57 protein-coding genes and 2 tRNA genes (2 of these 59 cut by a window edge) are annotated in these 55,755 nt (G+C 67.0%); 41 read left to right on the top strand and 18 right to left on the bottom strand.

Going from position 1 to position 55,755, the window contains the following annotated elements; translation table 11 throughout:
* A protein-coding gene (locus MF407_RS15955; protein ID WP_141927409.1) for a DivIVA domain-containing protein crosses the window boundary here: on the top strand, nt 1–410 show its 3' portion. The gene continues 154 nt to the left of window position 1, outside the view; 410 of the gene's 564 nt are visible here — the last part of the coding sequence; its start codon lies off the left edge, out of view; it ends in the stop codon at nt 408–410.
* 271 nt (nt 411–681) lie between these two features.
* On the opposite strand, the gene MF407_RS13565 is transcribed toward MF407_RS15955, so the two are convergent.
* The gene (locus MF407_RS13565) at nt 682–1,134 is read right to left on the bottom strand and encodes a hotdog fold thioesterase (protein WP_239702607.1); all 453 of its coding nucleotides are present in this window, start codon (nt 1,132–1,134) and stop codon (nt 682–684) included.
* 60 nt (nt 1,135–1,194) lie between these two features.
* On the opposite strand from MF407_RS13565, the gene paaN reads away from it, so the two are divergent.
* Together paaN and MF407_RS13555 are read left to right on the top strand one after the other, a co-directional pair.
* Nucleotides 1,195–2,910 (top strand): phenylacetic acid degradation protein PaaN, encoded by a 1,716-nt coding sequence (gene paaN / locus MF407_RS13560; RefSeq protein WP_129624370.1) that lies wholly within the window; start codon nt 1,195–1,197, stop codon nt 2,908–2,910.
* A 32-nt stretch (nt 2,911–2,942) separates the two neighbouring features.
* Complete coding sequence (locus MF407_RS13555) at nt 2,943–3,755, top strand: NUDIX hydrolase (RefSeq protein ID WP_239702606.1); 813 nt, start codon at nt 2,943–2,945, stop codon at nt 3,753–3,755.
* A 66-nt stretch (nt 3,756–3,821) separates the two neighbouring features.
* Here MF407_RS13555 and MF407_RS13550 read toward each other — a convergent pair whose 3' ends face one another.
* A complete protein-coding gene (locus MF407_RS13550) occupies nt 3,822–4,220 on the bottom strand; it encodes a phage holin family protein (RefSeq protein WP_129624368.1) in 399 nt (132 codons plus the stop codon).
* Nucleotides 4,221–4,297: 77 nt separating this feature from the next.
* On the opposite strand from MF407_RS13550, the gene hisC reads away from it, so the two are divergent.
* From hisC to MF407_RS13500, 10 genes are all read left to right on the top strand, one after another.
* Nucleotides 4,298–5,383 carry a histidinol-phosphate transaminase gene (hisC, locus tag MF407_RS13545; protein WP_239702605.1) on the top strand — a complete coding sequence of 362 codons (1,086 nt, stop codon included), beginning with the start codon at nt 4,298–4,300 and terminating at the stop codon, nt 5,381–5,383.
* Nucleotides 5,384–6,240: 857 nt separating this feature from the next.
* The gene (locus MF407_RS13540; protein WP_239702604.1) at nt 6,241–6,447 is read left to right on the top strand and encodes a hypothetical protein; all 207 of its coding nucleotides are present in this window, start codon (nt 6,241–6,243) and stop codon (nt 6,445–6,447) included.
* A gap of 1,281 nt (nt 6,448–7,728) precedes the next feature.
* Entirely contained in the window at nt 7,729–8,898 is a 1,170-nt protein-coding gene (gene pdhA / locus MF407_RS13535) for a pyruvate dehydrogenase (acetyl-transferring) E1 component subunit alpha (RefSeq protein WP_141929389.1), read from the top strand.
* Nucleotide 8,899: 1 nt separating this feature from the next.
* A complete protein-coding gene (locus MF407_RS13530; RefSeq protein ID WP_129624362.1) occupies nt 8,900–9,889 on the top strand; it encodes an alpha-ketoacid dehydrogenase subunit beta in 990 nt (329 codons plus the stop codon).
* Between the two features lie 13 nt (nt 9,890–9,902).
* On the top strand, nt 9,903–11,342 hold the full coding sequence (locus MF407_RS13525) for a dihydrolipoamide acetyltransferase family protein (RefSeq protein WP_239702603.1): 1,440 nt from the start codon (nt 9,903–9,905) through the stop codon (nt 11,340–11,342).
* Complete coding sequence (locus MF407_RS13520; RefSeq protein ID WP_239702602.1) at nt 11,329–11,817, top strand: DUF3253 domain-containing protein; 489 nt, start codon at nt 11,329–11,331, stop codon at nt 11,815–11,817. Before MF407_RS13525 ends, MF407_RS13520 begins: the two co-directional genes overlap by 14 nt.
* Before the next feature lie 306 nt (nt 11,818–12,123).
* Nucleotides 12,124–12,906 (top strand): MerR family transcriptional regulator, encoded by a 783-nt coding sequence (locus MF407_RS13515; protein ID WP_239702601.1) that lies wholly within the window; start codon nt 12,124–12,126, stop codon nt 12,904–12,906.
* Between the two features lie 123 nt (nt 12,907–13,029).
* Nucleotides 13,030–13,209: a hypothetical protein gene (locus MF407_RS13510; RefSeq protein ID WP_129624354.1), complete on the top strand. Its 180-nt coding sequence runs from the start codon at nt 13,030–13,032 to the stop codon at nt 13,207–13,209.
* 42 nt (nt 13,210–13,251) lie between these two features.
* Complete coding sequence (locus tag MF407_RS13505; RefSeq protein WP_129624352.1) at nt 13,252–14,076, top strand: helix-turn-helix domain-containing protein; 825 nt, start codon at nt 13,252–13,254, stop codon at nt 14,074–14,076.
* Nucleotides 14,073–14,465, top strand: coding sequence for a VOC family protein (locus MF407_RS13500; RefSeq protein ID WP_129624350.1), 393 nt, complete (start codon nt 14,073–14,075; stop codon nt 14,463–14,465). Before MF407_RS13505 ends, MF407_RS13500 begins: the two co-directional genes overlap by 4 nt.
* Here MF407_RS13500 and MF407_RS13495 read toward each other — a convergent pair.
* From MF407_RS13495 to MF407_RS13480, 4 genes are all read right to left on the bottom strand, one after another.
* The gene (locus MF407_RS13495) at nt 14,450–15,244 is read right to left on the bottom strand and encodes an ABC transporter permease (RefSeq protein WP_239702600.1); all 795 of its coding nucleotides are present in this window, start codon (nt 15,242–15,244) and stop codon (nt 14,450–14,452) included. The two genes, MF407_RS13500 and MF407_RS13495, sit on opposite strands and share 16 nt — an antisense overlap.
* A 107-nt stretch (nt 15,245–15,351) precedes the next feature.
* Nucleotides 15,352–15,726, bottom strand: a complete 375-nt coding sequence (locus tag MF407_RS13490; RefSeq protein ID WP_345770871.1) for a GNAT family protein — start codon at nt 15,724–15,726, stop codon at nt 15,352–15,354.
* 284 nt (nt 15,727–16,010) lie between these two features.
* The gene (locus MF407_RS13485; RefSeq protein ID WP_129624347.1) at nt 16,011–17,885 is read right to left on the bottom strand and encodes an MDR family MFS transporter; all 1,875 of its coding nucleotides are present in this window, start codon (nt 17,883–17,885) and stop codon (nt 16,011–16,013) included.
* On the bottom strand, nt 17,882–18,349 hold the full coding sequence (locus MF407_RS13480; protein WP_239702599.1) for a MarR family winged helix-turn-helix transcriptional regulator: 468 nt from the start codon (nt 18,347–18,349) through the stop codon (nt 17,882–17,884). Before MF407_RS13480 ends, MF407_RS13485 begins: the two co-directional genes overlap by 4 nt.
* Nucleotides 18,350–18,629: 280 nt before the next feature.
* Between MF407_RS13480 and MF407_RS13475 the strand changes: the two genes are divergently transcribed.
* Nucleotides 18,630–18,998 (top strand): VTT domain-containing protein, encoded by a 369-nt coding sequence (locus tag MF407_RS13475; protein ID WP_239702598.1) that lies wholly within the window; start codon nt 18,630–18,632, stop codon nt 18,996–18,998.
* A 3-nt stretch (nt 18,999–19,001) separates the two neighbouring features.
* On the opposite strand, the gene MF407_RS13470 is transcribed toward MF407_RS13475, so the two are convergent.
* Nucleotides 19,002–19,841, bottom strand: a complete 840-nt coding sequence (locus MF407_RS13470; protein WP_239702597.1) for a maleylpyruvate isomerase family mycothiol-dependent enzyme — start codon at nt 19,839–19,841, stop codon at nt 19,002–19,004.
* 50 nt (nt 19,842–19,891) lie between these two features.
* Between MF407_RS13470 and MF407_RS13465 the strand changes: the two genes are divergently transcribed.
* The 7 genes from MF407_RS13465 (at nt 19,892) to MF407_RS13435 (ending at nt 28,702) form a co-directional block, all read left to right on the top strand.
* Entirely contained in the window at nt 19,892–20,596 is a 705-nt protein-coding gene (locus MF407_RS13465; protein ID WP_129624506.1) for a class I SAM-dependent methyltransferase, read from the top strand.
* On the top strand, nt 20,593–22,557 hold the full coding sequence (locus MF407_RS13460; protein WP_239702596.1) for a cytochrome c oxidase assembly protein: 1,965 nt from the start codon (nt 20,593–20,595) through the stop codon (nt 22,555–22,557). Before MF407_RS13465 ends, MF407_RS13460 begins: the two co-directional genes overlap by 4 nt.
* Nucleotides 22,557–23,351, top strand: a complete 795-nt coding sequence (locus tag MF407_RS13455) for a carbon-nitrogen family hydrolase (protein ID WP_129624338.1) — start codon at nt 22,557–22,559, stop codon at nt 23,349–23,351. The genes MF407_RS13460 and MF407_RS13455 overlap by 1 nt, the downstream gene beginning before the upstream one ends.
* A 25-nt stretch (nt 23,352–23,376) precedes the next feature.
* Complete coding sequence (locus tag MF407_RS13450; RefSeq protein ID WP_239702595.1) at nt 23,377–23,583, top strand: hypothetical protein; 207 nt, start codon at nt 23,377–23,379, stop codon at nt 23,581–23,583.
* On the top strand, nt 23,558–25,369 hold the full coding sequence (locus MF407_RS13445) for an NHL domain-containing thioredoxin family protein (protein ID WP_239702594.1): 1,812 nt from the start codon (nt 23,558–23,560) through the stop codon (nt 25,367–25,369). The genes MF407_RS13450 and MF407_RS13445 overlap by 26 nt, the downstream gene beginning before the upstream one ends.
* Nucleotides 25,370–25,430: 61 nt before the next feature.
* The gene (pta, locus tag MF407_RS13440) at nt 25,431–27,521 is read left to right on the top strand and encodes a phosphate acetyltransferase (RefSeq protein ID WP_239702593.1); all 2,091 of its coding nucleotides are present in this window, start codon (nt 25,431–25,433) and stop codon (nt 27,519–27,521) included.
* Nucleotides 27,518–28,702: an acetate kinase gene (locus MF407_RS13435; protein WP_239702592.1), complete on the top strand. Its 1,185-nt coding sequence runs from the start codon at nt 27,518–27,520 to the stop codon at nt 28,700–28,702. Before pta ends, MF407_RS13435 begins: the two co-directional genes overlap by 4 nt.
* 331 nt (nt 28,703–29,033) lie before the next feature.
* Here MF407_RS13435 and MF407_RS13430 read toward each other — a convergent pair whose 3' ends face one another.
* On the bottom strand, nt 29,034–30,896 hold the full coding sequence (locus tag MF407_RS13430; protein ID WP_239702591.1) for an acyl-CoA dehydrogenase: 1,863 nt from the start codon (nt 30,894–30,896) through the stop codon (nt 29,034–29,036).
* 146 nt (nt 30,897–31,042) lie between these two features.
* On the opposite strand from MF407_RS13430, the gene MF407_RS13425 reads away from it, so the two are divergent.
* The 5 genes from MF407_RS13425 (at nt 31,043) to aroQ (ending at nt 34,828) form a co-directional block, all read left to right on the top strand.
* Nucleotides 31,043–31,543 carry a transcriptional repressor gene (locus tag MF407_RS13425; protein ID WP_239702590.1) on the top strand — a complete coding sequence of 167 codons (501 nt, stop codon included), beginning with the start codon at nt 31,043–31,045 and terminating at the stop codon, nt 31,541–31,543.
* Nucleotides 31,544–31,590: 47 nt separating this feature from the next.
* Nucleotides 31,591–32,124, top strand: coding sequence for a YbhB/YbcL family Raf kinase inhibitor-like protein (locus MF407_RS13420; protein ID WP_239702589.1), 534 nt, complete (start codon nt 31,591–31,593; stop codon nt 32,122–32,124).
* Nucleotides 32,125–32,327: 203 nt separating this feature from the next.
* Nucleotides 32,328–33,017 (top strand): Pr6Pr family membrane protein, encoded by a 690-nt coding sequence (locus tag MF407_RS13415; protein ID WP_239702588.1) that lies wholly within the window; start codon nt 32,328–32,330, stop codon nt 33,015–33,017.
* A gap of 41 nt (nt 33,018–33,058) precedes the next feature.
* On the top strand, nt 33,059–34,375 hold the full coding sequence (locus tag MF407_RS13410; protein ID WP_239702587.1) for an MFS transporter: 1,317 nt from the start codon (nt 33,059–33,061) through the stop codon (nt 34,373–34,375).
* Between the two features lie 9 nt (nt 34,376–34,384).
* Nucleotides 34,385–34,828 (top strand): type II 3-dehydroquinate dehydratase, encoded by a 444-nt coding sequence (aroQ, locus tag MF407_RS13405; RefSeq protein ID WP_239702586.1) that lies wholly within the window; start codon nt 34,385–34,387, stop codon nt 34,826–34,828.
* Nucleotides 34,829–34,930: 102 nt separating this feature from the next.
* Here the strand turns inward: aroQ and MF407_RS13400 are convergent, their stop codons facing one another.
* Genes MF407_RS13400 through MF407_RS13390 form a run of 3 tightly spaced genes read right to left on the bottom strand, consistent with a single transcriptional unit; the run spans nt 34,931 to nt 37,205 of the window.
* Nucleotides 34,931–35,779, bottom strand: a complete 849-nt coding sequence (locus MF407_RS13400; RefSeq protein ID WP_239702585.1) for a biotin-dependent carboxyltransferase family protein — start codon at nt 35,777–35,779, stop codon at nt 34,931–34,933.
* A complete protein-coding gene (locus MF407_RS13395) occupies nt 35,776–36,423 on the bottom strand; it encodes a carboxyltransferase domain-containing protein (protein WP_239702584.1) in 648 nt (215 codons plus the stop codon). The genes MF407_RS13400 and MF407_RS13395 overlap by 4 nt, the downstream gene beginning before the upstream one ends.
* Nucleotides 36,420–37,205 (bottom strand): 5-oxoprolinase subunit PxpA, encoded by a 786-nt coding sequence (locus tag MF407_RS13390; protein ID WP_239702583.1) that lies wholly within the window; start codon nt 37,203–37,205, stop codon nt 36,420–36,422. Before MF407_RS13390 ends, MF407_RS13395 begins: the two co-directional genes overlap by 4 nt.
* A gap of 59 nt (nt 37,206–37,264) precedes the next feature.
* Here MF407_RS13390 and MF407_RS13385 point away from each other — a divergent pair.
* The 9 genes from MF407_RS13385 (at nt 37,265) to MF407_RS13345 (ending at nt 45,809) form a co-directional block, all read left to right on the top strand.
* Nucleotides 37,265–37,335, top strand: a tRNA-Gly gene (locus MF407_RS13385).
* Nucleotides 37,336–37,506: 171 nt separating this feature from the next.
* Nucleotides 37,507–38,082, top strand: coding sequence for a dCTP deaminase (gene dcd, locus MF407_RS13380; protein WP_129624321.1), 576 nt, complete (start codon nt 37,507–37,509; stop codon nt 38,080–38,082).
* The gene (locus MF407_RS13375; RefSeq protein ID WP_239702582.1) at nt 38,083–38,757 is read left to right on the top strand and encodes a lysophospholipase; all 675 of its coding nucleotides are present in this window, start codon (nt 38,083–38,085) and stop codon (nt 38,755–38,757) included.
* A gap of 45 nt (nt 38,758–38,802) precedes the next feature.
* Entirely contained in the window at nt 38,803–39,939 is a 1,137-nt protein-coding gene (locus tag MF407_RS13370) for an ATP-binding cassette domain-containing protein (RefSeq protein WP_239702581.1), read from the top strand.
* Nucleotides 39,936–40,577: an ABC transporter permease gene (locus MF407_RS13365; RefSeq protein ID WP_239702580.1), complete on the top strand. Its 642-nt coding sequence runs from the start codon at nt 39,936–39,938 to the stop codon at nt 40,575–40,577. The genes MF407_RS13370 and MF407_RS13365 overlap by 4 nt, the downstream gene beginning before the upstream one ends.
* Nucleotides 40,574–41,314, top strand: a complete 741-nt coding sequence (locus MF407_RS13360; RefSeq protein WP_168990112.1) for an ABC transporter permease — start codon at nt 40,574–40,576, stop codon at nt 41,312–41,314. The genes MF407_RS13365 and MF407_RS13360 overlap by 4 nt, the downstream gene beginning before the upstream one ends.
* The gene (locus MF407_RS13355; RefSeq protein WP_239702579.1) at nt 41,311–42,243 is read left to right on the top strand and encodes an ABC transporter substrate-binding protein; all 933 of its coding nucleotides are present in this window, start codon (nt 41,311–41,313) and stop codon (nt 42,241–42,243) included. Before MF407_RS13360 ends, MF407_RS13355 begins: the two co-directional genes overlap by 4 nt.
* A 12-nt stretch (nt 42,244–42,255) precedes the next feature.
* A complete protein-coding gene (locus MF407_RS13350; RefSeq protein WP_239702578.1) occupies nt 42,256–43,986 on the top strand; it encodes an ABC transporter ATP-binding protein in 1,731 nt (576 codons plus the stop codon).
* Entirely contained in the window at nt 43,983–45,809 is a 1,827-nt protein-coding gene (locus MF407_RS13345) for an ABC transporter ATP-binding protein (protein WP_275578267.1), read from the top strand. Before MF407_RS13350 ends, MF407_RS13345 begins: the two co-directional genes overlap by 4 nt.
* 6 nt (nt 45,810–45,815) lie before the next feature.
* Here the strand turns inward: MF407_RS13345 and MF407_RS13340 are convergent, their stop codons facing one another.
* The 3 genes from MF407_RS13340 to MF407_RS13330 form a co-directional block, all read right to left on the bottom strand.
* Complete coding sequence (locus MF407_RS13340) at nt 45,816–47,315, bottom strand: alpha/beta fold hydrolase (RefSeq protein WP_239702577.1); 1,500 nt, start codon at nt 47,313–47,315, stop codon at nt 45,816–45,818.
* Nucleotides 47,315–47,674, bottom strand: coding sequence for a hypothetical protein (locus MF407_RS13335; protein ID WP_239702576.1), 360 nt, complete (start codon nt 47,672–47,674; stop codon nt 47,315–47,317). Before MF407_RS13335 ends, MF407_RS13340 begins: the two co-directional genes overlap by 1 nt.
* A 147-nt stretch (nt 47,675–47,821) precedes the next feature.
* On the bottom strand, nt 47,822–50,074 hold the full coding sequence (locus MF407_RS13330) for a (Fe-S)-binding protein (protein WP_239702575.1): 2,253 nt from the start codon (nt 50,072–50,074) through the stop codon (nt 47,822–47,824).
* A 359-nt stretch (nt 50,075–50,433) separates the two neighbouring features.
* Here MF407_RS13330 and cysK point away from each other — a divergent pair, with 359 nt between their 5' ends.
* Nucleotides 50,434–51,366 (top strand): cysteine synthase A, encoded by a 933-nt coding sequence (cysK, locus tag MF407_RS13325; protein ID WP_129624303.1) that lies wholly within the window; start codon nt 50,434–50,436, stop codon nt 51,364–51,366.
* Nucleotides 51,367–51,449: 83 nt separating this feature from the next.
* Nucleotides 51,450–52,076 (top strand): serine O-acetyltransferase EpsC, encoded by a 627-nt coding sequence (gene epsC, locus MF407_RS13320; RefSeq protein ID WP_141927436.1) that lies wholly within the window; start codon nt 51,450–51,452, stop codon nt 52,074–52,076.
* An 80-nt stretch (nt 52,077–52,156) separates the two neighbouring features.
* Here epsC and MF407_RS13315 read toward each other — a convergent pair whose 3' ends face one another.
* Together MF407_RS13315 and MF407_RS13310 are read right to left on the bottom strand one after the other, a co-directional pair.
* Nucleotides 52,157–52,432 carry an HU family DNA-binding protein gene (locus tag MF407_RS13315; RefSeq protein WP_168990111.1) on the bottom strand — a complete coding sequence of 92 codons (276 nt, stop codon included), beginning with the start codon at nt 52,430–52,432 and terminating at the stop codon, nt 52,157–52,159.
* Between the two features lie 195 nt (nt 52,433–52,627).
* On the bottom strand, nt 52,628–53,053 hold the full coding sequence (locus tag MF407_RS13310; protein WP_239702574.1) for a hypothetical protein: 426 nt from the start codon (nt 53,051–53,053) through the stop codon (nt 52,628–52,630).
* Between the two features lie 134 nt (nt 53,054–53,187).
* Here MF407_RS13310 and MF407_RS13305 point away from each other — a divergent pair.
* Nucleotides 53,188–53,277, top strand: a tRNA-Ser gene (locus MF407_RS13305).
* Between the two features lie 4 nt (nt 53,278–53,281).
* On the opposite strand, the gene MF407_RS13300 is transcribed toward MF407_RS13305, so the two are convergent.
* Entirely contained in the window at nt 53,282–54,214 is a 933-nt protein-coding gene (locus MF407_RS13300; protein ID WP_239702573.1) for an NAD(P)H-hydrate dehydratase, read from the bottom strand.
* Nucleotides 54,204–54,959: a histidine phosphatase family protein gene (locus tag MF407_RS13295; RefSeq protein ID WP_239702572.1), complete on the bottom strand. Its 756-nt coding sequence runs from the start codon at nt 54,957–54,959 to the stop codon at nt 54,204–54,206. Before MF407_RS13295 ends, MF407_RS13300 begins: the two co-directional genes overlap by 11 nt.
* A 130-nt stretch (nt 54,960–55,089) precedes the next feature.
* On the opposite strand from MF407_RS13295, the gene MF407_RS13290 reads away from it, so the two are divergent.
* The 3 genes in view from MF407_RS13290 to MF407_RS13280 are tightly spaced (at most 36 nt apart) and all read left to right on the top strand, a layout consistent with a single transcriptional unit that may run on beyond the window.
* Complete coding sequence (locus MF407_RS13290) at nt 55,090–55,329, top strand: hypothetical protein (RefSeq protein ID WP_239702571.1); 240 nt, start codon at nt 55,090–55,092, stop codon at nt 55,327–55,329.
* A gap of 36 nt (nt 55,330–55,365) precedes the next feature.
* On the top strand, nt 55,366–55,644 hold the full coding sequence (locus tag MF407_RS13285; protein WP_239702570.1) for a DUF1345 domain-containing protein: 279 nt from the start codon (nt 55,366–55,368) through the stop codon (nt 55,642–55,644).
* 11 nt (nt 55,645–55,655) lie between these two features.
* A protein-coding gene (locus MF407_RS13280; protein ID WP_239702569.1) for a crotonase/enoyl-CoA hydratase family protein crosses the window boundary here: on the top strand, nt 55,656–55,755 show its start. It continues 782 nt past the right edge of the window; 100 of the gene's 882 nt are visible here — the first part of the coding sequence; it begins with the start codon at nt 55,656–55,658; its stop codon lies beyond the right edge, outside the window.

The following is a 55,755-nucleotide window of genomic DNA, read 5'->3' as shown; positions in this document are numbered from 1 at the left end:
CGTTGTCCGGGCTGCGTCGCTCGCCGCTCAAGCAGGGCTATTCGCCGGCCGCCGTCGAGGCATTGTTCGGCCACATTGCTGATTGGCAGAGCGAGTTGGCGGCGCCGAAGCGCGCCCCTGCCGAAGCGATGGCAGCTGCCGTGCCGCAGCGTCCGTACTGGACTCCGCAGCAACTCGACTGGGTGCGTGAATCGAACTTCCGGCCGGCCCGTGGCAAGCGCGGCTACGCCGAGGACGAGGTCGACTCCTTCCTCGACCGGGTGCTCATCGCGATGACCAAGGGGGAGGAGTTGCCCGACATCGACTCGGTGCGCTTCTACCCGCCCCGCGCTGGTCGCGCGGGTTACGAGGCGCTCGCGGTCGACAAGTTCCTGGACGACCTCAAGCGCCTGCGCCCCATCCTGCGCTGAGCGGCACGCTGGTCGAGTAGGTGCGAGCCCCTGGGCGAGTGCCGCGATCGAGACCATGGTGACGCGATACGCGGAGCCGGGTTGAATGTGGTTGCGTTCCAGCGGATCTCGCGTTGGTTTCGGCGCGTACGGATTCGTTCCTCATCCGTACGGCTCAACCAGCGGTGGTAGGTGAGTCCACACATCACGCAGTCCGGGGCGCAATCTTCGCTGGTTGAGCCGCGGGACTGACGGAGGAATTCCCGGGGGCTGTCATCGACGGCGGGCAGGATCATGACTTCTCCTCGGTGGTGCGTGCCGGCAGGCTGCGCGATCGTCCGCGGAATTCTGCGATCAGAGCGCCGTCTGATTCACGGGTGATCGTGACATCGGTGATTCCGCTACGTCCGAACCGTGCGCGTTCGGTTGCCACACAGCGCAATTCGTCACCGAGGTGAGCGCTGGTCACGAAGGTCACGTCTGCTCCGGAGGCCACGGTGAGTTGCCCGGACGCGTTGCACGCGAGCGCGAACGTCGAGTCGGCCAGCGTGAACAGGTAGCCACCGTGCGCGATGTCGTGCCCGTTCACCTGATCCGCGCCGATCGTCATCGTGGTTTCGGCGTGACCGAGGCCGTCGGTGACCCCGACGGCGAGCAACCGGATGCCGAGGCGGGAGGAGGCGCGGTCCTCGCGCCACATGCGGTGGACGTGTTCGAGGTCAGCTCCGACTTCATCCGTGGCCATGTGACGCATGGTTGCATAACTGCATGTGATCTGTAACACGTTGGCCGTTACGATGAGACGATGACTGCTGCAGACCAGACCACCGCATCCGCCGAGACCTCCACCGGCTCAAAGTTCGATTCGGTGCTCGATGACGCGCTCGCAGCCCTTGCCGGGCGCACCTACTTCTCGCGTTACCCCGAATCACCCTCGCCCCGCGTCTACGGCGAAACCGCCGCCGCACAAGGACTTTCCGCCTACGAGGGCCGCCTCGGCAAGCCGTTCGAGGGCCTTCAGGGTGCCTTCGACGACACCACCGTCGGCGACGAGGTCTCGCCCTACGGCCCGACGCTCGGTGTCGCCTACCCACACCTCGACGTCGACGCGGCCATGGCGGCAGCGACGGACGCGATCCCGGCCTGGCGCGATGCCGGCCCGCGCAGGCGGGCGCTGGTGCTGATCGAGGCACTGGACGCGTTGAACAAGCAGTCGTTCGAAATCGGCAACGCGGTGCACCACACGTCCGGCCAGCCGTTCGTGATGGCCTTCCAGGCGGGCGGACCGCAGGCCCAGGACCGCGGCCTCGAGGCCGTCGCCGCGGCGTACGCCGAGCAGTCACGCGTCCCCGAGAGCGTCACCTGGGAGAAACCGGGCAAAGGCGAACCGCTGCGGATGCAGAAGGACTACCGCATCGTGCCGCGCGGGGTCGCCCTCGTCGTCGGCTGCAACACCTTCCCGACCTGGAACGCCTACCCGGGTATCTTCGCCTCGCTCGCCACCGGCAACGCGGTCGTCATCAAGCCGCACCCACGCGCGATCCTGCCGCTCGCCATCACCGTCGAAACGCTGCAGCAAACGTTGAGCGACAACGGTTTCGACCCCAAACTCGTCCAGCTCGCCCCCGAAGCCGATGGCGAAGGCCTGGCCAAGACGCTCGCCGAGCGCGATGAGGTCAAGATCATCGACTACACCGGCGGCCCGACTTTCGGTGCCTGGCTCGAACGTGAGGGCGCGGCCCGTGGGCAGCAGGTTTATACCGAGAAGGCCGGCGTCAACACGGTCGTGGTCGACTCCACCGACAACGTCCGGGCGATGCTGGGCAACCTCGCGTTCTCGCTCAGCCTCTACTCCGGGCAGATGTGCACCACCCCGCAGAACATCTACCTGCCCAAAGACGGCATCGACACCGACGAGGGACACCTGTCGTTCGAGGAGTTCGGTGCCAAGCTCGGCGGCGCGATCGGCAAGCTCACCGGTGAGGACGAGAAGGCGGTCGAGATTCTCGGCGCGACGGTCAACGACGACGTCCGCGCCCGAGCCGGATCGCTCGACAAGATCGCCTCGGACGCCGGCGGCTCCGTCGTCGCCGACACCCGCCAGGTCACGCACCCGAAGTACCCGGACGCCGTGGTCCGGACTCCGGGCTTGATCGGTGTGGGTGTGGAGGCGCAGGGCGCGTACACCACCGAGCAGTTCGGTCCGGTGACCTTCCTCATCGGCACCGACGGCACCGACCAGTCACTGTCGACCTTCCGCGACACCGTCCGCAAGCACGGCGCGATGACCGCTTCCGTGTACTCGACCGACGAGGCCGTGCTCGACAAGGCGCGGGACGCCGCAATGGACGCCGGTGTGGCGCTCTCGGAGAACCTGCTCGGCCAGGTCTTCGTCAACCAGACCGCTGCATTCAGCGACTACCACGGCACCGGTGCCAACCCGGCCGCCAACGCCGCGTACGCCGACAGCGCGTTCGTGGCCGGGCGCTTCCGGGTGATCACCGCTCGCCGCCACGTCTGATTCCGCGCGGCGGATTGGGTTAGCGTCGGATCGTGAGCGATGACGTGACGATCCGACCCGACGGCTCCGAGTACGAGATCGTCTCGGCCGGGTCGGTGATCGGCCGAGCGGCTGTCCACCCGGACGGCGGGCTCACCTGGAACTTTTTGGAGGACGTCGACGAGCGGCTGGCCGTCCGCGGCCTGGACGCGATGATCGAGTACGCGTTCGGTGAGCTCGGCGTCCACCGGGTGCAGGGCCGACTACCCGCCGATGCCAAGCACGATCTGCGGATCGCGGCGCGGGCCGGACTGCGCAAGGAAGGTGTCGTTCGCGGGGGCGGCGTCGAGCAGGCCGACTTGGTGCAGTTCGCCCGGGTGGCCACCGACCCGCCGCTGGCCGACCGGTCGACGTTCACTGCCGTCCTCAACTCCAGCCTGCCGACCAAACGCTGCATCGCTCAGGCAATCGTTCGCGACGACGAGGGACGAATCCTGTTGTGCGAGTTGGTCTACAAACGGTTCTGGGACCTCCCCGGCGGAGTCGTCGACCCGCACGAGTCACCGGCGACCGCCGTCGTGCGCGAACTGCGTGAAGAACTCGATGTCGAGGCCACCGTCCGCGGGCTGGCCGCCGTCAGTTGGCTGCCGCCGTGGCGCGGCTGGGACGACGCGACCCTCTTCGTTTTCGACGTCGAGTTGGACCGTCCGCCGCACTCGCTGCAGCCGCGCGAGATCAAGGCCGTGCATTGGGTCGACCCGGCCGATCTGGGCGAACACGTCGCCGAGTACACCGTCCGGGTCATCGAACAAGCCCTCGCCGCCGACGTGCCGGTCTACCTCGAGGACGGACGCCCGCGCGTCTGACGAACCCGCCAGTGTCAGAAGGGATGCGTCGACTGCGACGCATCCCTTCTGACACTCGAGTCAGGGTCAGCGGTTGATCTCGTGCTTGTCGGGCAGGATCACGTTCGCGACGAACCCGAGGACGGAGATGATCAGCGCACCGATCACGGCGTCCCAGAAGAAGTGGTCGACGTGGAAGGCGAGGTCGAACTTTCCGGCCAGCCACGAGGTCAGCTGCAACATCGCCGCGTTGACGATGATCATGAACAGCCCGAGCGTCACGAGCAGCAACGGGAAAGAGAAGAACGTGGCGATCGGCTTCAGCAGTGCGTTGACCACACCGAAGACGAGCGCGACGAGTAGAACGGTCTTGATCTTGTCGAAGGTCTGCGACGAACCGTCGGCGAGATGGATGCCGGACAGTGCCGCGGCGGCCAACCAGAGCGCGATGGCGTTGACGACGAGGCGGATCAGGAAGTTCTTCATGCCTCCATCGTCGCAGGCGGCGCTGCAGAAACCGACTGGTTGAGACGCCGGTCACACCGGGTCGTAGATTTGCTCGCATGAGCGACACTCAGCCCGACGTCCGTCTGCGCGACACCCTCGGCGCCGTTCCCGCCTACAAGGCCGGCAAGCCGGCGCCGCCGCGGGAAGACCTGGTGACCTACAAGATCTCCTCCAACGAGAACCCGTACCCGCCGCTGCCGTCGGTGCTGAAGACCGTGCAGGACGCGGCCGGCCGGATGAACCGCTACCCCGACATGAGCGTGCGTGAACTCACCGAAGCGCTCGCCGCCCGCTGGGGAGTCACGCCGGACGAGATCGCGACCGGCACCGGCAGCGTCGGCGTCCTCGGCTCGTTGGTGCAGATCACCTGCAACCCGGGCGACGAGATGGTCTACGCGTGGCGCTCGTTCGAGGCCTACCCGATCGTCGCAGCGCTCGCCGGCGCGAAATCGGTTCAGGTCCCGCTGGATTCGCAGGCACGCCACGACCTGAACGCGATGGCGGACGCGATCACCGACCGCACCCGCCTGGTGATCGTCTGCACCCCGAACAACCCGACGGGTCCGAGTGTCACCGAGGACGAACTGCGTGGCTTCCTGGCCAAGGTGCCCTCGGACGTCCTGGTCGTCATTGACGAGGCATACCTGGAGTTCGTCGAGCCCGATCACCAGATCGACGCGCTCGCGATCTACCGCGACCACCCGAATGTCTGTGTGCTGCGCACCTTCTCCAAGGCGTACGGCCTGGCCGGCCTGCGGGTCGGGTACTGCATCGCCCACGAGCCGGTGGCCGAAGCGCTGCGCAAGGCGGCCGTCCCGTTCGGTGTCAGCGACGTCGCCCAGCAGGCCGCGCTCGCCAGCCTGGAGGCCTACGACGAACTGCAGGAGCGCGTCGACGCGCTGATGACCGAGCGCGCCCGTGTCGCGCAGGCGCTCGCCGAGCAGGGCTGGAAGATCCCCGACAGCCAGGCCAATTTCGTCTGGTTGCCCCTCGGCGACGACGCGATGGCTTTCGCTGCCGCGGCCGACCAGGCCGGTCTCGTCGTCCGCCCGTTCGACGGCGACGGCGTCCGCTGCTCGATCGGAGAGACCGAGGCGAACGACCGCCTCATCGAGGTGTGCGAGGAATTCCTCAACCGCTGAATCGGTTCTGGCGGGAGTCCTCATAACGGCTTACATTGTCTGGATTATATGGGCAAGCAAGAGCCGCCCCTCATCGATATGGACGGGTGGTCATCACTGGCAAGGCACGGTACCTGGACCGCATCGGTGTCAGTGATGGGACGTAGCGCTGCATTGTCCTACACGCACGTCAACAACAACCCTCGCGCGTACGTGGGTCTCGGCTGCGGTGCCTCTGGCAGCAGAAGGACGTTCACTCGCGCCCCATCCGAATCTGTAGGGTGGTCGCCGGGCGTACCTCATACCAGGTCAAAATTCACGGGCGGCGGCGCGTTCTGCCGCAGCAGATGTGTGGGCGCACAGTCCGGATACCGGAGTCGGCTCGCCTACCGCGGGCGGGTTCCCTACGTCGGCACCGGCGCTGGCTACGGCGTCTGGGTTGCGGGGGGCTGCCTGTGTGGGCCGCACGGAGGTAGTTTTGTGCAGGTTGCGTTTTTTGTTTGCGCTATCGGCCCCCACGCTGGCACTCTTGATCATGGCGTTTGGCCTGTTTTTAAATGTGCCCATACTATTAACGGCTGGTATGGTCCCACTGATGCTTAGGTACTCGCTTGCGGGCCCCCCCGCACGCGACGATGACTTCGTGCATGGGTGGCTCGGTGTTCTAGGCTTGCAGCTAGAGCAGGTTGTTCGGCTGGCAAGAGGTACGTCGCTGTCCCCTAGGGCCGCACAAAGGGCATTTTATCTTTCTTGGGTTCCCTTTGGAGGTGGATGTTTATTTTTTGTTGTTGCTGTGGTGATAAATGGAGTCACGGGAAGTTCGTCGTCGTAGCCTCGAAATTTCTTGGGCGGTGACGTGGAGGTCGTTGGCGGCGTGATTGCCGGCATCACCCGCGCCGGGATCGATCCACTCCTCTACTCCGCGCACTCTAGGCGCGGGGTTCATCACCTACGCCGACCTGCGCGGAGCAACCGACCGGGCGATCGCGCACCAATCCCGACACCGGTCCCTCGCGACCCTCGGCGGCTACGTCCGCATCCACAACGCCTGGACCGACAACGCCGCTACCGGCCTCGGCCCGTGATCGAGCTACACGCGACACGATTGAACGTCTCTCGGTTCACCGGATCGAATGCGTATGTGGAGGCCCTCTGGTGAACAATGCGAGACCTCACAAGTAGGTGCAAACACCTCTAATCATCGTCCTCGCCCCACTCGTCAAAAGCTCCGGGAAAACGCTTTTGAAATGGGCTCCGCTGCGGAATCCTCTTTGCCACAAAGAAGCAGGTTAATCCAACAGCCAGCCAATAGAACGTGACAAGCATATAGAAGGTTATAAATGGGCCGGAGTCTGCTGCTCCTTCCATCGCTACCGGCGTTAACAAGACTGTTATCGACTCCACGATGGCTGGGACCGCCGGGGACCAATAGAACAGCGAAGACACTAAACCCAGCGCCCCCGCGATGGCAAGGGGAACCCACACAACCGGTTCCAATAGATCCCGAGCTGATAATGGAGGGTCAGTATTCCGTGCCATATAGTACAAGGGTCCGTATATTAACGGAGACCAAAGTACCGGAACCGCAGCTAGGATCGCGCGGCATTGCCAGCCTGTTCTCACACGATCCACAGTCTGTGAGACGGCTTACCAGGCTCGAGCCGTGCCGCTTTCTCCTGATTGTCATGCCTGTGGTTGGTGCCTTCTTGGAGGCCCAAAGTATTCCTCCTAGCTCCGGTATAACAAACATGCGTCGTTGATGTTTGATTCGATTCTGGTAGATTATTGGAGTTTAATGTCCCATGAAATCTGGAAGACCTGCTGGGTTCGGAAGCTTGCGTACGGGTTGGTGCAGCGAGCGATGGCGCTGCTACTAGCGCAGTACTTCCTGCGCAAATGAAGGCAGCGGAAAATTTCCCCACGGCCTCGTGATTCCCCTTGCTGACAACCGTTCTCAGCCCGCCGCTCGAGCGAGATCCGGCTCTACTGAACGCATTGAAGCGCACCCGCAGGCTCTGTCGCTAGGTTTCGGCAAGGCGAATTGCATGCGAGAACGCATAGAATCCCGTGCAACACCCGCGTAGCGAGCACTATCAATAAGCCAGTTCGCCAAGGGTGGGTCGTTGCACCGCACCCCAGAGTGCCGAGTGGATGACGGTCCGCCGGCAGCACGGGTCGATTCGCAGACACCGAGCGCGGACCAGTAGCCTCGTCGTCGAGCCTGTGTGACCCACGTCATAGGCCGAAAGCCAGCGTCGGCACCCACGGTCACCCCCGTTCTGCCGGCCGCACGAGCAAGGAGTGGCATGTCCGACCCGACCGATGTGTCCGGAGCCCCCGGCGCGCACGCCGATGCCCGGCACACGATGCACCACGAGACCTCCGTGGCACCGAGCATGGAACACGACATCACCGACGGCGGCCCGGAAATGGTGCAGTTCGTCGACGGCGACGGCAACCGTCTGGCCACCTGCGAGGCCAACGCCCCGTACGCGCAGATCGTCGAGGACATGACCTCCGAGGACGCGCAGGCGATGTACCGCGACCTGGTGCTGGTGCGCCGGATGGACGCCGAGGGTCACGCGCTGCAGCGCCAGGGCGAACTCGGACTATGGCCCTCGCTGCTCGGCCAGGAAGCCGCGCAGGTCGGTGCCGGACGCGCCCTGAAGAAGCAGGACTACGCCTTCCCCGGCTACCGCGAGCACGGTGTCGCGTGGTGCCGTGGGGTCGACCCGGTCAACCTGCTCGGCATGTTCCGCGGCGTGAACCACGGCGGTTGGAACTCCAACGAGAACAACTTCCACCTCTACACGATCGTCATCGGCAACCAGATGCTGCACGCCACCGGGTACGCGATGGGCATGCAGCGTGACGGCGTCGTCGGCACCGGCGACCCCGAGCGCGACGCGGCCGTGATGGCGTTCACCGGTGACGGCGGCACCGCGCAGGGTGACTACAACGAGGCGATGGTGTTCGCGAGCGTCGCCAACGCACCGGTCGTCTTCTTCGTGCAGAACAACCAGTGGGCGATCTCCGAGCCGAACTACAAGCAATTCCGCATCCCGCCCTATCAGCGCGCACGCGGCTTCGGGTTCCCCGGCGTCCGGGTCGACGGCAACGACGTCCTCGCGGTGTACGCGGTGTCGAAGGCCGCGATGGATGCCGCCCGTGCGGGTCAGGGCCCGACGCTGATCGAGGCGTTCACCTATCGCATGGGTGCGCACACCACGTCCGACGACCCGACCAAGTACCGCATCGCGTCCGAGGTCGACATCTGGCGTGAGAAGGACCCGATCAAGCGCATGCGCGGGTTCATGGAGACCAAGGGCCACGCCGACCCGGCGTTCTTCGAGCAGGTCGAGGCCGAGGCCGACGAACTCGCCGCTCGCATCCGACGCGAGTGCCAGCAGATGCCCGACCCGGAGCCGGTGACGATGTTCGACAAGGTCTACGCCGAACCGCACCCCGTGGTCGACGCCGAGCGCGAGGAGTTCGTCGCCTACCAAGCCTCCTTCGTCGAGGGAGGGGCGAACTGACATGGCAACGCAGAAGATGACGCTCGCCAAGGGCATCAACGCCGGTCTGCGCAAGGCGATGGAGGACGACCCCAAGGTCGTCCTGATGGGTGAGGACGTCGGCAAGCTCGGCGGCGTCTTCCGGATCACCGAGGGTCTGCAGAAGGACTTCGGTGAGGACCGCGTGATCGACACCCCGCTCGCGGAGTCCGGCATCGTCGGCACCGCGATCGGCCTGGCCATGCGCGGCTACCGCCCGGTGGTGGAGATCCAGTTCGACGGGTTCATCTACCCGGCGTTCGACCAGATCATCAGCCAGGTCTCCAAGATGCACTACCGGTCGCTGGGCTACCTGAAGCTGCCGATGGTCATCCGGGTTCCGTTCGGCGGCGGCATCGGAGCTGTCGAGCACCACTCGGAGTCCAACGAGGCGTACTTCGCTCACACCGCGGGTCTGCGTGTGGTCAGCTGCTCCGACCCGGCGGACGCCTACTGGATGATCCAGCAGGCGATCCAGACCGACGACCCGGTGCTGTTCTACGAACCCAAGCGCCGCTACCACGAGCGTGCAGAGGTCGACCTGGACGAGTCCACCGGTGCACCGCTCGGGCTGTACGACGCGCGAGTGGCGCGGGAGGGCAGCGACCTGACTCTCATCGCGTACGGACCGATGGTAAAGACCTGCCGCCAGGCCGCGGAAGCCGCTGCGGCAGAAGGACGTTCGATCGAGGTGATCGATCTTCGGTCGCTCTCGCCGCTCGACCGCGCGACGATCTTCACCTCGGCGAAGAAGACCGGACGCGTCGTCGTGGTGCACGAGGCGAGCACCTTCCTCGGACTCGGCTCGGAACTCGCCGCGCTGATCCAGCAGGAGTGCTTCTACCACTTGGAGGCACCTGTGCTCCGGGTCGGTGGATACAACCTGCCGTACCCGCCCAGCCGCTTCGAGGAGCACTTCCTGCCCGACCTCGACCGCATCCTCGATGCCGTCGACCGCTCGCTGGCGTACTGAGGGGATCACTGACATGGGTGTGAAGCTGTTCAACCTGCCCGACCCTGGTGAAGGACTCGTCGAGGCGGACGTCGTCACCTGGAAGATCAAGCCGGGCGACACCGTCAAGGTCAATGACGTCGTCGTCGAGATCGAGACCGCAAAATCGTTGGTGGAGTTGCCGATTCCGTGGGCCGGCACCGTCGTCGAGCTGCTCGTCGAGGAGGGTGCGACGGTCGATGTCGGCAGCCCGATCGTGTCGATCGAGGTGGAGGGCGCAGAGTCCGAGACCCCGTCGTCCACCCCGGCGGCCGACACCGCCGTCCAGGGCGCTGCGCCCGACTCGCAGGCCGCGAAGGAGGACGAGAAGGAGCGCGTGGCCAACCTCGTCGGTTACGGCGCGGTCGCCGGTTCGACCCAGCGGCGTGCCCGCCGCACAGCGCCCCCGGCGACACCCTCCCGAAAGTCCGCAGAACTCGCGGGTCAAGTCACCGGATCTGCGGACACTCCCCAGCCGAAGTCCGCAGAACTCGCCGGCCAGGTCGCCGGATCTGCGGACAAGCGCGGGAAGGTGCTGGCCAAGCCGCCGGTGCGTAAGTTCGCCAAGGACAACGGGGTCGACCTGTCCGCGATCACCCCGTCCCGTCCGGACGGCGTCATCACCCGCGCCGAGGTGGAAGCACACCTCACCTCGCTGGTTGAGACTGGACGCAGCGACGTAGGAGCGGCGACTAGTGCCGAAACCCGAGGCGGCGCTGAGCGGGAGACCCGTACGCCGATCAAGGGCGTCCGCAAGATGACCGCCCAAGCGATGGCCGGGTCGGCGTTCACCGCCCCGCACGTCACCGAGTTCATCACCGTCGACATGACCCGGACGATGGAACTCGTCGACCGCCTCAAAGCCGACCGTGAGTTCAAGGGCGTCAAGGTCACCCCGTTGCTCGTGCTCGCCAAGGCGCTGTGCGTAGCCGTGAAGCGCAACCCGGAGATCAACGCGAGCTGGGACGAAACGGCCCAGGAGATCGTGGTCAAGCACTACGTCAACCTGGGGATCGCGGCGTCCACGCCGCGTGGCTTGATCGTGCCGAACATCAAGGACGCCGACCGCATGAACCTGCGCGAGCTCGCCGAAGCGATGGGCTCACTGGTCGAGACCGCCCGCGAGGGCAAGACACCGCCGGCCGACATGTCCGGTGGCTCGATCACGATCACCAACGTCGGTGTCTTCGGCGTCGACAACGGCACCCCGATCATCAATCCGGGTGAGGCCGCGATCCTGTGCTTCGGCGCGGTGCGCAAGATGCCGTGGGTGGTCACCGACGCGTCCGGCAAGGACACGATCGTGCCGCGTCAGGTTACCCAGTTGTCGTTGGCCTTCGACCACCGCCTGGTCGACGGCGACCTCGGCTCGCGCTTCCTGGCGGATGTCGCGGCTCTGCTGGAGGACCCGGGCAAGGCACTTGTCTGGGGCTGAGACGTCGGACGACGGCCGCTACATCATCGTCGACGGACGGCGGTGGCGGGCGACCGATCCGTCGATCCCGCAGAAGCTGAAGGCCGAACTGGTCGCCGAACTGATGCGGGCTCGACGACTGGTCAGGACGCGCGGGGACGAGGTGCGCCCGTTCGTCCAGGACGCCAAGGTGGCCCTCGGTGAGCGCGGCGAACCGTGGTGGGAGCAGGCGAGCGACGAAGGCGTCCGCGAGCGCTTGGCGGCGTCGATGCGCGTCCTGCTTCGGCATCGTGACGGAAAGACGATCTGCCCCAGCGATGCGGCCCGGGTCGCCGGTGGTGACGACTGGCGTGAGTTGATGCCGGCGGCCCGCGAGGTCGCCGGCACGCTCGCGTCCGAGAAGGTCGTCGTGATCCAGCAGCGCGGTGAGCCGGTCGACCTCGATGCGGCCAAGGGACCGATCCGGTTGGCCGCGGGGCCTGAGTTGAAGCGCTGATCGACGGTGCCGTTCGGTTTGGTTCTTGCTGGCGTCACGTGGTCTCGATCGCGGCACTCACTCGCCTAGCGGCTCGCCTACTCGACCGGCGTGATGCTCGGGCACATGCAGGAAGCCGGTCAGCCCGAGAACGCGCGGCGGGCGACGTGATCCTGGCCGTCTGTCCCAAGCAAGCCTGACGCCGGCGCGTGAGGCGATGACGGACGTGGTCGTCGACTTCTTGGCGCTCACCGGCTGATTCCCGTCGGCGAGAGGCGCCGTGGTGTTGACTCTGACACGGTGTCAGACGGTCGAGTGGGTGGCGTCATGTTGAGTATCGGAGATTTCGCACGGCTCGCCGGGGTGTCGGTCCGGATGCTGAGGCACTACGACCGCCTCGGTCTGGTGTCCGCGGCTCGCGTCGACCCACACACGGGTTACCGCTTCTACGAGCCCAGGCAACTGCAACGCGTCCACGCCCTCATCGGCTTGAAGGACCTCGGGTTCACGCTCGAGCAGATCGGACCGATGTTGGCGGGGCAGATCGACACCGAGACCTTCCGCGAGCTCCTCGACCGACGTCGGGCAGCTTTGCGCGAACAGATCGATGCCGATCACCGGCGCCTCGCCGACGTCGAGCGACATCTGCGTCTGATGGAAGGAAACACCGTCATGGAGTTCATCGAGAAGTCATTGCCCGCACTGGAACTGAGCCAACGGACGGCGACGGTCGCCGATCGGAGCCAGATCGGGCCGGTCATCGGTCCGATGTTCGAGGAGTTGGTTGCCGCACAGATCGAAGCCGCGGGGCAGCCGGCACACCCCGCGTACGCCTGGTATCGGGCGGACGGTGAGCGGCTCGATTTCGGTGCTGGGTTCGACACCGAGATCGACGGGTTCGAGACCGGTGAACTCGACGCTGTCGAGCGGGCGGTGACCGTGACGTACGTCGGCCCGATGAGTGGCATCGGTGACGCGTGGGCCGAACTCGGCACCCACGTCGCGTCGCTCGGTCTCGAGCCGTACGGCCCGTGTCGCGAGGTGTACCTCGACACCAACGGCCCGCAGGAGAAGTGGGTGACCGAGTTGCATCAGCCGGTGCGCGGCTGAGTGGTCTCTCGCGTCGGGCGCGGGTTCGCGAACTCGCGCCCGACGCGACGTGCCGCGCGGACCACAAGCGACCGTCCGCCCGATCGACGGCCGACGTCCGCCGGTTCGGGCAAGCTTGACCACATGAACGAACTGCGACTGCGCACCGTCCTCGAACCCGCGGGGCCGGCCGGAGCCATCGTGCTCACCGATGAGCAGGTGGAACAGCTCGGCGCCGGCAAGCGCGCGCCCATTCGAGTGACGATCGGCGAGGTGACCCGGCCCTTGCGGCTCGCACGGATGGGTGGTCGAAATGCTGCGTGAGGGAAAGACCCGTAGCTGACCGGTCGGACTACCGTCGTCGACATGCCGTCGTACCCGTGGCGTGTGCCGCCGGAGTTGTCGCAGTTCGTCGAGTCCGTCGAGGGATTCGACTACCGGCTCGACCGCGACGCCGTGCACCACGGGCTGCCCTCGACGACCCTCACCGTGATCATCCAGTTCGACGAAGCGCTGGATTGCGGTTGGGTGGGTGATGCCGCCTCCGATCGTTTCTGGGTGTTGGCGGCCGGACTGCACCAGCGTCCGGCCCTGATCCGCACGCACGGCCGGCAGTGCGGCATCCAGCTGGCGCTCACTCCCTTCGGCGCGCGTGCGCTGCACGGCATGCCGGCGGCGGAACTTGCGGGCGGTCTGGTCCATGCGGACGACGACCTTCCGGCGTTCCCGGCGTCGTTGCACGAGCGGCTCGGTCCACTCACCTGGCCCGAACGGTTCACGGTGCTCGAACGCCACCTGTTCGCCCGGCTCGCTGCGGCGGACTGCGAACCTGCGTGCCCCGAGGTGCGCGAGGGGTGGCGACTGATCATCGCGTCCGGGGGACGGATGCCGATCGAGCGGGTGGCCGACCGTGTCGGGTGGTCGCGACGACACCTGCTCAACCAGTTCCGCAGCGAGTTCGGACTGACTCCCAAACAGGTCGCACGACTGGCGCGATTCGAGCGGGCGCACCGCTTGGCCGAAGGCGGCACCGCGCTTGTCGACGCGGCGTACGCCGCCGGCTACGCCGACCAGGCGCACCTCAACCGGGAATGGCGCCGCCTCGCCAGCCGCACGCCCACGGCGACCCTGGCTGAGTTCCCAAAGGTTCAATCCGAGCCGATGCGTTCCGGGAAAGAATCACGAACATGACCAGACCACAACTGTATTCCTGCCTCCGCTACGCCGACGCCGGCGCTGCGATCGAGTTCCTGACCGCGCTCGGCTTCACCGAGCGCCTCGTAGTGCACGACGACGCCGACCCGAAGGTCGTCCATCACGCCCAGTTCGCCTGGCGCGACAACGGCGGCATCATGTTCGGCACCGACCGCCCGGACGGCATCGGACCCAGGCCGGGCACCGCCTGCGTCAACCTCGTCGTCGAGTCCGACGATCAGGTCGACGCGACGCTGGCCCGCGCCTTGGCCGCGGGTGCGCGACAACTCGACGAAGTGCACGAGCCGCCGTACGGCGGTCGGTCGGTGGCCGTCGCCGATCACGAGGGCAACATCTGGAACATCGACTCCTACCCCGGCGCATGAGTCGCCGCCACCGCGGGGGACGGTCGGAGCAACGAACGCAGATCGTCGCGCAGGAGCCGGCCGCGGATGATGAGTTCGTATTGCGCGAGCGCCGTGCAGCTCTGCGCGCACAACACCCCGAGCAGCACGACCACCTGCGCCATCGTGGCGTCCATCGGGGACCCGCCGCCGAGCATCACGCCCAGGAAGGCTCCGGGCAGGGTGACGATGCCGGCGGTCTTCACGCTGTCGATGCCGGGGATCAGCGACTCTTCGATCCGCGGGTGGAGCACCTGCGCGGCCGCGGTCTGCGCGGGCAGGCCGAGCGCGAGGTAGCCCTCGAAGATCTCGTGCTGCTCCTCGAGCGCGCGGAAGGAATTGCGGCCGCCGAGGGTGTGCACCGACATGATGTTGTTCATCACGACGCCGGCGATCGGGATGAGCGCGACCCCCTTGAACGGGATGGTGCCGGAGAACACCGTCACCGCGAGCACCGGCAGCAGCCCGGCGCCCATCGCGAGCGCGGCCATCGGCGCCTGGCGCCGACTGACGCCGACGCGCCCGACACTGGTCAGCACCGCCATCGTGAACATCGCCACGATGACCAGCAGCGTTGCCCACAGGTGCGAGATCGCGAACACGATGAGCAGCGCAACCACGACCAACTGGACGACCGAACGCAGCCCGGCGATCGCGATCGAAGGGGCGAGCCCGGTGCCGGCCCGCCATTCCAGGAGCACGGGGATTGCCAGCAGCAGCACGCAGCACGCGACGAGCGAGATGCCCCAGGTGATGACCACGGGTCGACTTTAGGTGGGATCGCCGACATCGACCTGGGAGGGTTTCGGTTTTGGCGCGGATCCTGAGGCCGCTGTGCTCGCGGCGAATCCGGCTCAACCACCGGGCGCTACCTGACCGGCGGGATCTGTGACCTCGGCGCCCACTCCCGCTCGAGCAGCGCGTACTCCAGCATCGTCGCCCAGCCGCCCTTGAACCAGATGCTCTCCACCGTGCGGGCCTCACGGCGGAAACCGAGCCGCTCGACGACGCGCACTGACGCCTCGTTCAACTCGTTGATGCGCGCGACTATGCGGTGCAGCCCGAGCCCACCGAACCCGAGGTCGAGCAGGGCCGCGACGGCCTCACCGGCGTACCCGCGTCCGCGGACACCGGGGTGGAAGATGTAGCCGACCTCGCCCGATCGGTCCTTCTCGCTGTGCCAGAAGAGCACGACGTCGCCGACCAGGCGACCGGTGGCGGTCTCCTCGACGCCGAGGCTCACATCGTCGCCCGGTGCGTCGAAAACGCTTCGGCCCAGGCCGATCCGATACGCCGCTCGACACCATCCCGGTCGAGGACGTCGTACGGCACGTACTGCACGACGTCCGGATCGGACTTGTACTACAGCATCGCGTCGGTGTCGGCCGACGTGATCGGACGCAGCGCCAGGCACTCGGTGCGGATCGGATAGTGGGGGTGCAACACCCCTCGATCGTAGGAGCGGGCACGACGAACCGGGCCCCTCCCCGCAGTGGGGGGAGGCCCGGTTGGGGTGCGAAGCGTGGCTCAGTCGGCCAGGTGCTTCGGCGTGGTGTGACTCGGCGCTTCGACCTCGACGTCGCCGGACGCGGCGTGCTTGGCCGCCGTGTCGGCATCGTCTTCGATCGTGCTGTCGGTGGCGTCGATGTCACAGGCCGCAGCGTTGACGGCCGGAGGCGTGCCCGCCGGCGCGGTGCCCGGCTCGAGACCGGCGAAGTTGTCGCCCGCCTCGTCGGCCGAGGACGCGCCGCCTTCGGCAGCCTGCTGGCGCATCGCTGCCGACGCGGACTGCGAGCGAAGTTCCACCTTCGGCATCAGCAGGGTGACCAGGAACCCGACCAGCATGACGGAAGCCGCCGCGATGAAGATCTGCGAGATCGAATCGGAGAAGCCGACCTTGAACGGGTGGGCGACGACGTCCGACATCTTGCTGATGATCGATGAGTCGTCCTGAACCCTGGCCATGATCGAGGTGTCGCCCTTGAGGACGCCGGCGTTGTACGGGTTCTGCAGCAGGGACGGGTCGGCCTTCGCGGCTTGTTGAATGGCGGGCAGCTCGGCCTTGAAAGCCGAGGAGATCTTCTCGCCGACGGTGCTGAACAGGATCGACAGGAAGATCGCGACACCGAGGGTTCCACCGAGCTGACGGAAGAACGTCGCGGCCGAGGTCGCCACACCGATCTCCTGCGGCGGCACGGCGTTCTGCACGATCAGCGTCAGCGGCTGCATGCAGTTACCGATACCGATGCCGAGCAGGAACATGAACGCCATGACGACAGCGAGGTTGGTGCCGGCGTCGATCGTCCACAGCAGCACCATCGCCAACGTCGCGATCGCGGTACCGATGATCGGGAACGGTCGGATGATCCCGGTGCGGGAGGTGATGATGCCGGACGTCATCGCCATGCTCATCATGCCGACGACCATCGGCAGCATCATCAGACCCGACATCATCGGGGACGCTCCGTGCACGATCTGCATGTACAGGGGCAGCACCATCATCGCACCGAACATCGCCAGACCGACGATGACGGATGCCACGACCGTGACGCTGACGGCCCTGATTCGGAAGATCCGCAGCGGGATCAGCGCGTCGTCGCCCATCGACCGCTCGATGAAGCAGAACGCGATGACGCCGACGGCACCGATCGCGAAGGCGGCGAGCGCCTTGCCTGAGCCCCAGCCCCACTCGCGGCCCTGTTCGGCGACGGTGAGCAGCGGGACGAGCGCGACGACGAGCGCGGCGGCGCCCCACCAGTCGACGCGGGCCTCGCGGCGCACGTGGTGCAGGTGCAGGGTGCGCGAGACGACCAAGAGTGCGGCGATGCCGATCGGCACGTTGACCAGGAAGACCCAGCGCCATCCGGTGATGCCGGCGATCGAGCTGGTCTGTGCGAACAGTCCGCCGATGACCGGGCCGAGCACCGAGCTGGTGGCGAAGACTGCCATGAAGTAGCCGGTGTACTTTGCGCGCTCACGCGGCGCCACGATGTCGCCGATGATCGCCAGGGCCAAGGTGAACAGGCCACCGGCGCCGACGCCCTGGATGGCACGGAACACGGCGAGCTGGGTCATCGAGTCGGCGAACGCACACGCGAATGAGCCGACGATGAAGACGCTGATTGCGAACAGGAACAGCTTCTTGCGGCCGTACAGGTCACCGAGCTTGCCGTAGATCGGGGTCGCGATCGTCGAGGTGATCAGGTAGGCCGTGGTGACCCAGGCCTGCATCGACAGGCCGTGCAGTTCGTCACCGATGGTGCGGATGGCGGTGGAGACGATGGTCTGGTCGAGGGCGGCGAGGAACATGCCCATGAGCAGGCCGGTGAGGATCCGCAGGATCTGACTGTGTGTGTAGTCGCCGTCGGACGTTGCGGTCGGCTTCGCGGCGGCGGTGGTCATGCGTCCTGCTTTCCGCAGTGGGTGTTGCGTTCGAGTTCGTGGGTGAGGGCTTGGTCGAACCGTCCGAGATACGCGGTGAAGTCGCGCACCTCGTCGGTGGTCCAGCCGGTGAGCATCGAGCGGAACCACTCGGCTCGGCGGGCGGCGAGTTCGTCGATGATCTGCTTGCCTTCGTCGGTCAGTCGCACCACCTGGGCGCGGCCGTCCTGCGGGTCGGCGACCTTCTCGGCGACACCGGCGGCCACCAGGTGACTGATCTGCCGGCTGACCGTCGAGATGTCCGAGTGCACGCAGGCGGCGACCGCCGAGACGCGCTGATCGCCCTGCTTGAGCGCGATGAGCACCGGGTAGGACGAGGCGTCGATGGCCGGGTGCAGCCGGGGGAGGTGGTTGCGCAGCGCCGACAGCTTTTTGACGACGTGCACCAGGTCGGTGGCGAGTTCGCCGGCGACCTTCGTGCTCACGGACATGGACTTCCTCACAGGTTGTTTGCAGCAAGCAACTTTACACATAGTAGATCGATGCAAACAAGTGACGCGGTGAGGCTCGACACGTGCCGATACAGGGGGCCGGGTTGCCCCGACATGAAGCCTTGACTTAGGTTGCCTTACTCGATCGAAGGGCAGGGCATGACCACGACGGCCGACCCGCACGCATCGCTCACCGCCGCGGTGCGCGCGTTCGAGCTGAACACGGCGCTGTTCGATCAACTTCAAGGTCTGCTCGCCCGAACAAGCTGACCGCGTGGACCGAATTCGTGACCTGCCGGGCGTACTCGCGTTCGTTGTGCTGTTCGTCGTGGTGTTCCTGCGTGCCGGTGGCACCTACCTGCTGGGTCGCGCCGCCATGCGGGCAGGACACGCCACGCGGTGGCGGGGCAAACTCAGTGGTCCACGGATGGCGCGCGCCAGGGAGTTGTCGTCGCGTTTCGGCGTGTTCGCGGTTCCGTTGTCGTTCTTGACCATCGGCGTCCAGACCGCCGTGAACTTCTCCGCCGGTCTCACTCGGATGCCGGCGCGCAGGTACGTTCCGGCTCTGCTCGTCGGGTGCGTGATCTGGGCGGCGATCTACGCCGGTCTGTTCACCCTCTTGCTCGACCTGTCGGAGCGCTGAATCTCAAGGAGTGACGGTCATCGCGTCGAGCACCCGGCGTGCGACGTCCTCGTCGCCCTCGACGTGGTAGCGCAGATCCTCGGTGGCGATCCGGCCCGCGCCGCGTCGGGTGAACTCCTCGGTGGTCATGCGGATCGACGTCACATCGGTGCTCTCGACATGTGAATCGCCGGAGAACAGTTCCTCACCGTACGGCTTGCCGTTCTCGTCCTCGATCACCCGGACGCCCGAGCGCGCGTTCACCGGGCCGGTCGTCTCCACGATCACGGTCGTGCCGATCGGTAATCCGGCCTTCGCGGCCCGGATCGGCAGCGCTGCCATCAGCCGGCCAGTGAACAGAGCGGCCGCTGGGGTGTCGAGATTGCCCGGCCGGTTGAGCGCCTGGCGAATGTCCTGCTCGTGGCACCACATGTCGACGATGCGCAGCGACACCAGGTCGACCGGACGACGCGGCCCGACCGCGGTCTCGACGATCGTTTCGGGGTCGGCGAGCAACTGGTGCAGGGCAGCGACCCGTTGTGGGAACAGTTCCTGCCACTGCGCGACCACCTCGGGTCCGGGTGTTCCGCGACGCGCCTCGACGTGGGCTTCCATGAAGCGTCCGAAGTCGCTGCGCAGCCACTTGTAATCAGGCACCTCGACCTCGGGTGTCGGGCCGCCGTTGAAGATGTCCTCCAGCCCGACGACGTGCGAGAACTGGTCCTTCACCGTCCAGCCGGGGCACTGCGTCGGCTTGGTGAAGTCGTCCTCATGGCAGGTGAATCCGAGGTCGAGGATCGCCTGTCCGGTGGCGGAGTAGGCCGCGATGAGCTCGGTCAGTTCGGTGGGGGCAGCCGGATGCATGTTCCCCAGGTTAGGGGTGTGAACCTGCGACGTACCCTGAACGGGTGGGCATGATCTCGAACGACGCGGCGTCGCTGGCGATCCAGTACGACACGACCGACCGACTCGCGACCAGGGCGTCGGTGTGGCGCGACACCCCGGACGGGCGCAACCCGACAAGGGCGGCGCTCGCCGCCGTCGTGGCGGCTGAACCTGCCGACTTCCTCGAGGTCGGTTGCGGGACGGGCGAATTCGCCGCGTCCGTAAGCGATGCTCTTCCGAACACTCATGTCGTCGCGACCGACCGTTCTCGAACGATGGCGCTCGCCACCGCTCGACACGGTGTCCTGACCCAGGTCGCCGAGGCCGCGGATCTGCCGTTCGACGACGCGTCCTTCGATGTGGTGTACGCCGGTTGGATGCTCTACCACGTGCCCGATCTGGACGCCGCGCTCAGGCAGGTGCGCCGGGTGCTTCGACCAGGCGGCGCTTTCGTCGCGGTCACGAACGGTGACCAGCACCTGGCCGACCTGCTGACGCAGGCCGGGGGAGAGCCGCTGATCAGCCGGTTCAGCTCCGAGAACGGCGCGGACGTGCTGCGTCGCCACTTCGCCGCCGTCGAGCGGGAGGACTTCGACACTCGGGCGGTTTTCGCCGATCACGCTGCGGCCCACGCCTACCTGTGCACCTTCCAGCCCGCGCTCGCCGACGCGCTGCCGCCCTTCGGGGGCGAGCGAACCTACTGCGGCGCCTCGACCGTGTTCGTCGCTCGATGACCAACCGCGTCCTCACCCCGTTCGCCGCAGCGGTCGCGCTGACTGTCTGCACCGTCGCCGTCCTCGCCGGTGGGGCTGCGAACCCGCTCGAACTCCTCGACCCCGGCCCGTTGGTGCGATGGGGGCTGCCGCTCACCCGCACCGTTCACGACCTTGCCGCCGCGCTCACCATCGGTGCCCTGTTGCTCGGCGGCCTCCTCGTGCCGGAGACCACGAGTTCACGCCGGCGGGTCATCGCCGGGCGGGTCGCGGCCTGGAGTGCACTGGCCTGGGGTCTGGCCGGCGTCGCCCGTGCCGTGCTGGCGTACGGCGACGCTGCCGGTGTCCCGGTCGGCTCCGAGGGATTCTGGACGGGCGCCTGGAAGTTCACCTGGGATCTCGAGGTGCTGCGCGCCCCGGCCATCACCGCCGTCGGTGCCCTGTCGGTCAGCGCCTGGTGCTTCCTCAATCCCCGCCGCAACGGACTCGCATGGGCCTTTTTCGGTGCTCTCCTCGCACTGTGGCCGCTCGCGCTCTCCGGCCACGCCGCCGGTAGCGCCGACCACGAGACCGGCGTCGACTCGCTCGCCGTCCACCTGCTGTCGGTGACGATCTGGGTCGGCGGGATCGCCGCGATCACGGTGATGTGGAACACCCTCGGCAAATCAGCAAGCGTCGTTCTGCAACGGTTCTCCTCCATCGCACTGTGGTGCTACGTCGGCGTCGCCGGGTCGGGGGTCCTGGCTGCACTCCTGCGGCTGCGCTCGCTGTCCGATCTCGGCAGTGCGTACGGCGTCCTGCTCCTGCTCAAGGTGGGTGCGCTGGTCGCACTCGGCGTCATCGGTGCCCGCCAGCGCTCAGCGGTCGTCGAGCGGCTGAAGAAGGACCTGCAGGACAAACCGGCCCGCTCGCTCGCCGTCCGGCTGGCGTCGGTCGAGGTGGTCATCATGGCCGTCGCGATCGGGTTGGCGACAGCGCTCGCCCGTACTGCACCGCCGCTGGTCCAGGAGGAGTCCGCCGACCCCGTCGTCGCGCTGACCGGCTACCCGGCACCGCCGCAGATCAGCGCCGCCGAGATCTTCGGATCGTGGCGCACGCAGTGGCTGTTCACCTCGGTCGCCGTCGTCGCCGTCCTCGTCTACCTGCGCTGGGTGCGCCGCCTGCAGCAGCGCGGCGACAAGTGGCCGATCGACCGCACGATCTCCTGGTGTTTCGGCTGGGCGCTGTTCGTGTTCATGATCAGCGGCGGGCCCGGCATCTACGGACGCGTGATGTTCTCGGCACACATGGCCGAACACATGATGCTGTCGATGGTCGTGCCGATCTTCCTGGTGCGCGGAGCCGGCGTCACGCTCGCACTGCGTGCGCTGCCCAAGCGCAAGGACAAGACCCTCGGCCCGCGTGAACTGCTGCTCGCCTCGGTGCACTCCCGGGTGCTCAACGTCGTCGCAAACCCGGCCATCATCGCAACGATCGTGCTCGGCACGCTGATTCTCTTCTATTACACCGGCTGGTTCGAGTTCGCGCTCACCACCCACACCGGGCACCTGACGATGATCATCCACTTCGTGCTGTCCGGTTACCTGTTCGCGTGGTCGCTGGTGGGCATCGACCCCGGGCCAGGTAAGTGGCCGGCGCCGATCCGGTTGCTCGTCCTGTTGGTCACCGTCGCCTTCCACGCCTTCTTCGGCGTGGCCTTGATGACCGGCACCGACCTGCTCGCCGGCGACTTCTTCACCCGGGTCGGACTGTCCTACGTGCCCGACCCGCTGCTGGACCAGCAGCGCGCGGGTACCGTCGCCTGGGGTGTCGGTGAGGTGCCGACGCTGGTGCTGACGATGCTCATCGCGTTCGAGTGGTACCGCACCGACAGTCGGGATGCCGAGCGTCAGGAGCGCAAGGCCGAGCGGGACGGCGACTCCGACCTGAACGCCTACAACGACTACCTGGCCGGCCTGGGCCGGGGCCGAGGAGGCAGCTGATGAAGGTAGCGCTGATCCAGTTGGCGTACGACGACAACGAGCCGAATGCCGAGCGGATCGATCGCGTGGTCGACCTCGTCGAGAAGCAGCGTGGACACGATCTGGTCATGCTGCCCGAACTCTGGTCGGCCGGCGGTTTCGACTACCGGGCGTGGTCAGGCGCAGCCCAGGCGACGGACGGCGTTGTCGCACAGCGGCTCTCGGACGCAGCGCGCTCGATCGGCGCGTACCTGCACGGGGGGTCCATCGTCGAGCGTCCGGCGGACGGCTCCACCGGTGCCGAGGGCAAAGACCTGTGGAACACGTCGCTGATCTTCGGCCGCGACGGGCGGACCCTCGCGACCTACCGCAAGATCCACCGCTTCGGGTTCGCCGGCGGCGAGCCGAAGCTGATGGAGGCGGGAGAGGACCTGGTGACCGTGGAGATCGACGGCACCAGGGCCGGCCTCAGCACCTGCTACGACCTGCGCTTCCCCGAGCTGTACCGGCAGTACGGCGACCGCGACGTCGAACTGTCGTTGATTCCGGCGGCGTGGCCGATGGCGCGGGTCGAGCATTGGCGAGTCCTGTTGCGCGCCAGGGCGATCGAGAACCAGACCTTTGTGCTGGCCTGCAACACAGCGGGCACCCACGCCAAGACCGAGATGGGTGGACACTCGGCAGTCATCGACCCCAACGGCGTTGTGCTGGCCGAAGCGGGGGAGGGTGAAGAGGTGCTCCGAGCAGAGATCGACCCCTCGCTCGTCGCCCAGCAGCGCGAGTCCTTCCCGGTTCTGCGGGACCGTCGCCTGTGAGCAGTCGCGCGGCCAGCCCGTCGCCATGCTGATCGACCGCCGGCGGGCCGGCCTGATCGTGCGCGACAAGGACTGGGCGGCACTCGGCACGAACGAGATCGTCCGCATGATGAACTCGCGCATGGGCGGCGAGATCGTCGCCCCGTTCAGGACGACGCAGTTCGGGCCGCCCACGTCCCGAGTGCTCTCGGTGCGAGACTGGCGACATGGTCGACCGGTTGCGTGCCCCTGAACTTCGAGGCCGGCGGTGGCTGAACACCGGCGGCGAGGAACTCTCACTCGGCGGTCTGCGCGGCCGAATCGTCGTTCTGGACTTCTGGACCTTCTGTTGCGTGAACTGCCTGCACGTCCTGGACGAACTGCGTCCGCTCGAGCAGGAGTTCGCCGACTCGCTGGTGATCATCGGCGTGCACTCGCCCAAGTTCGAGCACGAAGGGCGACCTGAAGCCGTCGAGGCCGCCGTCGAGCGGTACGCCGTCCATCACCCGGTGCTCGATGATCCCGACCTGGTGACGTGGGATGCGTACACGGCTCGTGCCTGGCCGACGCTGGTCGTCATCGACCCGGAGGGCTACATCGTCGGACAGATGTCGGGTGAGGGTCATGGACCGGGCATCGCCTCGCTGGTCCGTGAACTGATCAGCGAGCACAGCGCGAGGGGCACTCTGCGGCGAGGAGATTCACCGTACGTCCCGCCGAGCTCGGACTCGACGCAGTTCAGGTTCCCGGGGAAGGCCGTCCCGCTGGGTGACGGCGGCTTCGTCGTCAGCGACACTGCGCACCACCAGATCGTGCTCCTGGAATCGGACCTGCGGACCGAACGGGCACGATTCGGTGGGCCGGAGGTCTTCGAAGAACCGCAAGGCGTCTGTGTGCTCCCACCGGACGCGGCCGAACGGCTCGGCTACGACCTGCTGGTCGCGGACACGGTGAACCACCGAATTGCCTCGATCCGGTTGTCCGACGGGCGGATTCGCACTGAGGCGGGTACGGGTGAGCAGCTGCGTGAGCGTTCCGGAGGCGGTGCTGCGCACAAGCAGCCGCTGTCCTCGCCGTGGGACATCGTCTGGTGGCTCGACCGCGCGGTGATCGCAATGGCCGGTACCCATCAGCTGTGGGCGCTGCACCTCGCGACCGAACCTGAGAACAACACGGTCGCGGTCCTGGCCGGGACGAGCGCCGAAGGCCTGCGTGACGGTGCGGCGGACGAAGCGTGGCTCGCGCAACCGTCCGGCCTGGCTGTGAGTGCATCCGGCGACCGGGTCTGGATCGCCGACTCCGAGACGTCTGCGCTGCGTTCGATCGTGCTCGACGACAACGGTTTCCGTCTCGAGACGCACATCGGGGAGGGTCTGTTCGACTTCGGGTTCGTGGACGGTGTTCGTTCGCAGGCGCGCATGCAACACCCGCTCGGCGTCGCCGAGGCGGCGGACGGCACCGTGCTGGTCGCCGATACCTACAACGGCGCGATCCGCCGGTTCGACCCTGTGACGCAGGTGCTGAGCACGGCGCTCACCGGGCTGAGCGAACCCAGCGACGTGCTGCCTCTGGACGACGGTCTGATCGTCGTCGAGTCGTCGGCCCATCGCGTCGATCGGATGCGTCTGCCGGCAACCGCTGCGGCCGAGGGCGGCGCCGGACGAGTGCGTCGGTCTGCGACGCAGATCGCGCCGGGCGCAGTCGAACTCGTCGTGCATTTCGAGCCGCCGGCCGGGCAGAAACTGGACGACCGGTACGGCGATCCGACGATGCTGATGGTGTCCTCGACCCCGGATTCGCTGATCCGGTCCGGCGGTGGTCGGGCGACCGGTCTCGCCCGTGCGCTCGATCTCGACAGTTCCGTCGGAGACGGTGTGCTGCACATCAGCGTGCGCGCCGCGTCGTGCGACGCATCCGGGCCCGACGGGGAGGTGCCCGAGCACGCCGCCTGTCACCTGTACCAGCAGGACTGGGGTATTCCGGTGCGGTTGGAGGCCGGTGCGGACGCGGTGCTCGACCTGGATCTGCGCGGGGTCTGATCGTGACGTCGAACGCTCGCCCGGTCGGACGGGATGACAGCGCGCACATAGACTCAGGGGCATGGCTCGAAGCGTCTTCGTGACCTCCGCCGAGGGACAGGCAGGCAAGTCCACCGTCGCCCTCGGACTCCTTCAATTGCTGGCCCGCGAGGCCGGCTCGGTCGGGATCTTCCGACCCGTGACCGCGACCCTCGGCGAGCGTGACCCGATCGTCGAACTGATGCTCACCCAGGCCGGTGGCCACCAGTCCTACGAGTCGGCCATCGGCGTCGGGTACGAGGAGACGCACGGCGATGAGGAGGAGGCGCTGACCCGGATCGTCGAACGCTTTCACGCCCTCGGCGCCGAGCATGACGTCGTCCTCGTGCTGGGTAGCGACTTCCACGACGTGTCGCCGGGAGCGGAGGCGTCGTTCAACGCGATGATCGCCGCGAATCTGGGCACACCGGTCGTGCTGGTGGTGCCGGCGTTCGCCCGGTCGGCGGTCGATGTCGTGACTGCCGCCGAACTCGCCGTCGAGGAACTGCGCACGCGGCACGCCAATCCCGTTGCGGTCGTGGTCAACCGGGCCGACGATGCACGAGCCGACGACATCCGCAACCGCTTCGAGACGTCCAAGCGGCTGGACGGCTTGGCACTCGCCGGCATCCTGCCGGAGAACCCCCTGCTGGACGCCCCGACCGTCGGCGACCTGATGAACGCGTGTCGCGGCGACCTCGTCCAGGGAAACTCGGAGTGGCTGCACCGCGAGGCCCAGGGCTTCCTCGTGGCCGCGATGTCGATGCCGAACGTGCTCACCAGGCTCGTCGACGACGTCACCGTCATCGCTCCCGGCGACCGCTACGACATCCTTCCCGGCCTCGTCCTGGCCCACCAGTCGGGCACGTTCCCGGCGCTGTCGTCGATCGTTCTCACCGGCGGATACACGCCCCCGTCCAGCGTCATCCAGTTGATCGAGGGTGCGCACCTCGAACTCCCGATCATCGTCACCGAACTCGACACCTTCGAGACGACCGCGGTGCTGTCGCGGGTGACGGGGCGCATGCGTCCCGAAGCGAAGGCGAAGGTCGAGGCGGCCCTGCGTAACTTCGCCGATCACGCCGACGCGCAGACCCTGCTGGACTGCATGAAGCTGGGCACCAGCGCAGCCGTCACCCCCTTGATGTTCGGCCACCGGCTGATGGATCGCGCACGCGCGCAGCGCATGCACATCGTGTTGCCGGAGGGAGACGATCCCCGCGTTCTCGAAGCGGCGGACGCGGTATTGCGGCGTGGCATCGCCGACCTGACGATCCTCGGCGACGAGCTGAAGATTCGCTCGCTCGCATCGTCCATCGGTGCCGATCTCAGCGGCGCGAACCTGTTGTCCCCCAACGACCCTCGCCTGGTCGAGGAGTTCGCCACCGAGTACGCGCGGCTGCGGGCGCACAAGAACATCTCGATCGAGCAGGCTCGCGAGACGGTGACGGACGTGTCTTACTTCGGCACCATGATGGTGCACCTCGGCAAGGCCGACGGCATGGTCAGCGGCGCCGCGCACACGACGGCACACACCATCAAGCCGTCCTTCGAGATCATCAAGACGGTGCCGGGCACGAACGTCGTCTCCAGTGTGTTCCTGATGTGCCTTGCCGACGAGGTGCTGGTCTACGGCGACTGCGCAGTCAATCCCGACCCGACCGCCGAACAGCTCGCCGACATCGCGATCTCCTCCGCACGCACCGCACAACAGTTCGACATCGCGCCGCGCGTGGCGATGCTGTCGTACAGCACCGGAAGCTCCGGTCACGGCGCCGACGTGGACAAGGTGCGGCAGGCGACCGCGCTGGTCCACGAGCGTGAACCCGAGCTGCTGGTCGAGGGCCCGATCCAGTACGACGCGGCGGTCGAGCCCTCCGTCGCGAAGTCGAAGATGCCCGACTCCCCGGTCGCCGGTCAGGCCAGCGTGCTGATCTTCCCCGACCTCAATACCGGCAACAACACCTACAAGGCTGTCCAACGCAGCGCCGGTGCGATCGCGATCGGTCCGGTGTTGCAGGGCCTGAACAAGCCGGTCAACGACCTGTCCCGCGGCGCGCTGGTCGACGACATCATCAACACGGTGGCGATCACCGCCATCCAGGCACAGTCACTGCAGCAGGGGATCTCATGAGCAACGTTCTCGTCCTCAACGCCGGCTCGTCGTCGCTGAAGTACCAACTGGTCGACCCCGAGACCGGCGAGGCGTCGGCGAAGGGACTCATCGAGCGGGTCGGTACCGACAAGGGACATCTCAAGCACGAATCCGGTGACCACAAGGACGAGCGGGACGTCGAGGTGCCCGACCATTCGGCCGCGGTGACGGTCATGCAGGACGCGATGGAACGGGGTGGCACACCGCTCACCCCCGACTCGGTGATCGCGGTCGGTCACCGCGTCGTCCACGGTGGACGCAACTTCACCGAACCGACGCTCATCGACGACGGCGTGGAGTCCGAGATCGATCGTGTCGCAGTACTCGCCCCGCTGCACAACCCCGCGGGACTGGCCGGAATCCGCAGTGCCCGCAAGGTTTTTCCCGACCTGCCGCACGTCGCAGTGTTCGACACGGCCTTCTTCTCCGACTTGCCGGCCGCCGCCGCGACGTACGCCATCGACCGTGATCTCGCGCGTGAGCACGCGATTCGCCGGTACGGCTTCCACGGCACCTCGCACGAATACGTCTCGCAGCAGGTGTCCTCGCTGCTGGGTCGCGACGACCTGAAACAGATCGTGTTGCACCTCGGTAATGGCGCGAGCATCTCGGCGGTCGATTCCGGCCGTGCCGTCGAGACCTCAATGGGTCTGACCCCCCTGGAGGGTCTTGTGATGGGTACCCGAAGTGGTGACCTCGACCCGGGAATCCTGTTGCACCTCAGTCGCGTTGCAGACCTTGACACACAGGGGCTCGACGACCTGCTGAACAAGAAGTCCGGCATCTACGGCCTCGGCGGTCACCGCGACTTCCGCGACCTGAAGCAGGCGAAGGACGACGGGGACGAGGCTGCGACGCTGGCGTTCGACGTCTACGTCCACCGTCTGGTGAAGTACGTGGGTGCCTATGCCGCGGTGCTCGGTGGCCTGGACGCCATCACCTTCACCGCCGGTGTCGGTGAGAACTCGCCCACGATCAGGGCTGCTGCGCTGGAGCAACTCGGCTTCCTCGGAGTGCGTCTGGACGAGCAGAAGAACAGTTCACGTGATGGTGGCGCCCGCAGGATCGATGACGGCGCCGGTCGAGTCGCGGTTCTGGTGGTGCCCACGAACGAGGAATGGGCCATCGCACGACACGCAGCCGAGGTCGCCGTCCGCTGACCGAACTCCCACCTACTCGCCCGGACTCACAGCTGTTGCGTGCGCGGCGCGAAACGTCGACTTGTTTCGAGCCGAGCGCGCAACAGTTGCGCACTCGGGGTCGGGGTCGCGTCGATGAGCAGAAGCCGTCGCCCCGAAAAACAGCGCTGGCCGCGACGGGCTATCCGACGTCGCGACCAGCGGTGTCAGATGAATCTATCCCACGCCGCCACGAAACGGGTGCACGACGCCAACTGTGTTGATAGTGGAGACACCGAGAACAACGGTGGCCGACCCATCGAGAGGGGTCAACCACCGTTGACGTGCAGAGGTACTCAGCTCGCGATCGGGCTCAGAACGCTTCTTCCGGCAGTTCCATCAGCGACAGGTCGGTTGCTTCCAGCATGGCCTTCTCCGCGCTCAGACGTGGCAGCACGTTGGCCGCGAAGAACTTCGCCGCCGCCACCTTGCCCGTGTAGAACGCCTGGTCCTTGCCGGCGTCCCCGGCGTCCAGACGGGCCTGTGCGACCTCGGCCTGGCGCAGCAGCAGCCAGCCGATGACGAGGTCACCGGCAGCGAGCAGGAAGCGGGTGGTGTTGAGGCCGACCTTGTAAATCGACTTCGGGTCGCCGTCCTCACTCATCGAACCCATCGCGGTCATGGCGAGGTTCTCGACCATGCCCTGGACGTCCTCGATCGCCTTGCCGAGGTGGTCACGCTCACCGCGCAGCTTGTCGTCGCCCGCGCCGCCCTTGGCGGTCTGCAGCATCTGCTCGGCCAGTGCGCCGAGAGCGACGAACTGGTCCTTGAGGATCTTGCGGAACAGGAAGTCCTGACCCTGGATGGCCGTCGTGCCCTCGTACAGCGTGTCGATCTTCGCGTCGCGGATGTACTGCTCGATCGGGTACTCCTGCAGGAAGCCCGAGCCGCCGAACGTCTGCAGCGATTCGGTGCCCAGCAGCACCCACGCACGCTCCGAACCGACACCCTTGACGATCGGCAGCAGCAGGTCGTTGAGACGCGCGGCCATCTGCGCCGGGGTACCGTCCGCCGGGATCTCGCTGCCGGTGGCCAGGAACTCCTGATCGACGATGTCCTGCTGGGTCGCGGTGAACAGCACCAGCGCCCGCAGACCCTCCGCGTACGCCTTCTGAAGCATCAGCGAGCGGCGGACGTCGGGGTGGTGGGTGATGGTGACGCGTGGGGCGTCCTTCTGCGGCGTGGTCATGTCGGCGCCCTGGACACGCTGCTTGGCGTAATCGAGCGCGTTGAGGTAGCCGGTCGACAAGGTGGCGATCGCCTTGGTGCCCACCAGCATTCGCGCGTGCTCGATGACACGGAACATCTGCGCGATGCCGTCGTGCTCGTCGCCCAGCAGGGTGCCGACGGCGGGTGCGCCGTCGCCGAAGGTGAGCTCGCAGGTGGTCGACACCTTCAGGCCCATTTTCTTCTCGACGTTGGTCGTGTAGACGCCGTTGCGCTCGCCGAGCTCACCGGTCTCCAGGTCGACCTGGTACTTCGGGACGATGAACAGCGACAGTCCCTTGGTGCCCGGGCCGTGACCCTCGGGGCGCGCGAGCACGAAGTGGATGACGTTGTCGGTCATGTCCGACTCGCCGGAGGTGATGAAGCGCTTCACGCCGGTGATGTGCCAGGTGCCGTCGTCCTGCTGCACGGCCTTGGCGCGCCCGGCACCGACGTCCGAACCGGCGTCCGGCTCGGTGAGCACCATCGTGCAGTGCCAGCCCTTTTCGACGATGTGAGTGGCGAGCTTCTTCTGCTCGTCGGTACCGAGCAGGTACAGCAGCTTGCCGAAGGCGTAGCCGGCGGCGAACATCGCGATGGCGGGGTTCGATCCCAGCACCATCTCGTTCAACGCCCACTTCAGGCTCGGCGGAGCGACGGTGCCGCCCAGTTCCTCGTTCACGTCGACGCTCCAGAAACCGGAGTCCTGGTAGGTCTTGTAGCTCTTGGCGAACGACTCGGGCATGGTGACCGACTTGGTCTCCGGGTCGTAGACCGGCGGGTTGCGGTCGGCGTCCACGAACGACGAGGCCAGGTCGGTCTCGGCCAGGCGAGCGACCTCCTTGATCATCTCGCGGGCGGTGTCGGCGTCGAGGTCGGCGTACGGTCCGGTGCCGAGCACCTCATCGCGACCGAGCACCTCGAAGAGGTTGAACTCGATGTCGCGGACGTTGCTCTTGTAGTGCGTCAACGTGTGGCTCCTGTTCAAGCGCAGCGCTTGCCATCGCGCTAGTTACTGGGCAGTAAGGTCATTGTGCTACCCGCCAGTAACGAATGACAACCGGGGGTCCGGTGAATTCCTGGTGTGTCCCGCACGGCGGCTGACACCATGGGCTCATGCAGTCGCAACCCGCTACTCAGGTCGACGCCGCGGTTGCGGCTGTGCGAGCTCAGGGCGAACGCATCACAACGGCCCGGCGCGCGGTCCTGGAGGCGCTCGCCGACCGGCCGCACATGGACGCGGACGCCGTCGCCGGACGCGTCGGGGAACGGCATCCCGGCGTCCACCGCGCCACGATCTATCGCTGTCTGCAGTCGCTCGTCGACCTCGGAGTCATCGCGCACACCCACGTGCCCGACTCGGCGACGATCTACCACCTGGCGGTCTCCGGCCACAGCCACTCGCACCTGCAGTGCGCCGGCTGTCAGCGGATGTTCGACGTCCCGGTCGCTTGGCTCGCCGAGCTCAGCGCTCGCGCCGACCGCGAACTCGGCTTCACGCTCGACGCCGGACACGCTGCGTTGCTCGGCCGCTGTGCCGACTGCCGCGAGCCCGGCGCGCCGAGTGGCCGGGCTGTGAACGAGCGTCCGGGGTATGGCCCGGCCACCAATTCATAGCCCGGCCACTCGGCGTCGGGGCGGGTGCGTGGGGCACAGTGGGGGACATGAGTTCCCTCGAGCGCAAGCAGCCCCCGAACCCCTACGACTTCCTTCCCGCGCTGCCCTCCTTCGAGGTCCGCAGCGACGACGTGACCGACGGTCAGCCGCTCAAGGCCGACCAGGTGCAGGCGCAGGGCGACACCTCGCCGCAGCTGTCCTGGTCCGGAGACCCTGAGGGCACCAAGTCGTACGTCGTCACCTGCTTCGACCCGGACGCCCCGACGCCGTCCGGCTACTGGCACTGGGTGCTCGTCGATGTGCCCGCCGACGTCACCTCGCTCGACACGGGCGCCGGCGCGGAGGGCGCGTCGCTGCCCGGCGCGGCATTCATGCTGAAGAACGACGGCGGCACCGTCGCGTACGCCGGGGCGGCACCGCCTGAGGGCGACGTCTTCCCTCACCGCTACTACTTCGCCGTCCACGCGGTGGGCGAGGAGTCGCTGGGCATCGACGCGGACGCGTCCCCGGCGGTCTGCTCGTTCAACCTGGCTTTCAAGGCGATCGGCCGCGGCTTCATCCACGGCACCTACCAGGCCTGAGCCACCCACTGGTCACCGATCGGCCACCCGCCCGCGAATGGGGTGGGTGGCCGATCCGCTTCAGACCCGGGACCCCAGGATCGCGTTCCGGCGCGCCAACCGGTGCTCGCGCCTGATCTGCGCCTCGCGGGGTTCTCCTCCAGCACGGTGAGGATCAGTTTGATCCCGAACTTCAGGTGACATCCGGCCTAGCATTGCCGTTCATGGCCTCATCCCTGTCTGTTCGTCGCGCTCATGCGGTGGTGGCGATCGTCTCCTGGTTGTCGGTGCTGCTCGTCGCGATCGTCTCGGCCGCGGACGGTTTCGCCGCGCGCACGGTGGTCGAAGGCAACCTGTTCGGCACGCACACGTCCGGAATCGCCGGAGCGCCCGGCCGGATCGGCGACACCTTCAGCTACTTCACCGTCTGGTCGAATGTCGTTGTCGCGGTTGCCTTCACGCTGCTCGCGCTGCGGCCCGGGGTCGACTCGTTGCTGCACCGGGTGTTGCTGCTGGACGCGTTGCTGATGATCACGATCACGACCATCGTCTACTGGGCGATGCTCGCGGCGAACGACACTTGGCAGGGCTGGTCGGTGATCACCAGCCCGCTGCAGCACCTCGTGGTCGGTGTTCTCGCCGTCGGCGTCTGGGCGACCTACGGCCCGCGCGGTTGGTTGAGCTTCCGGCTGCTGCCGTGGGCGTTGGTCGTCCCGTTGATCTGGATCGTGTGGACGCTGTTGCGCGGACGGGTGATCGACGCCTACCCGTACGACTTCACCGACGTCTCGACTCTCGGATACGCCCGGGTGGCAACCACTCTCGCGGCGATCCTGGCGATCGGCCTTCTCATCGCGGCGATCTACTGCCGTATCGATCGGGCCCTCGAACGTAGATCTCCGAAGCGCGCATAAACGATTCGCTTTCGAAGCAGCGGTGCTGCGACCATTCCTCGGTGAGCAGCACCGTCAACACCGGACACACCGACTTGCGCGCCTTCTGGCGCGACCTGCCGCGCGAGGGCAAATGGCTGCTGTCGACGACGGCGATCCAACTGCTCGGCCGCGGTCTCACTTTGCCGTTCACGATCATCTATCTGCACGAGATCAAGGACGTCAGTCTCGACCTCGCGGGCACCCTGATGGCGTGGATCGCGGTCATCGGGGTGGTGGCCACCGGGCCGGGCGGCTGGGCGACCGACCGTTTCGGCGCCCGCGTCGTGTCGGTCTTCGGCTCGGCCTGCAACATGGCCGGCCTGTTCGTGCTGGCGTTTGCGCACACCGTGCCGTTCTTCTTCCTCGCGATGTCGTTGATCGGCATCTCGGGCATCACCTGGCCGGCGTTCAACTCGCTCATCGCGGCGATCGTCAGCGGGCCGGCGCGGCAGACCTATTTCGGGATCAGCTTCGCGTTGGTCAACCTGGGTATCGGGGTCGGTGGGCTGATCTCCGGGGCGTTCATCGACGTCCATCGACCTTCGACGTTCACCACCATCTACGTGCTCGACGCGCTCGCGATGCTGATCCCGATCGGTCTGCTGCTCGGACCACTTCGGCACGTGCGCACCCAGGTCGAGCCGACGCAGGAGACCGCCGGCGGGCGCACCTCGTACCTGTCCATCGTCCGCACACCGGCGATGAAGTGGCTGTTGCTGCTCACCTTCCTCGGCAGCTTCGTCGGCTACGGCCAGATCGAAGCGGGGTTCAGCGCGTACTCCCGTGAGGTCGGTGAGGTCAGCACCCGCGTCATCGGCTGGGCGTTCGCGGTGAACACCGTGGTGATCGTCGTGGCGCAGATGCTCGTGCTACGGCGCATCGCCGGACACCGACGCACGCGTGTCCTGCTGGTCATGGCCGTGGTCTGGGCGTGCGCCTGGACGTTGCTCGGTTCGTCCGGACTGCTACCCGCCTCGGCGTACGCCGTCTTCGCGGTCATCGCCTTCCACTTCGTCTTCGGGTTCGGCGAGACACTGCTGCAGCCGACCATCCCCGCGATCACCAATGACCTCGCTCCCGACCACCTGCGCGGCCGTTTCAATGCGATTTCTTCCGGCGCCTTTCAGGCAGGCGCAGTCGCCGGGCCGGTCGCGGCAGGGTTCCTGCTGCGGCACCACTGGAACGTCCAGTACATCGTCGTGTTGCTGGTCGGCTGTGCGGCGATGGCCTGGTCGGCGCTCGCCCTGGAGCGTCGGATCTCCCTGCAGGTCAACGGCATCGTCCCGCCGATCAAGGACCCTGGCGTCGTCGGTGACGGCGCCGTCCACTCGGTCTAGTCTCGTGCCATGAGTGACGTCCTGCTGGTGCTCAACGGGCCCAACCTCAACCTGCTCGGTCAGCGCGACCCGCAGCAGTACGGCACCACGACCCTCGCCGACATCGAGGCGTCCGTCCGTGAGCGTGCCGGTGAACACGGCCTGGACGTCGACTTCCGGCAGAGCAACCACGAGGGCGAACTCGTCGACTGGATCCAGCAGTCGCGGACGTCGGCGGCGGGCATCGTCATCAACCCTGCCGCGTACACGCACACCTCGGTCGCGATCAGGGACGCCCTGGAGATCGTCACCTGCCCGGTGGTCGAGGTGCACCTGTCGAACATCCACCAGCGAGAGTCCTTCCGACACCACTCCTACGTGTCGGCGGTGGCGCACGGTGTCATCGCCGGACTCGGCGCGCACGGCTACGTCCTGGCCGTGGACGCTGTGGCAACCCTGCGCGCCCACCCCTGACCCGAAAGTCCGCAGAACGCACGTCAGCTCGCCATGTCTGCGGACACTCGGACGTCGGCTGTCCGCAGGTCGCGCGGGTCGACCCGTCGGTTCTGCGGACTTTCAGAGGGTGAAGTGGACGGTGTCGCCGGGGCGCAGTTGAGCGAGCCGGTCGGTGTCGGCGTCCCTCACGACCGCGATGACCGGGTAGCCGCCGGTGGTCGGGTGGTCGGCGAGAAAGACGACGGGCTGACCGTTCGGAGGCACCTGGATCGCGCCGCGCACCATGCCCTCGCTGGCGAGTTCACCGCAGCGGCTGCGCTCGAGCGGCGGTCCTTCCAGGCGGACGCCCACCCGATCGAGATCGCTGCTGGTCGTCCACTTCTGCTGCAGCAGAATGCGCACTGCGTCGTCGGTGAACCAGTCGTCCCGTGGACCGAGCAGGACGCGGACGGTCACCGGATTCGTCCAGGCGTACTGACCCGGGAAGGGTTGCGGCACAGCCGAGTCGGGCGCATCTGCGACCGGCAATCGGCGGCCGGATTGGAGTGGTTCCGGTCCGATGTTCGCAGTCGGTGAGGTGCTGCGACTGCCGAGTGTTCGGGGTTCGTCGATGCCGCCTCGGACGCCGACGTAGGTGCGTAACCCCGCGACCGGAGTACCGATTCGCAGGCGATCGCCCTCCTGCAGCAGGAAGGCTTCGCCGAACGGCATCGCGCGGTCGTCAGAGGTGACGGAAGCGGGTGCACCGGTGACGGCGACGACGACCGGCTCCTCGGCGAGCAGGACGGCGTTGCCCATCAGGAGTTCGAGTCCACAGGCTCCGTCCGGATTGCCGACCAGCCGGTTGGCCAGAGTGAGTGCTCCTCGGTCTGCGGCGCCGCCGGTCGGTACGCCGACGTCGGCGTATCCGGGACGACCGAGGTCCTGGACGGTGGCCTGCGCACCGACGGACTCGACGATCAAGGTCACGGCATCACCTCGAAGCGCACTCGGACGCCCGCTCGGAACAGCCCGGGCGGATCGCGGTCCACGTCCCAGATCGGCAGGTCGGTGCCCCCGATCAGTTGCCAGCCGCCCGGGGACGCGCTCGGGTACACCGCACTCCACCGTCCGGCGAGGGCCACTGCGCCGGCGGGGATACGCGTACGAGGTGAGTCGAGCCGCGGGATCTCGACATCGTCCAGCGGCGAGCCCACTGGCTCGCGCACGAGATAACCGAATCCCGGTGCGAATCCGGTGAAGTCGACCAGCCAGGGAGTTGCGGTGTGCCACTCGACGAGTTCGGTGGGCCTGACCCCGAGCTGATGGGCGAGTGCTTGTAGGTCCGCACCGTCGTAGTGGACCGGCACGGTTACTTCGCCCGATGACTGGTCTTCGACGCAAGCGGCACCGACTTCGAGGCTGTGCAGCGCAGTCTCGACCGAGCCGCGATGTCGGGGGTCACGCAGGCGAACCAACACCGTCCGCGCCGCCGGAACATGCTCGATGATCTCGTCGGCCAACCGGCCGGCGGCGATCTCGGCGCGAAGTGCTGCATCGAAGTCGCGGCGCTCGCGGTCGTCGTCGAGATCGACCAGGATCGCGCGGTCGCCGCACGGCAGGAGCCGGATCATCGGACGAACGGGCGCAGGTCGACACCGGCCTCGGTGAGGGCTGCGCGCACCCGGGTCGCGATCTCGACCGCACCGGGGGAGTCGCCGTGCACGCAGACCGACTCGGCGGTGACGCCGATCTCCGTGCCGTCGTTCGCGGTCACCCGCCCCCGGGTGGCCATCCGGACGACACGCTCCGCGATCTCTTCCGGATCATGCAGGACAGCCCCCGGCTGGGAGCGGGGAACGAGAGTCCCCTGCGGGGTGTACGCGCGGTCGGCGAACGTCTCGGTGACCGCCCGCAGACCTTCGCCCTCCGCGATGCGCAGCACCACCGACCCCGGCAGCCCCATGATCGGCAGGCTCGTCTGCTCGCAATTGCGGTATGTCGCAACCGCGTCCACGACGGCCCGTGCTTGTGCTTCGTCGTGGACGACCGCGTTGTAGAGGGCTCCATGCGGCTTCACATAGGCGACCCGTCCGCCGACCGACCGCGCCAGGCCGTCCAGGGCGCCGATCTGGAACAGCACGTCGGCCATCAGTTCGGCCGGAGCGATGTCGATGAACCTGCGCCCGAATCCGGCGAGGTCGCGGTATCCCACCTGTGCGCCGATCACAACATCTGCGTCGACGGCCTGCTGACAGGTGCGCAGCAAGGTGGCCGGGTCGCCGGCATGGAAACCGCAGGCGATGTTCGCGGAGGTGATGACACCGAGCATCGCCTTGTCGTCGCCAAGAGTCCACCGGCCGAAGGACTCACCGAGGTCGGCGTTGAGGTCGATCGAGGTCACGGGTGAGGTCATGGCCGAATCCTCCCTCAGCGGCGCAGGTGGAAGGGGCTAGAATCCTTCGAGCACGACCCGCGAGTGTAGTTCAATGGTAGAACATCAGCTTCCCAAGCTGAATACGCGAGTTCGATTCTCGTCACTCGCTCTCGACATCGATTCCGTTGCAGGGCAACGGGATTTGTCGTTTCCTGATGCAGTTGTCGAATGCCTCGGTCGCTCAGGTAGCTCGGTCTCGATCGCGGCGCTCGTCTGTGGTTCGCACCTGGTCGACCGTCGTCGCGATCCCTTGATTCCGCGTGTTGGGTAAGTTGGGCGCGTGCTCCTCTCCGATCGCGACATCCTGGCCCAGATCGACGCCGGCCGCGTCGTCCTCGACCCGTGGGACACAGGGATGGTGCAGCCGTCCAGCGTCGACATCCGGCTCGACAAGTTCTTCCGGTTGTTCGACAACCACAAGTACCCCTACATCGACCCCAGCGAGGAGCAGGACGAGCTGACCCGGCTGGTCGAGTCCGAGCCGGACGAGCCCTTCGTGTTGCACCCCGGTGAGTTCGTTCTCGGCTCCACCTTCGAGACGATCACGCTGCCCGACGATGTCGCCGCCCGTGTCGAGGGCAAGTCGAGCCTGGGGCGTCTCGGTCTGCTCACACACGCCACCGCCGGCTTCGTCGACCCGGGGTTCAGCGGCCACGTGACTCTCGAACTCAGCAACGTCGCGACTCTGCCGATCAAGCTGTGGCCCGGGATGAAGATCGGTCAGTTGTGCTTCTTCCAGCTGTCGAGCCCGGCCGAAAATCCTTATGGCAGTGAGAAATACGGCTCGCACTACCAGGGTCAGCGTGGACCGACGGCCAGCCGGTCGTACAAAAACTTCCACCGCACGCAGGTCTAGGTGGAGCGACGGGAGATCGGCCCGGGTCTCGGTCGCGCCAGGCCGAGGCTGATCCTTCCCGACCGACGTGCGACCGAGCCCCGGGGCGTCGTGCTGATGCTGCACGGCGGCGACGTGGAGGGGGTCGAGGCGCGCAGCACGTTCGACCCATCACCGCTGCCGGTGCGGGTGGCCGCAGCCGGGATCGCCCGCCGTCGACCAGACCTGGCAGTCGTCCGGCTCCTCAATGCCGTCGGAGGCTGGAACGATCGGGTGATGTCCCCGGTCGCCGATGCGCAATGGGCACTCATGCGTATCGGACAGCTCTATCCCGACCTTCCGGTCGCGGTCGTCGGTCACTCGATGGGCGGCCGCACCGCGTTCGAACTCGTGGACGAGGCGGACGTCCGGGCGGTCATCGGCCTGGCACCGTGGTTGGCCGACGGGTATGACGAGAAGCGTTTCCTCGGCACTCCCGTAATGGTCGTGCACGGACGCCTCGACAATGTCACCGACCCGGACGCGTCCGCAGACCTGGTCCGTCGCATCCGCATCGGCGGCGGCAGCGCGACGTACCGCAGCGTGGGCGACTGGCACACGCTGATGTTCCGGCCGGCCGGCTGGCACCGCGAGGTCGCTTCTTTCCTGCACCACTACCTGGTGGGCGACGGCGGCGACCAGCCCAGGAATGCGTAGGCGCGCAACAGTTCCGGACGCGGCCACAGCGGTTAGGTTGGCTGAATGATCCGCTTCGAGCAGGTGGTGAAGTCGTTCGGCGACAAGAACATCGCCGTCGACCACCTTGACCTGGAAGCCCCCACGGGCAAGATCACCTGCCTCGTCGGCCCGTCCGGCTGCGGCAAGACGACCACGCTGCGCATGATCAATCGGATGATCGAACCCACCTCGGGCACCATTACGATCGACGACCGCAACATCGCCGACGTCGCCGCTCCCGAACTTCGCCGCGGCATCGGGTACGTCATTCAGCACGGCGGGCTGTTCCCGCACCAGACGGTGTTGGAGAACGTCGGCACCGTGCCGAAACTACTCGGCTGGGACAAGCAGAAGATTCACAATCGTAGCCGCGAGGTGCTCGAACTCGTCGGTCTGCCAGGCGATTTCGCCGACCGGTATCCGTCGCAGCTGTCCGGTGGGCAGCAGCAGCGCGTCGGCGTGGCCCGGGCGCTGGCCGCTGATCCGCCGGTGATGCTGATGGACGAACCGTTCAGTGCCGTCGACCCGATGGTCCGCGACCAGCTGCAGGACGAGTTCCTTCGGCTGCAGGACGAACTCGACAAGACGATCGTCTTCGTGACCCACGACATCGACGAGGCGATGAAGCTCGGCGACAACGTCGCCGTGATGCGCGTGGGCGGCAAACTCGCCCAGATGGCTTCGCCGGAGTACCTGCTCGCCCACCCGATCGACGATTTCGTCGCGGACTTCGTGGGACGCGACCGCGGGTACCGGTCACTCAGCTTCCAGAACTCCCCGCGGTTCCCACTGATGAGCGAACCCACCGTCGAACTCGGTGCCACCGTCGAGCAGGCACGTGCCGCGACGAACGACCGCTGGCTGCTCGTGGTCGAAGACGGCAAACCGCAGGGGTGGATCGAACCGGCGCGTATTCAGAGCGCCATCGAACCCTCCATGCTGCACCGTGGTGGCACCGTCGCCCGCTCGGGCGGCCCGCTGCGCACCAGTCTGGACGCCGCACTGTCCTCGCCGTCTCGCCGCGGCATCATCGTCGACGACGACGGACGTCTGGTCGGCACCGTCCGCGCCTACGAGGTGCTGCGCGCGATCGAGGAAACCGATCGTGTCGAGGTCGACCGGGACGACGTCGCGCCGGAACACGCGAACGGCCGCACGTGAACTACGCCCTCGACAACTGGTCCGACATCCTGCATCGGGCGTGGCAGCACACGCTGCTCGCCGGGATTCCGCTCGTGCTCGGACTCCTGATCGCACTGCCGCTCGGTTGGCTCGCGCACAGCCGTCCGCGCTGGCGCAATGTGCTGGTGGCCGGGTCCGGTCTGCTGTACACGATCCCGTCCCTGGCACTGTTCATCGTGATGCCGATCATTCTGGGCACCAAGATCCTGTCCGCGTGGAATGTCATCGCCGCGATGACGATCTACACCGTTGCACTGCTCGTCCGCACCGTCACCGACGCGCTCGACGCCGTCCCGTCGACGGTGACACAGGCGGCGACGGCCATGGGGATGACGCGGCTCAAGCGACTGTTCAAGGTCGACCTGCCGCTGGCGACGCCGGTCATCTCCTCCGGCATGCGGGTCGCGGCGGTCAGCAATGTCAGCATCGTCAGCGTGGCCTCGCTGATCGGCGTACCCCAACTCGGGTACTACCTCACCAACGGCTACCAGCGTCAGTACTGGGACGAGATCTTCGTCGGGATCGTCGCCTGCCTGGTGCTCGCGCTCGTCTTCGACGCAGTGATCCAGTTGATCGCCCGGCTGCTCACTCCCTGGCAACGGGTGGTGACGCGATGATTCTGGAGAAGGTCTGGCAGTGGTTGACCGACGGCGTCAACTGGTCAGGGCCCAATGGCATCCCGATGCGGTTGCAGGAACACGTCATCTACAGCCTCATCACCGTGTTGATCGCTGCTGCGATCGCCATTCCGCTCGGCACCTGGATCGCCCACACCGGCAAGGGGAAGTGGCTGGTCACGGCCGCGAACGCAGCCCGTGCGGTCCCGTCCCTGGGTCTGCTGTTCGTGGCCGCCATGTTCGCCGGCCCGCGCCTGAGCGGCGACCTCGCCTACACCGCCCCGTCGATCGTCGTCCTGGTCATCCTCGCCATCCCCCCGATCGTCGCCGGCGCGTACGCCGGCGTCAGTGAGGTCGATCCTGCGGCCCGGGACGCCGCCAAGGGCATGGGTATGACCGGCGGGCAGGTCTTCACCCGGGTCGAACTGCCGAACGCGCTTCCGTTGATCTTCTCCGGTCTGCGCAGCGCCACTTTGCAGGTGATTGCCACCGCGACCATCGCTGCTGCGGTCTCGCTCGGCGGCCTCGGCCGCTACCTCATCGACGGCCTGGCGCAGAGCAAGTACGAGGTGATGGTCGGCGGATCGTTGCTGGTCGCACTGCTCGCCCTCGCCGTCGACCTGCTCTTCGCGCTGATCCAGCGCACGGTCGTCTCGCCCGGTCTCACCGGCCGCTCCGGACGACGATCGGCCCGTTCGCAACGCAAGGCCCTCGAAGCCACAGGGAGTGCCCGATGACCACACGTACGTTCCGCCGACGCGCCGCGCTGAGCGCCGCCCTCGTCCTCTCGCTGTCGGGGTGTGGGCTGTCCGGTGACGCGCTCGACTCCGGTTCCGGCGGTGGTGACTGCAAGGTCGAGAAGCCCAAGGAGGCACCGGTCAAGGTCGGTTCGGCCGACTTCCCCGAGTCCTCGCTGATCGCCGAGGTGTACGCGGGGGCCCTGCAAGCCAAGGGGATTCGCGCTTCTACCACTGACCCGATCGGTGCGCGTGAGGCCTACCTCAAGGCGCTCGGGGACGGTTCGGTGCAGGTGGTGCCGGAGTACACCGGCTCGTTGTTGACCTTCGTCGACGAGAACTCGAAGGAGAAGGACCCGCAGGAGGTGTACGCCGCTCTGCTGACCTCGCTGCCGTGCAACCAACTCGCGTTGCAGCCCTCCCGTGCCGAGGACTCCAACGAGATGGTGGTCACCAAGGCCACCGCCGACAAATGGCAACTGAAGACCATCTCCGATCTGGCCAAGCACGCGAACGAGATCACGATCGCCGCGCCCTCGGAGTTCCAGGGCCGTGAGCAGGGACTGCTGGGGCTGAAGCGCACCTACAACCTGACCCCGAAGTCGTTCCGCCCGCTCGCCTCGGCCGCTGTCGTGGAGGCGCTGAAGAACAACCAGGCGCAGGCAGGCAACATCTTCTCCACCGACCCGTCCATCAAGGTCAACAATTTCGTCGTGCTCCAGGACGACAAGAAGCTGTTCGGCGCCGACCAGGTCGTGCCGCTGGTGGCCAAGTCCGCAGCCACGCCCAAGATGCAGGTGGCCCTCAACGCGGTCTCGGCCAAGCTCACCACCGACAAGCTGGCCGAGATGCTGAAGCAGGTCGTCGTCGACAAGAAGAGCGCGAAGGCTGTCGCGAAAACCTTCCTGCAGGCCGAGGGGTTGGCCTGACAGAGTAGGTGGGTGCTCTCCCGTCTCGTCATCGCTCACCTGAAGCGGTATCCGCGCCTGACCGGCGCCCTCGTCCTGCTGCAGTTGCTGAGCGTCGCGGCCTCGCTCTACCTGCCTTCGCTCAACGCCGACGTCATTGACAAGGGGGTCACCGTCGGCGACACCGGATACATCTGGCGTACGGGCGGCTGGATGCTGCTGGTGTCGTTGGTACAGGTGTTCGCCGCCATCGGGGCGGCCTATGTCGCAGCGAAGCTGGCGATGTTCTACGGGCGCGACACCCGGGGTTCGTTGTTCGCGCGGGTCGGTGAGTTCTCGGCTCGTGAGGTGAACCGTTTCGGGGCGCCCACCCTCATCACTCGGGGCACCAACGACGTCCAGCAGGTGCAGATGGTGGTGCTGATGGGCGCCACGCTGATGATCGCCGCGCCGATCATGATGATCGGCGGCGTGGTGATGGCGTTGCAGGAATCAGTGTCGTTGTCCTGGCTCATCGTGGTCGCGGTGATCGTCCTCGGCGTCACGATCTCGTTGATCATCCGGCAACTCGTGCCCGGCTTCCGGCAGGTGCAGGTCAAGCTCGACGGCGTCAACCGGATCCTGCGCGAGCACCTGTCCGGCGTCCGGGTGATCCGTGCGTTCACCCGTGAGCGCTTCGAGCAGCAACGCTTCACCGAGGCCAACGAAGACCTCACCGGGTTGCTGATCCGCACCGGGCGGCTGATGTCGGCGCTGTTCCCCGTTGTGTTCCTGGTGATGAACCTGTCGACCACCGCGGTGTGGTGGTTCGGTGGTCATCAGGTCGGCGACGGGTCCCTGCAGATCGGTGCCCTGACGGCCTACATGACCTACCTGATGCAGATTCTGATGGCGGTCATGATGGCCACCTTCATGTTCATGATGATCCCGCGTGCGTCGGTGTCGGCCGAGCGCATCGTGGAGGTGCTCGACACGGAGCCGTCGGTGATGCCGCCGGCGAACCCGCTGACGCCGGACGATGGCCGTGGTGTGGTCGAGTTGCGTGACGTCTCGATGTCCTACCCCGGTGCGGATGTCCCTGTGCTGCAGGATGTTTCGGTGCGCGGCACTCCCGGCCAAACGATCGCGATCATCGGCGCGACCGGATCGGGCAAGACGACGCTGCTGTCACTGATCGCCCGGTTGTTCGACGCGACCTCGGGTGAGGTGCTGGTGGACGACGTCGACGTGCGGGAGCTCGACCCGCAACTGCTGTGGGGACGCATCGGCATCGTCCCGCAGAAGGCGTACCTGTTCACCGGCACCGTCGCGTCCAACCTTCGGTACGGCGACCCGGACGCGTCCGACGAGCAACTGTGGGAAGCGCTGCGCATCGCGCAGGCGGCCGACTTCGTGCAGGAACTCGACGGCGGGCTCGACGCACCGGTCAGCCAGGGCGGCACCAACTTCTCCGGCGGCCAACGGCAGCGGCTGTGCATCGCGCGCGCCCTGGTCAGCCGGGCCAACATCTACCTGTTCGACGACAGCTTCTCCGCGCTCGACCTGCGCACCGACCGCGCCCTTCGAACCGCGCTCGCGCCGTACGTGCGAAACAGCACGGTCTTCCTTGTCGCCCAACGGGTTTCGACCATCCGGGAGGCGGATCAGATCATCGTGCTGGAGGACGGCCGAGTGGTCGGGCACGGACGTCACGAGGAGTTGTTGCGTGACTGTACCGAGTACCAGGAGATCTGCGCCTCGCAGCGGATCGAGGACGCGGCATGAGCACCCGGACCACCAAGTCGCCCATGCGCCGCGGCCACGGCCCGTCGATGGGCATCGGTATGGCCGAGAAGACGATGAACTTCAAGGGTTCGTCCAAGCGGCTGCTGGGCCGGCTGCGTCCGCATCGCCTCACGCTCATCCTGGTGCTCGCACTCACCGTCGTCGCGGTGGTGCTGTCGGTGATCGCGCCGCGTGTGCTCGGTGCGGCCGTCGATGAGATCTACGACGGTGTGATCGGTCGCCGCTCGGTCGACTTCGACGAGGTCGGACGCATCCTCGCGATCGTCGTCGGTCTGTACGTGGTCGCCGCGGCGGCCCAACTGGTGCAGGGGTTCCTGCTGGCGAAGGTCGTCCAGCGCACCGTCCAGCGGCTGCGCGACGACGTCGAGGCCAAGGTCAACCGTCTGCCGCTGGCATACCTGGACGGCCAGCCACGGGGTGAGATGTTGTCGCGGGTCACCAACGACATCGACAACGTCGGACAGTCGATGCAGCAGTCGATCAGTCAGCTGTTGTTCAACGGCCTCACCGTGATCGGCGTCGTCGTGATGATGGTGTCGATCTCGTGGTGGCTGACGATCGTCGCCGTGCTCGCGGTGCCGGTCGTGATGGTTGTGACCGCGAAGGTGATGAAGAAGTCGCAGGGGCTGTTCGTGCAGCAGTGGCAGCACACTGGCGAGCTCAACGCCCAGATCGAGGAGACGTTCTCCGCACACGATCTGGTGAAGGTCTTCGGGCGCGGCCCGCAGGTGCAGGCGGCGTTCAGGGCTAAGAACGACGAACTCACGAACGTCAGCTGGCGGGCGCAGTTCGTCAGCGGACTGGTCATGCCGATCATGATGTTCGTCGGCAACCTGCAGTACGTCATCGTCTGTGTGCTCGGTGGGGTGCAGGTGGCGAACGGCGGGATGTCGCTCGGTCAGGTCACTGCGTTCATCCAGTACTCCCGGCAGTTCACCCAACCGATCACCCAACTCGCGTCGATGGTCAACCTGTTGCAGTCGGGTGTTGCTTCCGCGGAGCGGGTGTTCGAGGTGCTGGACGCCCCCGAGGAGCCCGCCGACGCCGCCGGCCGACTGTCGCCGGCGCGGGGAAAGGTGACCTTCGAGGACGTTTCGTTCTCCTACGGCGAGGAGCCTCTCATCGAGCACCTCGACCTCGAGGTGGAGCCCGGTCAGACGGTCGCGATCGTCGGACCCACCGGCGCCGGAAAGACCACGTTGGTCAACCTGCTGATGCGTTTCTACGACATCGACTCCGGACGAATCACGCTGGACGGCAGGGATATCCGCGACGTCCCGCGTACCGACCTGCGCTCACGGATCGGGATGGTGCTGCAGGACACCTGGCTGTTCCACGGCACCATCGGCGAGAACATCGCCTACGGCAACCCGAACGCGACCGAGGCGGACGTGCTCGAAGCGGCGCAAGCCACCTTCGTCGACCGGTTCGTGCACTCCCTGCCCGACGGCTACGACACCGTGGTCGACGAGGACGGCACCAATGTCTCCACCGGTGAGCGACAGCTGATCACGATCGCCCGGGCGTTCGTCGCCGATCCGGCACTGCTGATCCTGGACGAGGCCACCTCATCGGTCGACACCCGCACCGAGGTGCTCGTGCAGCACGCCATGGCGGCCCTGCGCGCGAACCGCACCAGCTTCGTGATCGCCCACCGTCTGTCGACGATCCGGGACGCCGACGTGATCCTGGTGATGGACCGAGGACGCATCGTCGAGACGGGGGACCACGAGCGACTGTTGGCACTGGGCGGGGTCTACAGCGACCTGTACGCATCCCAGTTCGAAGGCGTCGCAACCTGATCGGGTTCATCGGTTCGCCGGTGTGTAGCTGGGCGTGGCAACCACGTCGGGCGGCCCCGGTCGTTGCAAGTGGTAGTCGTCGACGGTGCCGGTGGTGCCGTGGAAGAACGGACTGTCGTAGAAGTCGCGCACATTCGGGTCGGTGCTGTTCGCCGGTGCCCAGTGGGCCGCCGAATCGGCGTAACGCGTGGCCCCGTGAACCGCGATCGGGTCCGTCTCGTCGCCCACTCGCCGAGCCGGGTCGCCGGTGAGTCCGTACCGGTTCATCCGGTCGGGCGGACCCTGGGTGTCCAGGCGCGGCACCGGATCGGCGCGATGCGCGAAGTCCAGCGACTTCACGCTCGCCGGCAGCGCGATCCGCGACACCGGTGAACCGGCAGTGACCACATGGGTGACCCGGAAGGTCTGTCGGAACCGACGGTCCTGAGCCAGCCGCGTCGCAACGATCCCGCCCTGGCTGTGCCCGGCGATGAGCACCGGCTGGCTGCCCGGCGTCACCCCCTTCTTCGCCATCGACGTCCGCAGTGCCTTCTCGATCGCCGGGTACAGCGAACTCGGCATGCCGGCGACCGCAAGCAGGTTCGCCGCGGCGTCGCTGGGGTTGCGCGGTCGATCGGCCGACCAGTCCTGGGTACCCGGCACCTCGACGATCCACGCGCTGACACCGTCGGCGGTCGTGACCTGTCGGACCCGGATGCGCGAGGCCGTGTTGCCGGCACTGGCGCAGGTGGTCTCCAACCGGTCGATGCTGCTGATCACCTGTGCGGCGTCCCGCGGCGGCGCCAAATGCGTTCGTTCATGCGGCGCGACCGGTGTCACGGTCAACGGACGGTCGTCCTTCAGCAGCCGTCCCGCCCTGGCGTATCGGACGACGGCGGCCGCCTGCGCCTCCAGGGTCGGAGCAGTCATCGGATCGACGACGAACAGGAGTTGCTGTGCGGTGAGCAGCGTGGCGTCGGTCAGTTCTGGATTCGCGATCAACGCCGCTGTCGTGCAACCCACCACGCCGGCCAGGGGGTTGATGTTGCGCGCGCACGGCGGCATCGCTGCGTCGCGTGCCCAGTCCCATTTCCGGGGGAGAGGAACGGACGCGGCGAGGCTGACCTGCACCGTGCCGTACAGCGTCAGAGCGACCCGCGGTGCCGCCATGATCACTTTGAACGAGCGCAGACTCGCCGCCACGGACGCATCGCGGACGGCGTACGCAACAGCCGCTCCGCGAAGCGCTCGAGCGGTCAGTTCGAGGTCGACACCGGTGGCCAGAATGCCGTTCGGGTGATGCACGAGGCGTAGTTCATCGGCAGCGATGCCGGCCGCTTGCAGTGGAGCGAACGGCACAGCGGCCGCCGGCAGGTCGAGCAGTGCCGAGACGAGGTCGCCCCCCGCCCGGCGAACGGCATTCCCCTCTGTTTCGAGCACACCCGCGGTGACGCGCATGTCGGTCAGGTCGGCGACCGTCGAATGTGCTCCGCCGGTGCGCTCCGGTGCCCCGGGCTGCCGGCTCATCAGCGCAGCCCGAACCCGCTCGTGAGCGGCCGACTCGTCTCTGCGATCGCCCGACCGACGCCCTTGGCCGCATCGTGGAACGCACCGACGGCGTCCATCGCTGCATCGGTCAGCGCCGCCTGGCCGACCTCGACCGCCGTCGCGTACCGGTGCAGTGCGCCAGCCATGCCGTCTACCTCCCGGGCAAGGTTGTTCAATCGACCGGCCTTCTCGTGCAACCGTTTTCGGTACTGGACGGCCCCGGCGCTGCGCCACTCGACCGCGTCTGCGGTGCCGATGCGCCAGGCCGCGCGTCGAATCTCGCCTGCGACGGTGGACGCCTGACGCGCTACCGCTCTGATCTCGTCCGCATCACTCATGGGCCGGACGGTAGGTAAGGCACCACCGCCGGCACCACGCGTCCGCGCAAGCCTGTGAACACAGCAGCGGCACCGACCGGGCTGTGGACAGCAGAAAAGACCGAGGGCCACCCCGAACGGAGTGACCCTCGATCCTTCAGCTGTCCGTCAGTCGCCGGACTTCACCGCGGCCAGCAGCATGTTCGCCACGTCGACGACCTCGACGTCCTCGCGGGCGTTGCCCTCGGACTGCTCGGCGGTCAGACCGTCGGTGAGCATCACGCGGCAGAACGGGCAGCCGATGGCGATGCGGTCGGCGCCGGTCGCGACGGCCTCCTGGGTGCGGTTGAGGTTGATCCGCGAACCCAGTTTCTCCTCCATCCACATGCGCGCACCGCCGGCGCCGCAGCAGAACGACTTCTCGCCGCTGCGCTCCATCTCGCGGTACTCGACGCCGGGCAGCGAACCGATCAGTTCACGCGGCGGGGCGTACACGTTGTTGTGACGGCCCAGGTAGCACGGGTCGTGGTAGGTGACGGACTTACCGGTGGACGCAGCGCCCACGGACGACGGCGTCTCGCCGGGACGGGTCACCGGGGTCAGCTTCTTCTCGCGCACGAGGCGGTTGAGCAACTGGGTGTGGTGCAGCACCTCGTACTCGCCACCCACCTGCGGGTACTCGTTCTTGATCGTGTTGAAACAGTGTGCGCAGGTGACGATGATCTTGCTCGCGCCGGCCCCGTTGAGGGTCTCGACGTTCTGCTGGGCCAGAGCCTGGAAGAGCATCTCGTTGCCGGCGCGGCGGGCGGAGTCGCCGGTACAGGTTTCGCCGTCACCGAGGACGGCGAAGTCGACCCCGGCCAGGTCGAGCAGTTCGGCCACCGCGCGGGTGGTCTTCTTCGCGCGGTCCTCGTATGCACCGGCGCAACCGACCCAGAACAGGTAATCGACCTCGGACAGCGACTCGACGTCCTGGCCGAAGACCTTGACCTCGAAGGGGAGGTCCTTGGCCCAGTCGAGGCGGGCCCGCGCGGACATGCCCCACGGGTTGCCCTTGCTCTCCATGTTCTTGAACAGGCCACCGAGCTCGCTCGGGAAGGCCGACTCGATCAGGGTCTGGTAGCGGCGCATGTCGACGATGTGGTCGACGTGCTCGATGTCGACCGGGCACTGTTCGACGCAGGCGCCGCAGGTGGTGCAACTCCACAGCACGTCCTGGTCGATGACCGCGTCCGGACCGTGCGGGTTGTACGCCATGAGCGGGCTGTCGATGTCGTACCCGGTGTCGCCGATCAGCGTCGCGCCCAGGACGTCGGGGGCGTTCTCCCCGTTCTCCCTGTTGTCGCCACCGGAGACTCCGGCCTTCATGAACGGTGCACGGTGAGCGGCGTTGTCGCGCAACGTCATCATCAGCAGCTTGGGCGACAGCGGCTTCTCGGTGTTCCAGGCGGGGCACTGGCTCTGGCAACGTCCGCACTCGGTGCAGGTGGAGAAGTCGAGCAGGCCCTTCCAGGTGAAGTCCTCGACCTTGCCGACACCGAAGGTGGTGTCCTCGTCCATCTCCTCCAACGACTCCAGGGTGACCGGCTTGCCGTCGACCTTCATCGGCTCCAGTGCGCCGAGCGAGGTGCGGCCGTCGGGGTGGCGCTTGAAGAAGATGTTGAAGAACGCCAGGAAACGGTGCCAGGCGACACCCATCGTCAGGTTGCGGCAGATCGTGATCAGCCAGACCATCGCGGTGACGATCTTGATCACCGAGATCACCACGATGAACTGCTTGATTCCCTCGCGGCCCATGTTCGTGAACCACTCGCCGAACCAGAACGTCAGCGGGAAGTGCAGGACATCGGCGTGCTCGCCCGAGCCGGTCTTGTCCAGGGCGTACTCCAGGCCGCGCAGCGTGACCACGCAGATGATCTCGATCGCGATGACCAGCTCGACGAAGTAGGCCTGCCAGAAGGTCGAGCCGAAGAAGCGGGACTTGCGGCCGTCGTGTCCGGCGGAGCGTCCCGGGTGGTTCTTTCGGCGGTTCCAGATCAACCACAGGATGCTGAGCAGTCCGGCCCAGCCGAGGAATTCGTTCGCCCAGCCCCACAGGAAGAACGACCCGAGCAGCGGCAGCATGAAGGTGGGGTCCCAGACCTGGAAGTAGGACTGGAGCACCGCCAGCGACAGCATGATGAACGAGATCATCGTGACCCAGTGCGCGATCGCGACGATCGGCAGACGCGACATCCGGGTGTGCCCGAAGATCTCCCGCAGCATCGTCGCCGTGCGCCTGCCCTTGGCGTCACCGCGGTTCTCGGGGCGCCCGAGCTTGAAGCCGGACATGATCTGCGGGACGGCGCGGGCGACCATCGCGACCCCGACCAGGGTGATCCCGAGGGTCAGGACGATGGAGACGATCTGCAGCGGGGACATGCACGCATCCTAACGATCGGTTACTCGCGAGTACTCGGCGTCGGTTCTCGATGGAAGATCGACCCCGTCCGGACAGGGTCCATCTTGCATCGCAGTTTGTCAGGCTGGACGTCAGGTCGCGCGCATATCGCAGTCTCGGTATGCACAGGCGCTGCCGGGCGGATCAACGAAGTGGAAGATCCGACCTACCGGGGCAGGGTCGATCTTCCATCCGAATCGACGCGTCTCAGGGACTGTGACGGGGTGGCGTCTGTGCTCCCCGGTTATATAACCTGGCATTGGAATAGTCATAACGGGAAGGACGTTATGGCTGGACGACTGACCCGAGCCTTTCGGCTCACGACAGAAGGCGAATCACTGTGCCCATCCTGAACGATGTGACCGAGGCGATCGGCAACACTCCGCTGGTCAAGATCAACCGGATCATCGACGAGCCCGGCGTGACCGTCGCGGCCAAGCTCGAGTTCAACAACCCCGGCGCGTCCGTGAAGGACCGCATCGGTGCCGCCATCATCAAGGCCGCCGAGGAGTCCGGCGAACTGAAGCCGGGCGGGACGATCGTCGAGGCGACGTCGGGCAACACCGGGATCGCACTGGCGATGGTCGGCGCGGCCAAGGGCTACAAGGTCGTGCTGGCGATGCCCGAGACGATGTCCGCCGAGCGCAAGGGCCTGCTCAAGGCTTTCGGCGCAGAACTCGTCCTCACTCCTGGTTCGGAGGGCATGAAGGGCGCTGTGAACAAGGCGAACGAGATCGTCGCCGGGCGTGCGGGCGCCGTGCTGGCTCGTCAGTTCGCGAACGAGGCGAACCCGAAGGTGCACCGCGAGACCACCGCAGAGGAGATCTGGCGCGACACCGACGGCAAGGTCGATATCGTCGTCGCAGGCATCGGCACCGGTGGCACCGTCACCGGTGTGGGTCAGGTGCTCAAGGAGCGCAAGCCGGACGTGCAGATCGTCGCGGTCGAGCCGGAGGAGTCCCCGATCCTGAACGGCGGCCAGCCCGGCCCGCACAAGATCCAGGGCATCGGCGCCAACTTCGTCCCCGAGATCCTCGACACCGAGATCTACGACGAGGTCATCGACATCAACGCGGCCACCTCCGTCGAGTGGGCCCGCAAGGCGGCCACCCAGGAAGGCCTGCTGGTCGGCCTCTCCTCGGGCGCAGCGCTCGCTGCTGCGGCCCAGGTCGCTGCGCGGCCGGAGAACAAGGGCAAGACGATCGTCGTGATCATCCCCAGCTTCGGTGAGCGCTACCTGTCCACGATCCTCTTCGAGGGCATTCTCGACTGATCCGCCGGCCGTGGCGCCCGGTACGGAATCGTCCGTGCGCTGCGGCTGTTGTTCTTCCCGTGTCAGATGCAAGGAGTGAACCGATGGTGGTTCTGACGGGCGGCAGCGGAGTCCGCCGTAGCAGCGGTTCGCCGCTGCGTCGAGCGATCGACGAGGTTCGCGCTGACCTGGACGCGGCCATCGCCCGCGACCCGGCGGTCGACTCGCGAGTGGAGATGGCGCTCGCCTCTCCCGGCCTGCACGCGATCTGGACACACCGCGTCTCACACTCGATGTGGAAGCGCGGCGGACGCTGGAAGCTGCCGGCGCGCATGCTCTCCCAGGCCTCCCGCGCAGTGACGGGTGTCGAGATCCACCCCGGCGCGCAGATCGGCAAGCGGTTCTTCATCGACCACGGGATGGGGGTCGTCATCGGCGAAACGGCCGAGATCGGCAACGACGTGATGATGTACAACGGCGTCAACCTCGGGGGCCGCACCTTCGCGAAGGTGAAGCGCCACCCGACGCTGGCGGACGGTGTCACCGTCGGAGCCGGCGCTCGCATCCTGGGCCCGGTGACCGTCGGCGCCGGTTCTGCGGTCGGCGCGAATGCCGTCGTGGTGAAGGACGTGCCGGCGCAGTCCACCGCGGTCGGGGTCCCCGCCGTCGTCCGGCCCAACCAGCCGGCCGCTGCGCTCGACCCCTTCGCGGATCCGGCGCTCTACATCTGAGCAGAGGTCAACAGTCGCACACGCGTGAACGAAGGCCCGCCCCCATCATGGGAGCGGGCCTTCGACGTGGTGCGGGGGACTCAGCCCTTCGCGGCAGCCTTGAGCTTGGAGCCCGCGGTGACCTTGGCGGCCTTCGACGCGGCGATCTCGATCGCTTCGCCGGTCTGCGGGTTGCGGCCGGTGCGAGCGGCGCGGTCCACGACCTCGATGGTCAGCAGACCCGGCAGCTGGATCTTCTCACCGCGGCCGACAGCCTCGAGGATGACGTCGTTGAGACCGCCGATGACCGCGTTGGCGTCCTTGACGCTGACGCCGGTGCGCTGAGCAATCGTGCTGGCGAGGTCAGTCTTGTTCATCGATATTCCTTGTCTGTGTTAATCAGGACGGGACTCGATGTCTCCGTCTGACTTGTTTCGCTGCGTGGTTACCCCCGTAGCGTTGGCAGTTCACCACAGTAACCGCGAAAAACCGCGGATTTGTGCGGGTGTGCCGTCGGCTTCACCGTACGGGAAGGCGTCGTGACGTCAACCCGACGCGCTGAGGCCGGGCCCTCAGTTGGCGTCGAAGCCGGGGTCGGCCTTGGGCAGCTTGGCGTCGTCCGACAGCGTCGTGGACGTCTGCTTGGTCGAGCCGCTGTCGGTGTCGGCGGACGGTGCCACGCCGTCGTCGTCGCCTGCAGCGAGTTCACCCTCCACAGTTTCACCGGGCTTGCCATGCCTCGCAGCCGAATATCCAGCTGCCACAGCACTTTTCGCGGCTGTGCCCGCGCCCTTGATGGCCGCCTGGCCGGCTGCCGCAGCAACCTCGGGGCCACGCTCCTTGAGCGTCTGGGTGGCCTCGTCCTTCTTCTGCTGGACGGCCGGGTGCTGCCAGGCCTTACCGGCCTGAAGCTTGATCTGTTCGTATCGCTGCTCGCCTGCCCGCGCACCGGCCACATAACCGGCGGCGAACCCGGCGAGGAAGGAAATCTTTCCCATCGGGTCTCCTCTCGTCCTGCGGACGACCCTACTGATCGGCGCAGGACGGCTGGGGCCTGCGCCCTGTCGGCATTGCACGCGAATCCCGGACCGGCGGTGACCTAGGATGGGCGGGCTCCGGTCGCCCGGAGCATGGAGGGCTCGCATAGTGGCCTAGTGCGGCGGTCTTGAAAACCGCTAAGTCGGTAACCCCGGCTTCGTGGGTTCGAATCCCACGCCCTCCGCCGATCAGTCCCCACGCAGGGTGCGCATCACCAGCGGCAGTTCGGGGGGGATCTCCGAGGCCAGGTAGCCCACGCGTCCGAACTGGGCAGCGAGCGCGTCGCCCGCCGCCGCGTGCACGTACTTCCCCCACACCAGCGACTGCACGAGTCCGGCGCCGCGGCTGAGCAGACCGGCAACCGCGCCCGCCACGACGTCGCCGCTGCCCGAGGTGCCGAGGCCGGTGTCGCCGGTGGTGACCTGCCACAGCCCGTCACCGTCGGTGATCCAGGTGTCGCAGCCGACCGCAGCGCCGTACCGACCTGCGGCGTCGATGATGCCCTCGGCCACGCGGTCCTGGTCCACCTCGTCCTCGTCGAGCAGGTGGGCCAGCTCGCCTCGGTTGGGGGTGAGTACGAGTCGTCCCGATAACCGGTCGCGCTCGGCTGTCGACAGGTCCGGCAGCACAGTCGCGCCGAACGCGTCCAACACGATCGGCACGTCGTCCGGAAGCAGCCGGACGATCTCGCTCAGCAAGCGGCCGGCACCGTCTGGGTTTCCCAGGCCCGGGCCGACGAGCACGCAGTCGGCACGTTCGAGATCCTTCGTCAGGTGCTGCTCGACCTGCTCGCCGGTGATCGCGCCCTCGGAGTCGTCGGCGAGCGAGGTCGCACCGGACTCCGGGACGGCCACGGCCACCTGCGCCGCGATGGACGCAGCCACCGCCAGGCTCAGGCGCCCGGCACCCATCCGCAGCGACGACAGCCCGGCGAGCATCGCCGCGCCGGGCGTGGTGCGGTCGCCGCCGACGACCAACACCTGGCCGCGGCTGTACTTGGTGCCGGACGGCTCCGGCAGGGTCCACGAACGCAGCAACGCTGGCGTGATCAGCCGAGGCTGTTCGCGCGAGCCGCCGCGTGCGTCGTCCGGGATCTTTTGCCAGACAGCGTCATTGGTCATTGCCGGCACCCACCTCATCCGAGGCGCCCGGTTGGGCGGTGACCTGCACGTTCTCCTCGCGCAGATGCTCGTTCAGGTTGTAATCGACGACCGTCCAGCCGGTCGGCGACTCCTCGTCACTGCGCAGTCGGCAGATCGCGGCGTTGCCCATCGGGTTCGTGCGCGCCCGGTCGAGCACGGACTCCTCGTCCAGGCCCTCGGCCACGTAACAGAAGAGCAGGTTCACCACGTCGTGGGCGGTGATCAGCACGGTGCCCTCGCCGACCAGGTGGCGGATGTCGGTGAGGACACCGCGGACCCGCTGCGTGACATCGGCCCACGACTCGCCACCCGGGGGCCGGTAGTAGAACTTGCCGATCCAGTTACGGCGTTCCACTTCCTCGGGGTACTTCTCGCGGATGCCGGCCGCGGTCAACATGTCGGTGATTCCCATGTCGCGGTCGCGCAGCCGCTCGTCCACCCGGATGTCGACCTCGAGCCCCGCGCCGTCGAGTGCGGTCTGCAAGGTCTGGCGGGCGCGACGGTACGGACTGGTCCACGCGATGTCCGGACGCTCGGACTCCTCCAGTCGTGACAGCCATGCCCCGACCGCTGCGGCCTGCTCGTGGCCGAGTTCGGACAGCTCGATGTCGGGGTCGCGCACCGGGACGTCGATCCGCTCCAACTTGTCGCGCTCGGCGGACTCGGCCGCGACGTTGCCGACGGACTGACCGTGCCGGACGATGATCAGGTCGATGGGTGCCATTGCGCCAGCGTAGGTCTGGGCGGGCGCACCGGGTCGGGCGCGAGGCATTCGACTCGCCGTGCAGCATCTGGCGTCTCGCTGTTCTGCGGCGCCACACTTCGGTATGGAGTCTGCACGGAGGGTCACGTCGATGCGCGCGCTCGCCGTGCTCGTCTTCTTCGCCACGGTCGCCCAGCTTGCGGTCGCCACGTTCGTCTGGGAGTTGGGCGAGTGGTACACGTTCATCCGGCACGGCACCGAACTCGCGACGGCGTACCAGGACACGCTCGGTGACGAGGTGCTCGGAACGCTGGGAGCTTTCGTCGGGGCGGTGGTCGTCTTACGACGTGTGGGAAAGGGTGCCGGAACAACCCACCGGCCGGTCCGCTGAACCACTGCCGGAGCCAGTGACCAGCATGATGGGGCCATGAGGTCGCTGCTGGTATCCGCCGCCCGCTACGCCCACCTCTGGTACACCGGCAAGCCGGGTGGCATCGACTTCAACCAGGACGAACCGCCCGCGTACCGTGACTTCTTCTACTTCAGTTACAACCTCGGTATGACCTACCAGGTGTCCGACACCGACGTCTTCAGCACGGACATTCGGTCGGTCGTCCTGCGGCACAGCCTGCTGTCCTACCTGTTCGGCACAGTCATCCTCGCGGCCACGATCAACCTGGTCGCCGGTCTCGTCACCGGCAATTGAAAGGGCTCGACATGAGTTACGAAACGCTGACCCACACCCTGGACGACGGCGTCCTGACGATCACCCTCGACCGTCCCGAACAGCTGAACGCCTTCACGGTGACGATGGCCG

Origin of the sequence: Yimella sp. NH-Cas1 (assembly GCF_022359705.1) — a bacterium.
In the GTDB taxonomy this organism is placed as follows: Bacteria; Actinomycetota; Actinomycetes; order Actinomycetales; family Dermatophilaceae; genus Yimella; species Yimella lutea.
The sequence above is the reverse complement of the archived record's forward strand: the minus strand, read 5'-3'. Positions and strand labels throughout refer to the sequence as shown.

What these genes read in the sequence shown, in the direction of transcription:
- MF407_RS13565 (WP_239702607.1), bottom strand. Translation starts at nt 1,134, where the DNA reads ATGGCCACGGATGAAGTCGGAGCTGACCTCGAACACGTCCACCGCATG.
- paaN (WP_129624370.1), top strand. Translation starts at nt 1,195, where the DNA reads ATGACTGCTGCAGACCAGACCACCGCATCCGCCGAGACCTCCACCGGC.
- MF407_RS13550 (WP_129624368.1), bottom strand. Translation starts at nt 4,220, where the DNA reads ATGAAGAACTTCCTGATCCGCCTCGTCGTCAACGCCATCGCGCTCTGG.
- hisC (WP_239702605.1), top strand. Translation starts at nt 4,298, where the DNA reads ATGAGCGACACTCAGCCCGACGTCCGTCTGCGCGACACCCTCGGCGCC.
- pdhA (WP_141929389.1), top strand. Translation starts at nt 7,729, where the DNA reads ATGCACCACGAGACCTCCGTGGCACCGAGCATGGAACACGACATCACC.
- MF407_RS13530 (WP_129624362.1), top strand. Translation starts at nt 8,900, where the DNA reads ATGGCAACGCAGAAGATGACGCTCGCCAAGGGCATCAACGCCGGTCTG.
- MF407_RS13525 (WP_239702603.1), top strand. Translation starts at nt 9,903, where the DNA reads ATGGGTGTGAAGCTGTTCAACCTGCCCGACCCTGGTGAAGGACTCGTC.
- MF407_RS13515 (WP_239702601.1), top strand. Translation starts at nt 12,124, where the DNA reads ATGTTGAGTATCGGAGATTTCGCACGGCTCGCCGGGGTGTCGGTCCGG.
- MF407_RS13510 (WP_129624354.1), top strand. Translation starts at nt 13,030, where the DNA reads ATGAACGAACTGCGACTGCGCACCGTCCTCGAACCCGCGGGGCCGGCC.
- MF407_RS13505 (WP_129624352.1), top strand. Translation starts at nt 13,252, where the DNA reads ATGCCGTCGTACCCGTGGCGTGTGCCGCCGGAGTTGTCGCAGTTCGTC.
- MF407_RS13500 (WP_129624350.1), top strand. Translation starts at nt 14,073, where the DNA reads ATGACCAGACCACAACTGTATTCCTGCCTCCGCTACGCCGACGCCGGC.
- MF407_RS13485 (WP_129624347.1), bottom strand. Translation starts at nt 17,885, where the DNA reads ATGACCACCGCCGCCGCGAAGCCGACCGCAACGTCCGACGGCGACTAC.
- MF407_RS13470 (WP_239702597.1), bottom strand. Translation starts at nt 19,841, where the DNA reads ATGCATCCGGCTGCCCCCACCGAACTGACCGAGCTCATCGCGGCCTAC.
- MF407_RS13465 (WP_129624506.1), top strand. Translation starts at nt 19,892, where the DNA reads ATGATCTCGAACGACGCGGCGTCGCTGGCGATCCAGTACGACACGACC.
- MF407_RS13460 (WP_239702596.1), top strand. Translation starts at nt 20,593, where the DNA reads ATGACCAACCGCGTCCTCACCCCGTTCGCCGCAGCGGTCGCGCTGACT.
- MF407_RS13455 (WP_129624338.1), top strand. Translation starts at nt 22,557, where the DNA reads ATGAAGGTAGCGCTGATCCAGTTGGCGTACGACGACAACGAGCCGAAT.
- MF407_RS13450 (WP_239702595.1), top strand. Translation starts at nt 23,377, where the DNA reads ATGCTGATCGACCGCCGGCGGGCCGGCCTGATCGTGCGCGACAAGGAC.
- MF407_RS13445 (WP_239702594.1), top strand. Translation starts at nt 23,558, where the DNA reads ATGGTCGACCGGTTGCGTGCCCCTGAACTTCGAGGCCGGCGGTGGCTG.
- pta (WP_239702593.1), top strand. Translation starts at nt 25,431, where the DNA reads ATGGCTCGAAGCGTCTTCGTGACCTCCGCCGAGGGACAGGCAGGCAAG.
- MF407_RS13435 (WP_239702592.1), top strand. Translation starts at nt 27,518, where the DNA reads ATGAGCAACGTTCTCGTCCTCAACGCCGGCTCGTCGTCGCTGAAGTAC.
- MF407_RS13425 (WP_239702590.1), top strand. Translation starts at nt 31,043, where the DNA reads ATGCAGTCGCAACCCGCTACTCAGGTCGACGCCGCGGTTGCGGCTGTG.
- MF407_RS13420 (WP_239702589.1), top strand. Translation starts at nt 31,591, where the DNA reads ATGAGTTCCCTCGAGCGCAAGCAGCCCCCGAACCCCTACGACTTCCTT.
- MF407_RS13415 (WP_239702588.1), top strand. Translation starts at nt 32,328, where the DNA reads ATGGCCTCATCCCTGTCTGTTCGTCGCGCTCATGCGGTGGTGGCGATC.
- aroQ (WP_239702586.1), top strand. Translation starts at nt 34,385, where the DNA reads ATGAGTGACGTCCTGCTGGTGCTCAACGGGCCCAACCTCAACCTGCTC.
- MF407_RS13395 (WP_239702584.1), bottom strand. Translation starts at nt 36,423, where the DNA reads ATGATCCGGCTCCTGCCGTGCGGCGACCGCGCGATCCTGGTCGATCTC.
- MF407_RS13390 (WP_239702583.1), bottom strand. Translation starts at nt 37,205, where the DNA reads ATGACCTCACCCGTGACCTCGATCGACCTCAACGCCGACCTCGGTGAG.
- MF407_RS13370 (WP_239702581.1), top strand. Translation starts at nt 38,803, where the DNA reads ATGATCCGCTTCGAGCAGGTGGTGAAGTCGTTCGGCGACAAGAACATC.
- MF407_RS13360 (WP_168990112.1), top strand. Translation starts at nt 40,574, where the DNA reads ATGATTCTGGAGAAGGTCTGGCAGTGGTTGACCGACGGCGTCAACTGG.
- MF407_RS13355 (WP_239702579.1), top strand. Translation starts at nt 41,311, where the DNA reads ATGACCACACGTACGTTCCGCCGACGCGCCGCGCTGAGCGCCGCCCTC.
- MF407_RS13345 (WP_275578267.1), top strand. Translation starts at nt 43,983, where the DNA reads ATGAGCACCCGGACCACCAAGTCGCCCATGCGCCGCGGCCACGGCCCG.
- MF407_RS13340 (WP_239702577.1), bottom strand. Translation starts at nt 47,315, where the DNA reads ATGAGCCGGCAGCCCGGGGCACCGGAGCGCACCGGCGGAGCACATTCG.
- MF407_RS13335 (WP_239702576.1), bottom strand. Translation starts at nt 47,674, where the DNA reads ATGAGTGATGCGGACGAGATCAGAGCGGTAGCGCGTCAGGCGTCCACC.
- MF407_RS13330 (WP_239702575.1), bottom strand. Translation starts at nt 50,074, where the DNA reads ATGTCCCCGCTGCAGATCGTCTCCATCGTCCTGACCCTCGGGATCACC.
- epsC (WP_141927436.1), top strand. Translation starts at nt 51,450, where the DNA reads ATGGTGGTTCTGACGGGCGGCAGCGGAGTCCGCCGTAGCAGCGGTTCG.
- MF407_RS13315 (WP_168990111.1), bottom strand. Translation starts at nt 52,432, where the DNA reads ATGAACAAGACTGACCTCGCCAGCACGATTGCTCAGCGCACCGGCGTC.
- MF407_RS13310 (WP_239702574.1), bottom strand. Translation starts at nt 53,053, where the DNA reads ATGGGAAAGATTTCCTTCCTCGCCGGGTTCGCCGCCGGTTATGTGGCC.
- MF407_RS13300 (WP_239702573.1), bottom strand. Translation starts at nt 54,214, where the DNA reads ATGACCAATGACGCTGTCTGGCAAAAGATCCCGGACGACGCACGCGGC.
- MF407_RS13295 (WP_239702572.1), bottom strand. Translation starts at nt 54,959, where the DNA reads ATGGCACCCATCGACCTGATCATCGTCCGGCACGGTCAGTCCGTCGGC.
- MF407_RS13290 (WP_239702571.1), top strand. Translation starts at nt 55,090, where the DNA reads ATGCGCGCGCTCGCCGTGCTCGTCTTCTTCGCCACGGTCGCCCAGCTT.
- MF407_RS13285 (WP_239702570.1), top strand. Translation starts at nt 55,366, where the DNA reads ATGAGGTCGCTGCTGGTATCCGCCGCCCGCTACGCCCACCTCTGGTAC.